This is a genomic window from Streptomyces sp. NPDC005070, assembly GCF_053600395.1.
In genome coordinates this window covers 1-56,041 of record NZ_JBSFZS010000029.1, presented here as the reverse complement: position 1 = coordinate 56,041, position 56,041 = coordinate 1, and the positions used below count along the sequence as shown (strand labels likewise).

General features: G+C 70.1%; 52 protein-coding genes and 1 tRNA gene (1 of these 53 cut by a window edge). 27 read left to right on the top strand and 26 right to left on the bottom strand.

The window, feature by feature from the left end; all coding sequences use genetic code 11:
- Positions 1–192: the 3' portion of a ribosomal protein L7/L12 gene (locus ACWEBX_RS12985; RefSeq protein ID WP_451884917.1), read on the top strand. The gene continues 84 nt to the left of window position 1, outside the view; the window shows 192 of its 276 coding nt (coding positions 85–276); its start codon lies off the left edge, out of view; its stop codon occupies positions 190–192.
- A 135-nt stretch (positions 193–327) separates the two neighbouring features.
- On the opposite strand, the gene ACWEBX_RS12980 is transcribed toward ACWEBX_RS12985, so the two are convergent.
- The 4 genes from ACWEBX_RS12980 to ACWEBX_RS12965 form a co-directional block, all read right to left on the bottom strand.
- Positions 328–654: a hypothetical protein gene (locus ACWEBX_RS12980; RefSeq protein WP_451884916.1), complete on the bottom strand. Its 327-nt coding sequence runs from the start codon at positions 652–654 to the stop codon at positions 328–330.
- A gap of 215 nt (positions 655–869) precedes the next feature.
- A complete protein-coding gene (locus tag ACWEBX_RS12975; protein WP_451884915.1) occupies positions 870–1,178 on the bottom strand; it encodes a hypothetical protein in 309 nt (102 codons plus the stop codon).
- A gap of 188 nt (positions 1,179–1,366) precedes the next feature.
- Positions 1,367–1,528, bottom strand: a complete 162-nt coding sequence (locus tag ACWEBX_RS12970; protein WP_451884914.1) for a hypothetical protein — start codon at positions 1,526–1,528, stop codon at positions 1,367–1,369.
- A 39-nt stretch (positions 1,529–1,567) separates the two neighbouring features.
- Complete coding sequence (locus ACWEBX_RS12965) at positions 1,568–1,960, bottom strand: hypothetical protein (protein ID WP_451884913.1); 393 nt, start codon at positions 1,958–1,960, stop codon at positions 1,568–1,570.
- A 257-nt stretch (positions 1,961–2,217) separates the two neighbouring features.
- Between ACWEBX_RS12965 and ACWEBX_RS12960 the strand changes: the two genes are divergently transcribed.
- Entirely contained in the window at positions 2,218–2,889 is a 672-nt protein-coding gene (locus ACWEBX_RS12960; protein WP_451884912.1) for a tyrosine-type recombinase/integrase, read from the top strand.
- 92 nt (positions 2,890–2,981) lie between these two features.
- Here the strand turns inward: ACWEBX_RS12960 and ACWEBX_RS12955 are convergent.
- A tRNA-Val gene (locus ACWEBX_RS12955) sits at positions 2,982–3,056 on the bottom strand.
- Between the two features lie 354 nt (positions 3,057–3,410).
- On the opposite strand from ACWEBX_RS12955, the gene ACWEBX_RS12950 reads away from it, so the two are divergent.
- Positions 3,411–4,214: a DUF4097 family beta strand repeat-containing protein gene (locus ACWEBX_RS12950; protein ID WP_451884911.1), complete on the top strand. Its 804-nt coding sequence runs from the start codon at positions 3,411–3,413 to the stop codon at positions 4,212–4,214.
- 291 nt (positions 4,215–4,505) lie between these two features.
- Complete coding sequence (locus ACWEBX_RS12945; RefSeq protein ID WP_451884910.1) at positions 4,506–5,879, top strand: hypothetical protein; 1,374 nt, start codon at positions 4,506–4,508, stop codon at positions 5,877–5,879.
- 97 nt (positions 5,880–5,976) lie between these two features.
- Here ACWEBX_RS12945 and ACWEBX_RS12940 read toward each other — a convergent pair whose 3' ends face one another.
- The 3 genes from ACWEBX_RS12940 to ACWEBX_RS12930 form a co-directional block, all read right to left on the bottom strand.
- Entirely contained in the window at positions 5,977–7,074 is a 1,098-nt protein-coding gene (locus tag ACWEBX_RS12940; RefSeq protein ID WP_451884909.1) for an amidase domain-containing protein, read from the bottom strand.
- A gap of 207 nt (positions 7,075–7,281) precedes the next feature.
- On the bottom strand, positions 7,282–8,577 hold the full coding sequence (locus ACWEBX_RS12935; protein WP_451884908.1) for a hypothetical protein: 1,296 nt from the start codon (positions 8,575–8,577) through the stop codon (positions 7,282–7,284).
- Positions 8,578–8,670: 93 nt separating this feature from the next.
- The gene (locus tag ACWEBX_RS12930; protein WP_451884907.1) at positions 8,671–10,752 is read right to left on the bottom strand and encodes a transglycosylase domain-containing protein; all 2,082 of its coding nucleotides are present in this window, start codon (positions 10,750–10,752) and stop codon (positions 8,671–8,673) included.
- Positions 10,753–11,073: 321 nt separating this feature from the next.
- Between ACWEBX_RS12930 and ACWEBX_RS12925 the strand changes: the two genes are divergently transcribed.
- A complete protein-coding gene (locus ACWEBX_RS12925; protein ID WP_451884906.1) occupies positions 11,074–11,301 on the top strand; it encodes an FmdB family zinc ribbon protein in 228 nt (75 codons plus the stop codon).
- A gap of 356 nt (positions 11,302–11,657) precedes the next feature.
- Here the strand turns inward: ACWEBX_RS12925 and ACWEBX_RS12920 are convergent, their stop codons facing one another.
- The 3 genes from ACWEBX_RS12920 to ACWEBX_RS12910 are packed head-to-tail and all read right to left on the bottom strand — an operon-like array spanning position 11,658 to position 16,254.
- Complete coding sequence (locus ACWEBX_RS12920; RefSeq protein ID WP_451884905.1) at positions 11,658–12,491, bottom strand: HAD family hydrolase; 834 nt, start codon at positions 12,489–12,491, stop codon at positions 11,658–11,660.
- The gene (locus ACWEBX_RS12915) at positions 12,491–15,040 is read right to left on the bottom strand and encodes a phosphoribosyltransferase (protein ID WP_451884904.1); all 2,550 of its coding nucleotides are present in this window, start codon (positions 15,038–15,040) and stop codon (positions 12,491–12,493) included. Before ACWEBX_RS12915 ends, ACWEBX_RS12920 begins: the two co-directional genes overlap by 1 nt.
- Before the next feature lie 44 nt (positions 15,041–15,084).
- Positions 15,085–16,254, bottom strand: a complete 1,170-nt coding sequence (locus ACWEBX_RS12910) for an HpcH/HpaI aldolase/citrate lyase family protein (protein ID WP_451884903.1) — start codon at positions 16,252–16,254, stop codon at positions 15,085–15,087.
- Positions 16,255–16,434: 180 nt separating this feature from the next.
- Between ACWEBX_RS12910 and ACWEBX_RS12905 the strand changes: the two genes are divergently transcribed.
- Entirely contained in the window at positions 16,435–17,340 is a 906-nt protein-coding gene (locus tag ACWEBX_RS12905; RefSeq protein WP_451884902.1) for a TerD family protein, read from the top strand.
- A gap of 64 nt (positions 17,341–17,404) precedes the next feature.
- Here the strand turns inward: ACWEBX_RS12905 and ACWEBX_RS12900 are convergent, their stop codons facing one another.
- From ACWEBX_RS12900 to ACWEBX_RS12875, 6 genes are all read right to left on the bottom strand, one after another.
- Complete coding sequence (locus tag ACWEBX_RS12900; RefSeq protein WP_384798630.1) at positions 17,405–18,142, bottom strand: TerD family protein; 738 nt, start codon at positions 18,140–18,142, stop codon at positions 17,405–17,407.
- Positions 18,143–18,237: 95 nt separating this feature from the next.
- Positions 18,238–19,386 carry a DUF475 domain-containing protein gene (locus ACWEBX_RS12895; RefSeq protein WP_451884901.1) on the bottom strand — a complete coding sequence of 383 codons (1,149 nt, stop codon included), beginning with the start codon at positions 19,384–19,386 and terminating at the stop codon, positions 18,238–18,240.
- A gap of 136 nt (positions 19,387–19,522) precedes the next feature.
- On the bottom strand, positions 19,523–20,098 hold the full coding sequence (locus ACWEBX_RS12890; RefSeq protein ID WP_451884900.1) for a TerD family protein: 576 nt from the start codon (positions 20,096–20,098) through the stop codon (positions 19,523–19,525).
- A 102-nt stretch (positions 20,099–20,200) separates the two neighbouring features.
- Complete coding sequence (locus ACWEBX_RS12885; protein WP_386984399.1) at positions 20,201–20,776, bottom strand: TerD family protein; 576 nt, start codon at positions 20,774–20,776, stop codon at positions 20,201–20,203.
- A gap of 114 nt (positions 20,777–20,890) precedes the next feature.
- Entirely contained in the window at positions 20,891–21,349 is a 459-nt protein-coding gene (locus tag ACWEBX_RS12880; RefSeq protein WP_355776282.1) for a peroxiredoxin, read from the bottom strand.
- A gap of 184 nt (positions 21,350–21,533) precedes the next feature.
- Positions 21,534–21,962, bottom strand: a complete 429-nt coding sequence (locus ACWEBX_RS12875; protein ID WP_326788028.1) for a DUF3052 domain-containing protein — start codon at positions 21,960–21,962, stop codon at positions 21,534–21,536.
- A gap of 464 nt (positions 21,963–22,426) precedes the next feature.
- On the opposite strand from ACWEBX_RS12875, the gene aceE reads away from it, so the two are divergent.
- Entirely contained in the window at positions 22,427–25,174 is a 2,748-nt protein-coding gene (aceE, locus tag ACWEBX_RS12870) for a pyruvate dehydrogenase (acetyl-transferring), homodimeric type (protein WP_451884899.1), read from the top strand.
- Between the two features lie 83 nt (positions 25,175–25,257).
- Positions 25,258–26,040 carry a potassium channel family protein gene (locus ACWEBX_RS12865; RefSeq protein ID WP_451884898.1) on the top strand — a complete coding sequence of 261 codons (783 nt, stop codon included), beginning with the start codon at positions 25,258–25,260 and terminating at the stop codon, positions 26,038–26,040.
- 180 nt (positions 26,041–26,220) lie between these two features.
- Here ACWEBX_RS12865 and ACWEBX_RS12860 read toward each other — a convergent pair whose 3' ends face one another.
- Both ACWEBX_RS12860 and ACWEBX_RS12855 read right to left on the bottom strand, forming a co-directional pair.
- Entirely contained in the window at positions 26,221–26,523 is a 303-nt protein-coding gene (locus tag ACWEBX_RS12860) for a small hydrophobic protein (protein ID WP_451884897.1), read from the bottom strand.
- A gap of 113 nt (positions 26,524–26,636) precedes the next feature.
- On the bottom strand, positions 26,637–28,256 hold the full coding sequence (locus tag ACWEBX_RS12855) for an MFS transporter (RefSeq protein ID WP_451884896.1): 1,620 nt from the start codon (positions 28,254–28,256) through the stop codon (positions 26,637–26,639).
- Positions 28,257–28,515: 259 nt separating this feature from the next.
- On the opposite strand from ACWEBX_RS12855, the gene ACWEBX_RS12850 reads away from it, so the two are divergent.
- The 3 genes from ACWEBX_RS12850 to ACWEBX_RS12840 all read left to right on the top strand — a co-directional run bounded on the left by ACWEBX_RS12850 (position 28,516) and on the right by ACWEBX_RS12840 (position 31,622).
- Complete coding sequence (locus ACWEBX_RS12850; protein ID WP_451884936.1) at positions 28,516–29,175, top strand: TetR family transcriptional regulator; 660 nt, start codon at positions 28,516–28,518, stop codon at positions 29,173–29,175.
- A gap of 308 nt (positions 29,176–29,483) precedes the next feature.
- Positions 29,484–30,692, top strand: a complete 1,209-nt coding sequence (locus ACWEBX_RS12845; RefSeq protein ID WP_451884895.1) for an alpha/beta hydrolase — start codon at positions 29,484–29,486, stop codon at positions 30,690–30,692.
- A gap of 66 nt (positions 30,693–30,758) precedes the next feature.
- Positions 30,759–31,622: a DUF4429 domain-containing protein gene (locus tag ACWEBX_RS12840; protein ID WP_451884935.1), complete on the top strand. Its 864-nt coding sequence runs from the start codon at positions 30,759–30,761 to the stop codon at positions 31,620–31,622.
- A gap of 30 nt (positions 31,623–31,652) precedes the next feature.
- On the opposite strand, the gene ACWEBX_RS12835 is transcribed toward ACWEBX_RS12840, so the two are convergent.
- Complete coding sequence (locus tag ACWEBX_RS12835; RefSeq protein WP_451884894.1) at positions 31,653–32,123, bottom strand: MerR family transcriptional regulator; 471 nt, start codon at positions 32,121–32,123, stop codon at positions 31,653–31,655.
- Between the two features lie 160 nt (positions 32,124–32,283).
- Here ACWEBX_RS12835 and ACWEBX_RS12830 point away from each other — a divergent pair, with 160 nt between their 5' ends.
- Entirely contained in the window at positions 32,284–33,105 is an 822-nt protein-coding gene (locus ACWEBX_RS12830) for a serine hydrolase domain-containing protein (protein WP_451884893.1), read from the top strand.
- 15 nt (positions 33,106–33,120) lie between these two features.
- Here ACWEBX_RS12830 and ACWEBX_RS12825 read toward each other — a convergent pair whose 3' ends face one another.
- Positions 33,121–33,777, bottom strand: a complete 657-nt coding sequence (locus tag ACWEBX_RS12825; protein ID WP_451884934.1) for a pirin family protein — start codon at positions 33,775–33,777, stop codon at positions 33,121–33,123.
- 94 nt (positions 33,778–33,871) lie between these two features.
- On the opposite strand from ACWEBX_RS12825, the gene ACWEBX_RS12820 reads away from it, so the two are divergent.
- The 5 genes from ACWEBX_RS12820 to fabF all read left to right on the top strand — a co-directional run bounded on the left by ACWEBX_RS12820 (position 33,872) and on the right by fabF (position 38,852).
- On the top strand, positions 33,872–35,077 hold the full coding sequence (locus ACWEBX_RS12820; protein WP_451884892.1) for a PucR family transcriptional regulator: 1,206 nt from the start codon (positions 33,872–33,874) through the stop codon (positions 35,075–35,077).
- Positions 35,078–35,166: 89 nt separating this feature from the next.
- Complete coding sequence (locus ACWEBX_RS12815) at positions 35,167–36,084, top strand: ACP S-malonyltransferase (protein ID WP_451884891.1); 918 nt, start codon at positions 35,167–35,169, stop codon at positions 36,082–36,084.
- Positions 36,085–36,097: 13 nt separating this feature from the next.
- Entirely contained in the window at positions 36,098–37,129 is a 1,032-nt protein-coding gene (locus tag ACWEBX_RS12810) for a beta-ketoacyl-ACP synthase 3 (protein ID WP_451884890.1), read from the top strand.
- Between the two features lie 75 nt (positions 37,130–37,204).
- Positions 37,205–37,453 carry an acyl carrier protein gene (locus ACWEBX_RS12805; protein WP_028800941.1) on the top strand — a complete coding sequence of 83 codons (249 nt, stop codon included), beginning with the start codon at positions 37,205–37,207 and terminating at the stop codon, positions 37,451–37,453.
- Between the two features lie 127 nt (positions 37,454–37,580).
- Positions 37,581–38,852, top strand: a complete 1,272-nt coding sequence (fabF, locus tag ACWEBX_RS12800) for a beta-ketoacyl-ACP synthase II (RefSeq protein WP_451884889.1) — start codon at positions 37,581–37,583, stop codon at positions 38,850–38,852.
- A gap of 125 nt (positions 38,853–38,977) precedes the next feature.
- Here the strand turns inward: fabF and ACWEBX_RS12795 are convergent, their stop codons facing one another.
- A complete protein-coding gene (locus ACWEBX_RS12795) occupies positions 38,978–39,472 on the bottom strand; it encodes a DUF3145 domain-containing protein (RefSeq protein ID WP_451884888.1) in 495 nt (164 codons plus the stop codon).
- Positions 39,473–39,781: 309 nt separating this feature from the next.
- On the opposite strand from ACWEBX_RS12795, the gene ACWEBX_RS12790 reads away from it, so the two are divergent.
- Positions 39,782–40,669, top strand: a complete 888-nt coding sequence (locus ACWEBX_RS12790; RefSeq protein ID WP_451884887.1) for an SGNH/GDSL hydrolase family protein — start codon at positions 39,782–39,784, stop codon at positions 40,667–40,669.
- A gap of 10 nt (positions 40,670–40,679) precedes the next feature.
- Entirely contained in the window at positions 40,680–41,654 is a 975-nt protein-coding gene (locus ACWEBX_RS12785; protein WP_451884886.1) for an aldose epimerase family protein, read from the top strand.
- A gap of 121 nt (positions 41,655–41,775) precedes the next feature.
- Here ACWEBX_RS12785 and ACWEBX_RS12780 read toward each other — a convergent pair whose 3' ends face one another.
- The gene (locus tag ACWEBX_RS12780; protein WP_451884885.1) at positions 41,776–44,238 is read right to left on the bottom strand and encodes a glycoside hydrolase family 3 protein; all 2,463 of its coding nucleotides are present in this window, start codon (positions 44,236–44,238) and stop codon (positions 41,776–41,778) included.
- Positions 44,239–44,341: 103 nt separating this feature from the next.
- Here ACWEBX_RS12780 and ACWEBX_RS12775 point away from each other — a divergent pair, with 103 nt between their 5' ends.
- The gene (locus tag ACWEBX_RS12775) at positions 44,342–44,917 is read left to right on the top strand and encodes a TetR/AcrR family transcriptional regulator (protein ID WP_451884884.1); all 576 of its coding nucleotides are present in this window, start codon (positions 44,342–44,344) and stop codon (positions 44,915–44,917) included.
- Between the two features lie 70 nt (positions 44,918–44,987).
- On the opposite strand, the gene ACWEBX_RS12770 is transcribed toward ACWEBX_RS12775, so the two are convergent.
- Both ACWEBX_RS12770 and ACWEBX_RS12765 read right to left on the bottom strand, forming a co-directional pair.
- Entirely contained in the window at positions 44,988–45,788 is an 801-nt protein-coding gene (locus ACWEBX_RS12770; protein WP_451884883.1) for an EI24 domain-containing protein, read from the bottom strand.
- 122 nt (positions 45,789–45,910) lie between these two features.
- Positions 45,911–46,933, bottom strand: a complete 1,023-nt coding sequence (locus ACWEBX_RS12765; protein ID WP_451884882.1) for an NADP-dependent oxidoreductase — start codon at positions 46,931–46,933, stop codon at positions 45,911–45,913.
- Between the two features lie 123 nt (positions 46,934–47,056).
- Here ACWEBX_RS12765 and ACWEBX_RS12760 point away from each other — a divergent pair, with 123 nt between their 5' ends.
- The gene (locus tag ACWEBX_RS12760) at positions 47,057–47,518 is read left to right on the top strand and encodes a MarR family winged helix-turn-helix transcriptional regulator (protein ID WP_451884881.1); all 462 of its coding nucleotides are present in this window, start codon (positions 47,057–47,059) and stop codon (positions 47,516–47,518) included.
- 94 nt (positions 47,519–47,612) lie between these two features.
- Here ACWEBX_RS12760 and ACWEBX_RS12755 read toward each other — a convergent pair whose 3' ends face one another.
- Entirely contained in the window at positions 47,613–48,374 is a 762-nt protein-coding gene (locus ACWEBX_RS12755; RefSeq protein ID WP_451884880.1) for an SCO2400 family protein, read from the bottom strand.
- A gap of 265 nt (positions 48,375–48,639) precedes the next feature.
- Here ACWEBX_RS12755 and ACWEBX_RS12750 point away from each other — a divergent pair, with 265 nt between their 5' ends.
- From ACWEBX_RS12750 to mmsB, 6 genes are all read left to right on the top strand, one after another.
- The gene (locus tag ACWEBX_RS12750; RefSeq protein ID WP_451884879.1) at positions 48,640–49,797 is read left to right on the top strand and encodes a mandelate racemase/muconate lactonizing enzyme family protein; all 1,158 of its coding nucleotides are present in this window, start codon (positions 48,640–48,642) and stop codon (positions 49,795–49,797) included.
- Positions 49,794–50,798, top strand: coding sequence for a zinc-dependent alcohol dehydrogenase (locus tag ACWEBX_RS12745; RefSeq protein ID WP_451884878.1), 1,005 nt, complete (start codon positions 49,794–49,796; stop codon positions 50,796–50,798). Before ACWEBX_RS12750 ends, ACWEBX_RS12745 begins: the two co-directional genes overlap by 4 nt.
- An 85-nt stretch (positions 50,799–50,883) precedes the next feature.
- On the top strand, positions 50,884–51,885 hold the full coding sequence (locus ACWEBX_RS12740; RefSeq protein WP_451884877.1) for a hypothetical protein: 1,002 nt from the start codon (positions 50,884–50,886) through the stop codon (positions 51,883–51,885).
- Positions 51,886–52,026: 141 nt separating this feature from the next.
- Positions 52,027–53,139: a multiple monosaccharide ABC transporter substrate-binding protein gene (gene chvE, locus ACWEBX_RS12735; protein ID WP_451884876.1), complete on the top strand. Its 1,113-nt coding sequence runs from the start codon at positions 52,027–52,029 to the stop codon at positions 53,137–53,139.
- Positions 53,140–53,171: 32 nt separating this feature from the next.
- A complete protein-coding gene (mmsA, locus tag ACWEBX_RS12730) occupies positions 53,172–54,722 on the top strand; it encodes a multiple monosaccharide ABC transporter ATP-binding protein (RefSeq protein WP_451884875.1) in 1,551 nt (516 codons plus the stop codon).
- On the top strand, positions 54,719–55,963 hold the full coding sequence (gene mmsB / locus ACWEBX_RS12725; RefSeq protein ID WP_451884874.1) for a multiple monosaccharide ABC transporter permease: 1,245 nt from the start codon (positions 54,719–54,721) through the stop codon (positions 55,961–55,963). Before mmsA ends, mmsB begins: the two co-directional genes overlap by 4 nt.
- The last annotated feature ends 78 nt before the right edge of the window (positions 55,964–56,041 follow it).

The following is a 56,041-nucleotide window of genomic DNA, read 5'->3' as shown; positions in this document are numbered from 1 at the left end:
GTCGTCCAAGTCGTGCGTCGACTGAAGGGGCTGAGCCTCTGGCACAGCAAGGTTCTGGTGACGCAGGTTCCCGCCGTGATCCTCACCGGCGTGCGCGAGGAAGACGCGGCGGCAGCCGTCCTCGGACCTCCGCGATGCGGGGCCCAGGCAGAGACGAGAGAACAGCCGGAGCCGGACTTCCTTAGGCACTGAGCACGGCCCGGTCGACCTGTTGTTGAGGTCTGTCGGGGCCGGTGACCGGTGGCCTGGGGTTGGTGGCGGTCGGTCGTAGACGCGGTGGTTGCTGTACTTCGCTGCTGTACCGCAAGCGGTGCCTCCCTCTCGGGATCAGGGCTCCACTAGCTGATCGGGGCGAACGTCGAACTCGCTCCGGTCACCTTCTGTGGCCTCCGGCCGCCCGCCCGTAGAGATCGTGATGACCTCGTTCCCGTCCGGACCTGAGGTGCGACTCAAGATCACGCAGTCGATCGTCACGGCGATGGGGTACGTGGCTTTGGCGCTCAGCACATCACCGCCACCGAAAATCGGCGGCTTGTCAAAGAAGACCCATTCCCGGCCACGGGCGTCGGTCAGGCGCACCTCGACCCACCCAGGGTAGAAGTCGTCGTCATCATCGAGCGCCCAGCGAGTGGCCTCGCACCGCAATGAGGTCATTCCGCCTGCTTTCTGATTTTTGCTTGCCCCAGACGCGTATCCGGTGCGACGACGCCTCACGATAGAGGCACGTTTTGAGATGCGGCCTCATCTTTATCAGGTCGATCACAGGTAGCCGTTGACGCCGGTCGACCAGTCTGATGCTTCGGTCGAGGGTCCGCTGAGATCTGGTGCTGACCGCCGCTGTTCGCGCTTGTTGGTGTCAGCCGCTGATGTCAGATCTCGTCCATGCTCCCCGGGCCTACGACGCATTTCCCGCTCTCGTCCACTACGTAAATAACGTCACGGGTCCCCACTGCACCCTCGGCCTTGCCGGGCTCGGGGTCGATGAATGGGCAGACCGACTCCACTCCGCGGACAACGACCTTGTAGGTCGTAGGCCACGCGCGTCCCTCGGTCCACCCAAAGACGGAACCGCCGCCCTCGCCGGGCTTTCGGTCAGGGTCCCCTTCGACCACAAGGCCGAGCTCTCCGCACTGCGGACAACCGAATACGTGGGCATCCCAGACAGACTCGTTGACCACTCGCACCGGCAGTCCTTCATCGTTGGAACTGCCGCACCCCGTAACGGAGACGGCAACGATGCCTAGCGCGACCAGCAACGAAATACGCGGCCACTTCACGCTCCGGCAGGACGCAGTGTTGGGCTTGCCTGGTCTCGAAGGTTGCATGCCTGGACTCTCTCGCAATCATGATTCGGGCTGGATCTTCTCTAGACGGCGAGCAGCACGGCGAGCAGCACCAGGGCGGCCGCCGAGAGGACTCGCGGCTTTCTCCAGCCCGGTCCCGAAGCCTGGCGGTTCATCTCCCACAGGAACACCAGACCGCCGCCTAGGCCCAGCGCGTCCCGCAGCATGAAAACGAGGGTGTTCACCGGGCGCCTCCGGGAGCCTTCGAACGGCAGACGCTCATGTCAGCCAACCGAGATCGTGCAGTCTTTGGAAGGGATGCCAGCGAGTTCACACGCGGCCGCGTCTTCTTGGCTCTCGGATGGGTGTTGCTGGAGATACGCCGCTGTCGCGCGGGTCCCGGCGTCGAAGCAGGTCGGATTCTGTCCCACGATCATGCTGAGGATCTTCAACCGTGCCGTGGCGATCTCGTACTGCCTTAGGGTGTCTCCCCCTCGGGCGATCCGCTGCTGCTGCTTCCGGAACTGGCCGGCCCGCGCATCGAAGTCCTGGCTCGTCTGCTCGCACCTGGTCGACTGCTCGGATGCGCCGTCGTGCTGCGTCGCCCCGACGGCATAGCCGCCCAGGGCGACTGTGATTGCTCCTGCGCTGACCAGCGCGATCATCAGACGCTTCATGGCCGGGGATCGTATACGCCCAGGTGAGACCCCTCCTCACCGGTGCCCGTCGGCCTGCGGTCCACGACGTTGAGAGGTCGGCTCCGAGACTTTGGGCGGGAGCTCTCATGGAGCGAGTGATCATGGCCCCTTAAGCTTCCGGCGCGTCGGGCAGTCTGTGGACCTGCCCGGCAAACCACGACGTTGGGGCCGTGATCTTCGAGGCTCGCCCCATGGTGGCTGCCTAAAGCCTCGGAGCCAACCCGCCCATCAGGGTGTTGACCGTTCTCGACTCGGGCCCGCACACGGGGACGGTCACCCACACCGAGCGGCCGTTCCTCTCCGTGCCCGAGGTGTACCGGCTCGCCGACGCGGTCCCGCCGCACTGCCGCGCCCTGGTGCTCCTGGCCGCGTTCGCCGCGCTCCGGTTCGGCGAGCTGGCCGCGCTCCAGCGCCGGGACATCGACCTGGAGGCCCGTACCGTGTCCATCCGCCGCTCGTACTCCGAGACCCGGACCGATGGGCTCACGGTCAAGGCGCCCAAAAGCGCGGCGGGCGTCCGCACCGTGGCGTTCCCGGCCTCGCTCGTGCCCGAGCTGGCGCACCACCTGGCCGAGCACGCGGAGGCCGGCCGGACCGGACTCGTCTTCGTCGGGGCCCGCGGCGGTGTCCTGCGGCGGAACAACTTCCGGCGGATCTGGCTCCGCGCGCTCACCTCGACCGGGCTCGGTGACGTCCACTTCCACGATCTCCGGCACACCGGGAACACCCTCGCCGCGACCGGCGGCGCCACCACCCGTGAGCTGATGCAGCGCATGGGGCACTCGTCGGTGTGGGCCGCGCTGGTCTATCAGCACCTCGTCAACGGGCGCGATCACGAGATCGCCGACTACGTGGACGGTCAGATCAGGAAGGTGAAGCGGCCTCCGCACGGTCCATCTGGCACGTGAGTGGCACGGCGGCCCCGGACGGCCGGGAACGACAGAGGCCCAGATCACCGGATTCACACCGGTTGACCTGGGCCTTGTTCGTGTCCTGAGACTGGTGGGCGCGGACGGTTTCGAACCGCCGACATCCGCCTTGTAAGGGCGGCGCTCTACCACTGAGCTACGCGCCCAGGACGAGTCGACAGCCTACATTGCCCGGGGGGATGCCCCGCAAACCCGTATCGGGCGAGTTGGTGGTGAGGCTGGTCAGGGCGGTCCGTGGCGGAGCCGGTGGGGCTCTGCGGGCCGGGGCGGGGAGCGGTTCGGGGTGGCTGGGCGGGGGTTATCCCCACCCCTCATTCGGGAGCGGGCCGGATCGTTCGGGGCTTCGTTCGTGCCTACCGTCGAAGAGGCTTCGGCGATCCGCTGCGGACCAGGTGCCCCGGCAGGTGTCGGGCCCGAAGGGCCGAGGAGTCGAAGAGTCGAGGAATCGAAGAGTCGAGGAATCGACGTCATCGCTTACCGTCACCAGGGGGAGATCGATCATGGCCCGCACACGTACCCGCGGCACCGGCAGGAGCCGGAACCGCACCCGCACCGTCGCTCTCACCGCCCTCGCGCTCGGGCTCGTCGCCTCTGTCAGTGCGTGCGGGGCTTCCGCCGGGGACGACAAGGAGCCCGAGCAGCGGTCCTTCGGGCTGCACGGGCGGATCCTGACCGTCGACTCGGACGACTCCGCGCTCGATCTGGTGGTGTCGGACTCCGCGAAGGCAGGTGAGGTCCAGGTGACCCGGTGGTTCCAGGGGCATGTCACCCTCGGCGGGGATCCGAAGGTCACCTGGGCGATGAAGGGCGGCGACCGGCTGGTGCTGCGGATGAAATGCTCGGGTGTCGTCGCCGACTGCTCGGCCCGGCACCGGATCGTGGTGCCGCGCGGGGTGGCCGTCAAGGTCGAGGACGGGGACGGGCGGGTGAGCGCGAAGGGCTTCACGGAGGCGCTGAGCATCCGTACGGCGGACGGCTCGGTGCGGGTCAGCGACTCCTCGGGAGCGCTGGATCTGCGCAGTGGCGACGGCTCGATCCGGGCCGTCGGCGTGGCCGCCCGCAGTGTGCGGGCCCGTACCGACGACGGCTCCGTGCAGCTCGAACTCGGCACCGTGCCGGACCTGGTGGACTCCCGCAGCGGCGACGGCTCCGTCTCGATCGTGCTACCCCGGGCCACCTACCGGGTGACGGCCGCGAGCGGCGACGGCTCGGTCCATGTGGACGTGCCACGCGACGGTTCCAGCTCCCACCGGGTCTCCGCGCACACCGACGACGGAAAGATCACGGTACGAACAGCGAACTGACCGGCCCGTGTGTTCGTCTTCAACCGGTGGGAGAATGACAGCCGGGCAAGGCGGATGACAGCACGGGAGAGGGATGTGACGGCGACACCTTCGCGGCCGTATTCGCCGTTCGCGGGACCCGCGCGGCCTGCACACCCCCTCGGCTTCCGGAGCCTCCTCGGCTTCCGGGGCTTTCGCAGCCTCCGGCGGGGCCCTCGGCGGATCCCACTGATCCCGCCGGTCCCGCCGACGCAGGCGACCCTGCCGACGCAGACCACCCCGCCGACGCAGGCGACCCCGCCGGCCCGGGCGATGGGGCCCACCGGGCCGGTCCGGCCGGTACAGCCAGGGCCGCCCCCTCGCCCGTACGCCGCTGCCCGTGACGTGCTCACGCTCGTCGCTCTGCCCCTGCTGGCCGCCCTCGCGCTCCCCGCGGCCTTCGCGGCGGGCGGCACCCGGCGCTGGTTCGGCGGGCGGTCCGAGAGTCAGCGGGCCGAGGCGCAGGCCGCCAAGGACGCCGCCGCGGCGGCGTTCTACGAACTCGACACCGCCCAGCGCGACCTGCGGATCTCGATCGAGACCATCACGGCCGTGGACGACTCCCCGGCCGCCCGGCGCGTGGTCTCCGACTTCGCGGCGCTGGGGCGGCGGATCGACGAGGCCAGCCAGAAGTACATCACCGCCGTCGACGCCCACGATCTCGACCGGGACGAGCTGGAGGCCTCGGTCGCGGTGCGGGCCCGCACCGAGCTCGTCGCCGCGAAGGACGAACTCGGCCGCGTGAAGGCCGATCTGGACCGGTTCGAGCAGAGCCTCGCGCCGCTGCTCGGCAAGGCCGAGACCCAGCTCGCCCGGCTGGCCCCGGCCGTGGAGCGCGCCCGGCAGGCACTGCTCGCCGCCTCCAACGCCCTCGATTCCGTACGGCGGTCCGGGCTGAAGGCCGACGATCTCGCGGCACGGCTGGCCACGCTGGCCCCCGAGCTGACCAAGCTCAACCAGGGCGCCGGGCAGCACGGCGTGCCGGAGACACTGGAGCGGGCCGAACGGGTTTCGCGCGAGGCCGCGGCGGTGCGCTCGGAGGCGGAGCGGCTGCCCGAGCGGGCCGCCGAGATCGACCACCGGCTCGTCTCGCTGCGGACCCGGGCACAGGCGCTGACGACCCGCTCGGGGCAGGTGGAGCCGGTGCTGAGCGAGTTGCGGCGGCGGTTCTCGGCGGCGTGCTGGCAGGACCTCCAGCATGTGCCGGACCAGGCCGCGGAGAACGTACGGCAGGCCGAGGCGAAGCTGAACGAGGCGCGGGCCGCGCGTGAGGCGCAGCGCTGGCCGGACGCGACCTCGCTGCTGGCGACGGTGCGCGCGCTGCTGAACAGCACCGACGAGGCGGTGTCGGCGGCCGGTGACCGGCTGCGGCGGCTGAACGCCGTGCAGAAGGACCCCCAGCAGGAGATCGACCGCACCCGGTTCGCGATCCGGGACGCGCAGCGGCTGGCCATGGCGGGCCGTTCGACGCCCGACCCCCGGCAGGCCCGCCCGCTCGACGACGCCGTCGGCCGGCTCGACCGTGCGGTGGCCACGCTGGAGGGCCGGCACCCCGACTACTGGCACTTCCTCACCGAGACGGAGGCGGTGCGGCAGACGGTGGCCCGCGTCGTGGCGCAGATCCGCGAGGAGCGCGGCGGCGCCTGAGGAGGCAGGAGGCGCAGGGGGTCCGAGGAGCCTCCCCCGGCCGCCTCGCCGAGGAGCCTCCCCCCGGCACCTTCGCCGGGGAGAGGGCCCTGACCGGTCAGGTGCGGTACGCGTAGTACGCCGCGTTCGGATACGCCGCGAGCAGGCTCGACAGCGAGCGGCGGTAGGTGTCGGCGTCGTGGTACGTCAGGTACGGCACTCCGCCGCCGCTGCGGTACGACGTGATCATGGAGTGGTCCTTGGACCCGTCCTTGTCGAAGTCCATCTGCATCACGTCGCCGACGTCCATCTGGTAGACGTTCGCCAGGGGCGTGGAGCGGCGGGCGGTCTGGGTGAACCAGGACAACTCGTTGACGCCGACCCAGGTGTCGGTCTGGGTGGACGCCGTGTAGTTCCAGGTGCCGTACTCCTCACCGGAGCTCGCGACCGTCGCCCAGCCGCCCGCCTTCAGGGACTGACTGACGTAGTTGGTGCAGTCGCCGCCGACGGAGTTGAAGCTGCGGTAGGCGGGGTTGTAGTTCCTCCAGTACGTCTCGGCGTACGTCGCCATGGCCGTGTAGTCGTACGGGCCACCGGTGAGCGCCTTGGGGTTGGCGGGCGCGGGGTACGTGGTCGCTGCCCGGGGGGCGTCGACAGCGGCCATCGTGGTCCTGGTGAGCGCCGTCGTGACGGGCTGGTTGATCTGCCGGGGGCCCTTGTCGGTCGAGCGCTCGCCCGTCAGCTTCCAGGTGCCGTCGGGCTGGGCGGCGAAGGTCAGGGCATGGTGGGCGCGGAAGCCCGTGGTGGCGGGCTCGTCTCCGCGGATCCTCCGGTAGGTGAGGGTGGTGGTCTCGGTGACCCAGGCGGTGGCGAGGCGGCCCGTGATCCGGGTCCGGTTCACGGCGACCTCGGTGTCGGCGGCGCTGTAGGCCTCGCCGAGGGCGGCGAGGCGGGACCGGGTGCCGTGCAGTGCGGAGACGGCGGTGGTCTCGGTGTGCGCGAGGGTGCCGGAGACCCGGATGCCGGAGGTGGTCGCCTTCAGGGCCGTACGGGCCTTCGGGGCCGTGTCCAGCAGGGCGGCCGTGCGGTCGGTGAACACGGCGTCGGCCACGCGGCCGAAGGCATCGGCCGTCGACGCGGTCACCCGGGGGGCGGGGGCCGCCGCGTGGGCGGCGGACAGGGGCAGCAGGAGGGCGGAGAGGGTGAGCGCCCCCACGACGGAACAACTGCGGCTTAAGTTCTTCGGTGTCACTGACGATTCTCCTTGATCCCCGGTCGGACTCCAGGGAGGGGAATCTTTACATGTCCCACTCAACTGTGGTGACTCCGGGGGGAGTTCGCGTCGGCTGCAACCAAGTCCCTTATGTCGGAGGTAAGTTGATCTCACGGTGCAGGAACGGGGTCACCGTCCCGATGGCGGGCCCTACTTCACCACGGTCGACCAGTCCGGCGACTGGGCGGGGTCCAGGCCGCGCAGGCGTTCCAGGGTCTCGGGCTTCTGCACGTCGAGCCAGTTGGACAGCTCCTGGAAGGACACGCATTTCACGCCCTTCTTCGTGCACAAGTTCTTGATGACCTGGTCGATGGACTTCATGTAGATGCCGCCGTTCCAGTCCTCGAAGTGGTTGCCGATGAACAGCGGTGCCCGGCTGCCGTAGTAGACGCGGTTGAAACCGGCCATGTAGGAGTTGACCGTCTCCTGCTCCCATTGCGGGTACTGGGCCGGGTTCCCCTCGGTCTCACCGTCGGACTGGTTGTAGAGGAAGTTGAAGTCCATGGACAGGCCTTGGTACTTGCCGTTCTCGTAGGGGAGCATCTGGAGCGGGAAGTCCCACACGCCCTCCTTCTTCCTGGGCCATATCTGGAAGTCGCCGGCGGAGCTGGCGTCGTAGCGCCAGTTGTACTTCTTCGATGTGGCCTTCATCGCCTTGAGCAGGTTCTTCTGTCCTTCGAGGCAGGGCGCGCGCCCGCCGCTGATGGCCTTCGCCGGATCGAAGGGGAGCGACGCCAGGTCGGTGTAGCCGGTGTTGGTCCTCCACTTCTCCACGAAGGAGAAGAACTGGTTGATCTCGCTCTCCCACTCCTCGACGCTCCAGTCCCCGCCGCCCTTGTCGCCGCAGAAGTGGCCGTTGAAGTGGGTGCCGATCTCGTTGCCGGCCTTCCACGCCTTGCCGAGCTCCTCCAGCGTGGTGCGTATGTGGTCGTCGGTGGCGTAGCTGATGGCCGCCGATCCGGGCGAGTGCATCGGCGGCTCGTAGAGCGTCTTCTTGTCCTTGGGCAGCAGATAGATGCCGGTCAGGAAGAACGTCATGTGGGCGTTGTACTGCTCGGCCATCTCCCGGTAGTGCGAGAAGAGTTCGTCGTCGCCCTGGAGGGCGCCGTCCCAGGAGAAGACGACGAACTGGGGAGGCTTCTCACCGGGCTTGAGCGGTACGGCCTTCAAATCGCCCTTCTGCGGCCCGGTGTAGGACGTGGAGCCGTCGCCCAGTACATGGACCTTGCCGTCCCACGGCGGTTCCTTCTTCACCTTGGTGGCCGGGCCGTGCGCGCGGGCGGACGCGGCCGGGGTGGTGTGGTCGGTGTTGAGGGCCAGGTAGGTGGCGGCCGTGGACGTGACGACGAGGAAGGCCGTCATGGCCGCGAAGCCCTGGCGGGCGGAGGCGGCGGCGGAAGCGGGATCGGACTCACGGCGTCGGCGCCGGCTGTGCTTCGAGTTCATACGGGGCACATTCTGCGAGGGGGACGGAAGGAGCGTGGCGCGGCCACCGGGTGGCCGTCGGCGGGGCCGAGCCGGACGGTTCGGCCGACGGGATCAGCGAAGCGGGCTCATGGCACCGGACCAGATGCCGTACGGCACGTCGGCGACGGGTGCGCCGGCGACCCCCTTGAGCGGCAGTGGTTCGAGGCTCTTGGTCAGGTCGATGCGGTACAGGACGACGGCCGTCGACACGGAGGCGTTCGAGCCCACGAACCAGGCGGACTTGTCGTCCAGCGTGGCGCCCCGCTTGCCGGCCACCTTCACCGAGAGGGGTGCGGCGCCCGGGTGGCCGATGCGGAAGGAGTCCGCGAGCGCGTCGGTGACCTGGCGGGCCACCTCGGCGCGCATCGCGCGGTGGGGCGCGGGCATGTCCAGCCGGACGCGGGAGCCGTTGCGGGTGATGCGCTTGACCGAGTACGGCTCGTAGTGCGTTCCGTCGGCGGCGAAGGTGGCGTAGGCGCTGGCCATGCGGATCGCGCTCGGGGTGGCGGCGCCGAGGGACATGCCCGGCACCTGCGGTCCGATGCTGGAGGACAGCAGGCCCGAGGCCTCCGCGGTCTCGCGCACCTTGTCCAGGCCGGCGTCCATGCCGAGCTGCATGAACGGGGTGTTCACGTTCTGGGCGAGCGCCGAACGCAGCGAGATCTGGCCGTAGTTCTTGTCGCCCTCGTTGTGGGCGGCGACCTTCTTGCCGCCGCGGTCCCAGTAGGGGCCCTCGGGTGTGCTGACCGGCACGCCGTTGTTGCCGTCGTACAGCGTCTCGGGGGTGACCGGTGTGGCCGCGCCCTCGCGGGTCTTGTGGACGCCGTTCTCCAGGGCGGCGGCGTAGACGAAGGGCAGGAAGGCCGAACCGGCGGGGACCGTGGTCGCGTTGGACTCGTTGTAGCCCTGCTTGCGGTGGTCGGGGCCGCCGTAGACGGCGAGGATCCGGCCGTCGTCGGCGATCGAGGCGGCGCCGTAGTGGGCGGCCTTCGCGTTGTCCGGGTCGTCCTTCACCGCCTGTTTGCGGGCCTTGGCCACGGTGTCGGTGAGCGCGGTCTCGCGCTTGCGGTCGAAGGTCGTGTAGATCTGGTAGCCGCCGAGGTCGAAGTCCCGGTCGGAGATGTGCCCGGCCTTCTTGGCGTACTGGGTCGCCAGCTCGACCAGGTAGTCGCTCTGCTTACCGGTGTCGTAGCTCCCGCTCTGCTTGATCGGCTCGGGGAACTTCGTGTACGTGGCCCGCTCGGCGGCCGAGAGCTTGCCGGTCTTGACCATGCGGTCGAGGATCCAGGACCAGCGTTCCACGGCGCGCTTGTGGTTGGCCGTGCTCAGGGTGGGGTCGTAGAGGCCCGCGCCCTTGAGGAGCGAGGCGAGGAACGCGCCCTCGCTGGCGTCGAGGTGGCTCACGTCCTTGCCGTAGTAGGCCTGCGAGGCCCGCTGGAGGCCGTAGGTGCCGCGTCCGAACCAGCTCGTGTTGAGGTATCCCTCGAGGATCTTGTCCTTGCTCATCTTGTTGTCGAGCTTGAGGGCGATCATGGCCTCGGTGAACTTGCGGGTCACCGAACGGTTCTGGGTCAGATAGACGTTCTTGACGTACTGCTGGGTGATGGTGGAACCGCCCTGGGTGTCCCCCTGGCCGACCGTCCTCACCAGGGCGCGGGCCAGGCCCTTGGCGGAGATGCCGGGGTCGCTGTAGAAGCTCTCGTTCTCCGCCGCGAGGACCGCCGAGCGCACGTCCTTCGGTATGTCCTTCAGCGGCATGTCCTGGCGTCGCACCCAGCCGGTACGGGCCATCGGCGTGCCGTCCGACCAGAAGTAGACATTGTCCTGCTGGGTGGCATATGTGTTCAGGTTCTGGGGTATGTCCGTTGCCGCGTAGGCAATGACGAGCAGCGAACCGCTCAGGCCTATGGACAGCGCGAAGGCGCCGAGCCACTGCCGCCAGGAGGGCAGCCAGCGCCGCAGTCCGGTCCGACCGGGGCGCGGATAGGCGGGTTTGAGGCGCCGCGCGTGCGGTTTGAGGCGTGCGGCCAGCCGGGCCGGCGCGGAGGGCTGCGAGGGCTTGCGACGGCTGCCGCGACCGCGCTGCGGTCCGGATGTGTCAGCCACGGCGCCCTCCCGCGCCCTGGCGGCCCAAAGACAGGGGATTCGAGGCATCGTTGCGATGCCATGTCCTGGTCACGACTGCGTCTCCCTCCGCACTCCGGATCTGCGCGCGCGGGTAGTTGCAGCGGCCGCTTTCGCGGCTGCGAGCCCCCCTCCCCGACCTTGCGGCTCGTCGCGGCCCTATTAAATTATCAGCGACCAATCCAATCCCTTCGATCAGCAACGAGACAAAAAAGCTCAGAGCTCAACGAGTTCCACTGGTTCACCCAGCGCGAGCAGCCGTAACTCCCACCCCGGAAGGCTTGTTCCGCCACGCGCGACGAGAGCCGCCGAGCCCTCCGAACGGCGGCCCGTTCCGGCTAACCTGTGCGCATGCCTCGCTACGAGTACCGCTGCCGGACCTGCGGCGACACCTTCGAACTGAGCCGTCCCATGGCAGAGTCGGCCGCTCCCGCGGCCTGCCCCGCCGGGCACGACGACACCGTCAAACTGCTGTCGGCGGTCGCCGTCGCACGGGGCGGTTCGGCGTCCGCGCCGGCGCCCGAGCCGCGTTCGAACGGCGGCGGAGGCGGTTGCTGCGGCGGCGGCTGCTGCGGCTGACCGCGGGGATTTCTTACCAACTCTTCAGTCTCGTCCCGAATCGGACCCCGGCGTATCGCGGCGGCATGGCATCCGTCACACCAACGGGACCACGCCGGGGGCAAGTTCGACACATCCCCCAAGCCGACCCGAACCGGACGCGTCACGGACCGGAGCCCGACGGAATCGCGACTCGACGGGAAAGCGCCGGAGTCGGGCAGTCCGGGCCGTCCCTTCCGAACGCGGTTCGGCATGCCGGTCAGAACGTCAGAACGACACCGGTCCCGGGCCGGGGGCACCAAGGGGCTGATCACCCCCGGCACACCCGTCAGCACGGGACCGGATCAGGAATCGGAATTACACATTCCGAAATTCGTTCAGAGCAGTCCCCGGCCGGCCTCGACGCAGGCACCCACGAACTCGCGCAGAATGCGCTCCCCCGCCAGGACACCCCGCTCCGGCAGCGCGGTGATCGCCGGTGCCGTCCAGTCCGCCTCGGCGAGTTCACCGTGCCCCGGACGCCAGCCGCGGTCGGCGGCGAGCAGCAGGTCGGCGTCGAGCAGCGAGTCACCGGCGGCGAGGGTGAGCGGGGCGCCGGTGCGGCGGGCGACCTCGCGCACGGCCGCGCTCTTGGTGAGCGGCCCGGGCACGGCGTAGATCTTGCGGCCCTGCAACGAGACCGTCCAGCCGCGGCTCTCCGCCCACACGGCCAGGTCCTTGACCCACTGCTCGGGCAGCAGTTCCCGCTCGACCACCAGATAGGCGAACAGGTCCTCGGCGATCCGGTGTTTGCGCACCCAGTGCGGGTCCGCGGTCGCCATCAGGTAATCCCGCACCTCGTCCAGCGGCGCGCACTCGGCGGCGAGCCGCTCCTTCACGGATGTGTGCCAGTCGAGGTCGGAGACACCGTCGACGAGCAGGTGTCCGCCGTTGGCGCAGATCGCGTACTCGGGCTCCGGTCCTGGCAGGTTGATGCGCTGGTACTGCTTGCGGGTGCGGGTCGTGGTCGGCACGAAGTGCGCGATGTCGCCGAGTTCGGTGAGCAGCCCGGCGGCCGTCTCCGTCATGTAGGAGAGGGGCTTGTTCTCGTGCACCTCGACGCTGAGCAGCCGGGGCGCGCGGGCGTCCGGCATGGTGAGCGCGAGCGCGGCGGCGGAGTAGATGAGTGTGCGGTCGAGGTCGCTGGCGACGAGCACCTTGGGCGTGGACATCAGAGGGTCACCGCCTTGCCGTCGGCACCGGTGGCGCCACGCGTGTACTTCGGGTGGATCAACCCCACACAGGTGTACGGGAGTTCGTCGACCTCCTCGACGGGCACCCCGCGCTGTCCGGCGAGCAGCCGGACGTGGTCGAGGTCGGCGCCCGCTCCGGCGCGCGCGAGGATCTTCCAGGGGACCCGGCGCAGCAGTACCCGGGTGGTCTCGCCGACGCCCGGCTTGACGAGGTTCACGTCGTGGATGCCGTACTCCTCGCTGATCCGTTCGACCGCCGCCCAGCCCTCCCAGGTGGGTTCGCGGTCGGCGGCGAGGAGTTCCTTGGCCCGGTCGCGGGCCGCCTCGGCGACGTCGGGGAAGTGGGCGGCGACGGCGTCCAGGAACGCGACGGAGACGTCGGAGCCGGCGAGCTCGCGGTAGAACTTCGCGCCGTGGAAGTCGTGTTCGCCGACCAGGTCGGAGCGCAGGACGGTGCGTGAGATCAGCCCGGAGACCGTCGAGTTGAGGCAGGCGGAGGGGATGAGGAAGTCCTCGCGGGTGCCGTACGTGCGCACGCAGGAGCCCGGGTCGGCGAGGACCGCTATCTCCGGGTCGAAGCCGGTGATGCCCTCGGCTTCCTCGAACTCCTCGATGGCGTCGGCGAGTTCGCGGGTGATGGCGCCCTTGCCGGTCCAGCCGTCGACGAAGACGACGTCGGCGGGGTCGTGGTGGGCGGCGAGCCAGCGCAGCGCGTTGGCGTCGATGCCGCGGCCGCGGACGATGGAGACGGCGTAGTGCGGCAGGTCGAGGCCGTGCTGGTGCCGGGCCCAGCGGCGCATCAGGACGCCGACGGGGGTGCCGGCGCGGGCCAGGGACACCAGGACGGGGCGCGGGGACCGGTCGGCGAGGACGAGTTCGGTCACGGCGCCGACGGCCTCGGCGATCCGGGCGGCGGAGGCGTCGAGGGCGGCGTGGAAGAGCTCCTGGTACTCGGCGCTCGGCTGGTACTCGACCGGCAGCGACTCGGCGTAGTGGGCGCCGCCGCTCTGGATGGCCTCCTCGCGCTCCTCGGTCGGCGCCTCCAGCGTCACGTCCGACAGGTCCTGCAGCAGCCAGCCGACCTCGTCGGGGGCGTACGAGGAGAAGGCGGGGCCGCGGAGGGGCTCGGGCAGCATGGAGGGCCTTTCGGTGGACGGCCGTGCGGGCGCGTACGAGGGCACGACGGCGAGCAGGACCTGCGGGGTGTGCGCCGCCAACTGTGCCAACAGGCCGTCGTCCGCGTGCAGTTCGGGGGTGTCGGCGGCGGAGTCGACGACCGCGACGACGGCGTCGAAGCCGGCGCCGGCGACGTTGTAGGCGTAGCGCTCGCCGGGGCCGTCGTCCGGGTCGTCGTGGGCCGGGAAGGCGATGCGGCTGCGGATGGCGTAGCCGGGGTCGTCGAGGGCGAGCACCGGGGAGCGGGTCGTGGTGGAGAAGTACACCTCGGCGGGGACGGACCGCTCCAGCTCGTGGGCCAGTCGCAGCGGCGCGTACATCAGTTCCTCGAAGCCGAGGACCAGGACGCGGCCCGCGCCGTCGGGCAGGGCGTCGGCGAGCCGTGCCGCCATGGCGGGGAGGGCCGCGTCCAGGCGTATTCGGTGTCCGGGGGTGAATCCGTGCCGTCCGCCGTCGGGGAGGCCGTGGGGCCAGCCGAGGTCGACGCGGACGGCCGGGCCGGTGTCCGGGGCGGCGGGGGTGCCGGACGCCGCCGTTTCGTGGCGGGCGACCAGGGCGGTCCCCTTGGCCAGGACGTCCTCGGGCAGGCGCACCGTGCCGGACGCGGCCGCGATCAGGTCCACGCGGGCGCCGATGTCGCCGGCGAACTTCTCGAAGCGCGCGTGGTCGGGGGCCGAGCGCATGTCGACGAGGGCCACGACGACGTACCGCTCGCGCGGGTAGCGCCGGTGCAGGTCGCGGATCGTGTTGAGGACGGTGTTGCCGGTGGAGAACTCGTCGTCGACGAGGACCAGCGGGCCGGAGCCGGCGAGCAGGCCCGGGTCCTCGGGCAGGAGGAGGTGCGAGGTGGCGTGCGAGTGGGACTCCTCGAAGCCGCCCGCCGGCCGGACTCCGCGGACCGGGCGGCGGGTGGAGTGGAGGTACGGGGCGACGCCGATCCCGTCCGCGACGGAGTGGCCGAGCCCGGTGGCCGTCTCGGCGTATCCGAGGACGACGGCCGTGCGGGCGTCCTCGGTGCCCAGCAGCTCGCGCACGCGCCGGCCCAGCTCGACGCCGTACGCGTGGACCACGGCCGGCGACTGCGGAACGTGCTTGCCGAGGACGTTCGAGACGAGCAGGTGGGCGCGCTTGGGGTTGCGGCGCAGCGCGAGCCCCAGCAGGCCGCTCAGCCCCTCGTCGCCGACGAGCTCGACGCCGAGCCGCTCGGCGACCCAGGTCCCGGTCCACACCGTGTCGTCCGCGGTGTCCGCGGGATCCCCGGAATCCCCGGGGTCCGCGGCGTCCGGGCCGTGGACGCCGTCCGGGCCGCTGCCGCCGTCGGGGTGGTTCGGGTCGTGCGCTGGGGTGTTCATCAGTTCCTTGCTGTCGGGGGTGCGCGTCGCTCGGCCGGACCGGCTCACGCCGGGAGTCCGGCGGTGAGCAGCTCGACGAAGCCGATGTCCTCGCGGGCGACCCCGAAGACCTCCGCGCGCAGCAGGGTGCGCTCGGCCCAGGCGCGATGCGGCTTCACCTCGTTCATTTTGTTCGTGTACGCCGATCTCAGTACACCCCCGCCGCCGCGCTCCGGCCTGAGGATGTCCTGGGCATCACTGAATTCCTCGTGGCTGACCACGGAGAGTGCGTGGACGGGCGTCACGTGCGAGGGGTGGATGCAGGTCTTGCCCATGAGGCCGTTGGCCTGGTCGAGGGCGATCTCGCGCAGCAGTCCGTCCATGGCGTGTTCGAGCAGCCTCTCGCGCAGTTCCTCCGCCTCGCCCGCCAGGAAGGGGCTGCGGCGGAGCTGCGGCTTGAACATGCGTTCCGGGACGCGGAAGTACTCCCAGACGGGCCCGGTGACGGTGAAGCCGCTGCCGTCGGCCCGCCCCAGCATGTTCACCACGTCGGCGATCACGGAGGCGACGACCTGGACGTCGTAGGCGGTCATGTCGGGGGCGCGGCGCAGCCCGTAGGAGGAGCAGAAGTCGGTCACGCCGAGGCGCAGCGCGAGCACCCGGTCGCGGTACTTGTCGACGGCGCGGAAGATGCCCTCCAGGGTCTCCACACGCGATTCGCGGTAGAGCAGCTCGGGCGACTCCAGGACGGGCATGGCGAAGAGCCGCCTGCCGCTCTCCGCCTCGGCGGCGGCGAGGGCCTCCAGGAAGGGTGTGCCGCGTTCCTCGGTGAACTTCGGCATCACGAAGCCGGACAGCAGCCGGACGGCGGGGCCGAGGCGCCGTACGAGGTCGGGGATCTGCTCGGGGAAACGGACGCGGACGAACAGCAGGGGCAGCTCGCCCGTGTCCGGGCGGGCCGCGAGGTCGGTGAACTGGCGGACCAGGTTCTCCTCGGCGCCCACGACCTCGGAGTCGTCGATCGAGTCCTCCAGGCACAGCACCATGGAGACGACACCGCGTGTGGCCTGCTTGACGATGTCGTCGGCGAGTGTCGGCCGGGTGGCCGGGCTGTAGAGCGTCGCGCCGAGGGCGGCGGCGAGCACTCTGGCCGGTGAGTCGGACGTGAAGACGCCGGGCTCCTGGTGGAAGAGCCGCTGCCGCTCCTCCGGGGTGACGTGACCGAAATGACGCATGGGACTCCCCCGCGGCGGCTAGGTGGCCGAATGTGATGTGGCCGGTAATAGTACGTACGCTTCCATGTCAGTGATTCCCACCGGGCGTGAAGTTCAGGTAACTCCACCATGTCCAACACCGGCCGGTTCCGGAACGACCCCACATTGTCGTGACCAGGACCGACAGGGCAGGATGACCGCATGACGCACGCGATGCTGAAAGGGTCGAACGTCCCGCTGGACGCCACAGCGGTGCGCGCCGTCCTGCGCTGGACACCCGGCCAGGATGTCCCCGATGTCGATGCCTCCGCGCTGCTCCTCGGCCCCGACGGTCGTGTGCGATCCGACGAGGACTTCGTCTTCTACAACCAGCCCCGCCATCCGTCGGGCAAGGTCTGGCGGCTCGGCAAGAAGCGCGGCGCCGAGGGCCTCACCGACACGATCCAGACGGATCTGACGGGTGTCGAGCCCGGCGTCGGACAGATTCTCCTGGTCGCATCGGCGGACGACGTCACCTTCGACCACGTACGCGATCTGCGCATTCTGCTGTATGACGCGGCCGTCGCGGACGGTGAACCTCTGGCGTACTTCGACATCAAGCCGGAGACCGGTGCGGAGACCGCGCTGATCTGCGGCGAGCTGTACCGGCGCGGTGACGGGTGGAAGTTCCGGGCGCTCGGTGAGGGCTACTCCAACGGTCTGGTGGGGCTCGCGACCGATTTCGGGATCTCGGTGGACGAGTCGGAGGCCGCCGCGGCGGCGGGGTCCGCGCCGGAGACGGCCGCCTGGGCCGCGCCCGCCGCGGCTCCCGAGACCTCTCAGCCGCTGCCGCCCGAGCACGCGGCCCCGGTCACGCAGCAGCCGGCCCCCGTCCCGCAGCAGCCCGCCTACGGCTATCCGGGGCCCGCCGCGGCGGCTTCGACCGGTCCGGCGTACGGCTACCCGCAGCCCGTCGGACGGCAGGAGGATCCTTCCGCCTACGGCTACCCGCAGCCGCAGAGCGCCCCGGCCACGCAGCCCGCGTACGGGTTCCCGCAGGCGGTGGGCGCGGGTGCCGACCCGGACTTCCGGCTGCCGCCGCAGGGGCCGCAGTTCCTCTCCCGCTGAGTCCGGCGGGGGCGGGCGCCGTGGGCCGGCCGTGCGGGAGCACCGCGGGCCGGCCGGGCAGGCCCTAACGGTCGGCCTTCGACTTGTAGCCGCGGCCCCACTGGAGCCCCCAGCCGTAGAGGCGGTCGAGTTCGGCCTGGAAGCCGTACACGAACCGGACCTCGCGGCGCACGGTCACCTCGCCCTTGTTGCACTCGATCATGACGACGGCGCAGGAGCGGGCCTGCGGATGGCGCTCCTCCAGGCCGATCTCGATGCGCGGGCCGTTGCTCGGATAGAGCGTGATGACGGCGTGCGTGCGGTCGAAGGCCGGGGTGCTGTCGTAGATGTAGACGAAGACCAGCAGGCGTTTGATGTCGTCGCGGTGGTCGAGGTTGACGTAGGCCGTCTCGCCCGAGCCGGAACCGAAGCGGTCGTCGCCGCTGAGCTTCACGAACGGCGGGGCGTTGAGTTCGCCGAAGAAGCTGCCGAGCGGCTGGACGACGCCCTTGGTGCCGTCCGTCAGCTCGTACATGACACCGAGGTCGAGGTCGACGTTGACCATGCTCTGGGTGTGCGCCTGCACCACTTCCGGCTTGAAGGTGCGGAAGGGATGGCGCAGCAGGCTGCCGCGCTGCGGTCCGCCGATGTCCGACGTGCGCATCCGCCAGGACAGGTTGATGCGGAGGTTGCCACTGGCCGCGCCCTGCCTGGTGAGCGAGACCGTGTGGTTGCGCTTGGTCATTTCGATGGAGTTGGAGGCCGCGCTGCCGGAGTCGAAGTCCGCCGAGCGGCCGCGCCACAGGTCCTGCCAGATGCCCATTCGGCCCCCCACGTGTCGGGTGTGCGGCGGGGCGGCCGCCGAGGACTCGTCCTCCACGACCGCCCCGCTCAGAGCGTTCCTCAACCGGCGGGGTGTCACACCCCGGACGAGACCTCAGCCTTCTCGTCCGAGGTCGGGCCTTTTCCCTCGGCCTCGGCGAGTGCCTTGTTGCGGCGCACCGAGGACAAGAAGGACCAGCCGATCAGGACGACGCCGACGAGGCCGGTGATGACCTCGTTGATCTCGTACTGGATGGTCACGAGGAGGATCCCGGCGAGGGCGCCGATGGCGTAGTGCGCGCCGTGCTCCAGGTAGACGTAGTCGTCGAGGGTGCCCTGGCGGACCAGGTAGACGGTGAGCGACCGGACGTACATGGCGCCGATACCGAGGCCGAGCGCCATCAGGACGATGTCGTTGGTGATGGCGAAGGCGCCGATGACGCCGTCGAAGGAGAAGGAGGCGTCCAGGACTTCCAGGTAGAGGAACATGAAGAACGCGGCCTGGCCGGCGAGGACGATGGCCGGCTTCTTCTTGCCGGTCCGCTCGGCCTCCTCCTCTTCCTCGTGTTCGCGCTCCTCCTCCTCTTCGAGCTTGTCCTCGAAGTAGCCGGAGAGACCGCCGACGATCATGTACGTGATCAGGCCCGCGATGCCGGAGATCAGCACGGTCTGCGCCTTGTCGACGTGTCCGCCGCCGTGCTGGTGGGCGTGGACCGCGAAGGTCATGGAGGTGATCAGCAGGACGATCAGGGCGATGCAGACCGACAGCATGTCGACCTTGCCGAGCTTGGCCAGCGGCCGCTCGATCCAGCGCAGCCACTGGATGTCCCGGTCCTCGAAGATGAAGTCGAGGAAGATCATGAGCAGGAACATGCCGCCGAACGCAGCGATCGACGGGTGTGCGTCGGTGACGAGCTGCTGGTACTGGTCCTTGTCGTTCAGCGCGAGATCGACCGCGTCGATCGGGCCGATCTTGGCGCTGATCGCGACGATCACGACGGGGAAGACCAGACGCATGCCGAAGACGGCGATCAGCACACCGACCGTGAGGAAGATCTTCTGCCAGAAGGCATTCATCTTCTTCAGGATTCCGGCGTTGACGACTGCGTTGTCGAAGGACAGCGAGATCTCCAGGACGGCCAGGATCGCCACGATGCCGAAGGCGGTCCACCCCCCGTAGACGGCCGCCGCGGCCAGACCGAGCGCGGTGATCGCGAACGACCAGCCGAAGGTTTTCAAAAGCACTGGCTACCCAATCATCGTGTGGTGGGGGCACCCCCAAGCGGTGGCTCAGGGAGTGCGCAACCCCCGTGCCGTACTCGGCTTTACCTACTGTTGACCACGAAGTCTAAGGGGCCGCCTTCGGCTGATACAGGTGGGTCTAGGAAACATTGACCCCGAAGTCGAGTGCGATGCCTCGCAGTCCCGACGCATATCCCTGACCGACGGCGCGGAACTTCCATTCCGCGTTGTAGCGGTAGACCTCGCCGAAGATCATCGCCGTTTCGGTGGAGGCGTCCTCGGAGAGGTCGTAGCGGGCGAGCTCCTGGCCGTCCGCCTGGTTGACGACCCGGATGTAGGCGTTGCCCACCTGGCCGAAGGTCTGGCCGCGGTTGTCCGCGTCGTGGATGGAGACCGGGAAGACGATCTTGTCCACGTTCACCGGAACCTTGGCGAGGTCGATCAGGATCGACTCGTCGTCGCCCTCGCCCTCGCCCGTGAGGTTGTCGCCGGTGTGCTCGACGGAGCCGTCCGGGCTCTTGAGCTGGTTGTAGAAGATGAACCATTCGTCCCCGAGCACACGGCCGCCGCTGCACAGCAGCGCGCTCGCGTCGAGGTCGAAGTCGGCTCCGGTGGTGGAGCGCGCGTCCCAGCCGAGCCCGATCATCACGTGTGTGAGGTTCGGTGCGGCCTTCGAGAGGGAGACATTGCCCCCCTTGGCGAGCGTGACGCCCATGATGCTGGTCCTCCCGAGGTGCGATCTTCTGTTGGTACGGCCGGTCCGGTGCCGCACCGAGGCGGTGCGGCACCGGACCGGGATGCCCGAGGGCCTGCGGACTCAGACGTTGACGCCGAAGTCCTGCGCGATGCCGCGCAGGCCCGAGGCGTAGCCCTGGCCGATGGCGCGGAACTTCCACTCGGCGCCGTTGCGGTAGAGCTCGCCGAAGACCATGGCGGTCTCCGTCGAGGCGTCCTCGGAGAGGTCGTACCGGGCGATCTCCGCGCCGCCCGCCTGGTTCACCACGCGGATGTACGCGTTGCGGACCTGGCCGAAGGACTGCTGGCGGTTCTCGGCGTCGTAGATCGAGACCGGGAACACGACCTTCTGGACGTCGGCCGGAACGGTGGCGAGGTTGACCTTGATCTCCTCGTCGTCGCCCTCGCCCTCGCCGGTGGTGTTGTCACCGGTGTGCTCGACCGAGCCGTCCGGGCTCTTCAGGTTGTTGAAGAACACGAAGTTCTGGTCGCTACTGACCTTGCCGTCCGCGTTCGTGAGGATGGCACTGGCATCGAGGTCGAAGTCCACGCCGGTGGTGGTCCGGGCGTCCCATCCCAGGCCGACGATGACCGCGGTCAGTCCCGGGGCCTCCTTCGACAGCGATACGTTGCCGCCCTTGCTGAGGCTGACTCCCACGAGTCCTCCCAATGGTGTCCAGGGGCGGGGAGCCCCGTAGGTGCGTTGGTATCGGATCAACGGTTCGATCCTAGTGACGGGTTCCCGTGCCTCGCAGGGCTTGGAACCGAAGAATCACAGGGTGTCGAGCGCCTTGACGTACTCGTTCAGGTCACGCGCGTCCGGCAGCGCGTTGACGACGGTCCAGCGGACGACGCCCTCCTTGTCGATGATGAACGTGCCGCGCACGGCGCAGCCCTTGTCCTCGTCGAAGACGCCGTACGCGCGCGAAGTGTTGCCGTGCGGCCAGAAGTCGGAGAGCAGCGGGTACTCCAGGCCCTCCTGCTCGGCGAAGACGCGCAGGGTGTGGATGGAGTCGTTGGAGACCGCGAGGAGCTGGGTGTCGCGGTCCGTGAACTGCGGCAGGTTGTCGCGCAGGGAGCACAGCTCGCCGGTGCACACGCCGGTGAAGGCGAAGGGGTAGAAGAGCAGCACGACGTTCTTCTCGCCACGGAAGTCGGACAGCCTCACGGTGGCGCCGTGGTTGTCCTTCAGCTCGAAGTCCGGGGCCTTGGTGCCGACCTCGACGGCCATAGTCACTCGCTTCCCTTCCAAGGGTCTGTTCGGGTGACGACCAGCGTACGCAGTGATCGGCTCGCGCCGGCGGCGCGGCCCCCGCCGGGTCCCCCGGGTGCCGGTTCCGGGCATGCGGGAGGCCCCCGCCGAGGTGGCTCGGCGGGGGCCTCACGAATGCTCTGCTTGCAGACGGGGCTGCAGCTCAGCGCTTCGACTTGGGGGTGGCCAGGCGGGTGCCCGACCACTCCTTGCCGACGGAGATGCTCTTCGTCTGGGAGAGGCCGGCTGTCTGTGCGGCATCACTGATGTCGCTGGGCTCGACGTAACCGTCCCTGCCGGTCTTCGGGGTCAGCAGCCAGATCTGGCCGCCGTCCTCAAGGAGACCGATGACGTCCACCAGTGCGTCCGTGAGATCGCCGTCCTCGTCCCGGAACCACAACAGCACCACATCGGCGACGTCGTCGTAGTCCTCGTCGACCAGATCCTGGCCGATCAGCGATTCGATGCCTTCACGGAGCTCGTGGTCAACGTCGTCGTCGAAGCCGATCTCCTGGACCACCTGTCCGGGCTCGAACCCCAGCCTGGCGGCCGGGTTGGTCCGCTCCTCCGCGTGGTCCGCGGTCGCGCTCACGGCTTGCCTCCTGATCATGTTTCGGAATGGGGGTCTCCCTCTGCTCGTCCAGAGCGGGGGGATCTCAGCCACGCGCGTACGCGAAGCGTTGGCCGTAGTCCACACGGGCGGAGCGGATCGCGCAAGTACCCGGCCGCCGAGACCGCCGAAACGGTGACGATCCTGGCAGTGCCGACGCAACTCCCGACGGGCCATCATGACGCCACGTGACGGGCACCACACACTTCTGCCCCATTTATTCCCTTCGGAACCCTCGGTGCGTGCGAAAGCCGAACGGCTTTGCGGAACGCGTCACTCCCTGAGCGTATCGTTACGTTTTGGTCGAGACCGTCCCAACGGTCCGCACGAGCGTCTCGGTTACCCCCTGGTAGAGATGACGTAGGCGTTCGCGGGGTACACGATGGGGATCGGTGCAGATGCAGGGAAAACCCACGAAGACAGCCCTCTGACAGCGAAGGAACAGCGTGGCTTCCGGATCCGATCGCAACCCGATCATCATTGGCGGCCTTCCCAGCCAGGTCCCGGACTTCGACCCTGAGGAGACTCAGGAGTGGCTCGACTCCCTCGACGCCGCCGTCGACGAGCGCGGCCGCGAGCGAGCCCGCTATCTGATGCTGCGGCTGATCGAACGAGCCCGCGAGAAGCGCGTGGCCGTGCCCGAGATGCGCAGCACGGACTACGTCAACACGATCGCGACCAAGGACGAGCCGTTCTTCCCGGGCAACGAGGAGATCGAGCGCAAGGTCCTCAACGCGACCCGCTGGAACGCCGCCGTGATGGTCTCCAGGGCGCAGCGCCCCGGCATCGGCGTGGGCGGCCACATCGCGACCTTCGCCTCCTCCGCCTCGCTCTACGACGTCGGCTTCAACCACTTCTTCCGCGGCAAGGACGAGGGCGACGGCGGCGACCAGATCTTCTTCCAGGGGCACGCCTCCCCCGGCATCTACGCCCGCGCGTTCCTTCTCGACCGGCTCTCCGGGCAGCAGCTCGACGCGTTCCGCCAGGAGAAGTCGAAGGCGCCCCACGGACTGTCCTCGTACCCGCACCCGCGGCTGATGCCGGACTTCTGGGAGTTCCCGACCGTGTCGATGGGCCTCGGCCCGCTCGGCGCGATCTTCCAGGCGCGGATGAACCGCTACATGGAGGCGCGCGGTATCGCGGACACCTCCAAGTCCCACGTCTGGGCGTTCCTCGGCGACGGCGAGATGGACGAGCCGGAGTCGCTGGGCCAGCTCTCGATCGCCGCACGCGAGGGCCTGGACAACCTGACGTTCGTCGTGAACTGCAACCTCCAGCGCCTGGACGGCCCGGTGCGCGGCAACGGCAAGATCATCCAGGAGCTGGAGTCGCAGTTCCGGGGCGCCGGCTGGAACGTCATCAAGCTGGTCTGGGACCGCACCTGGGACCCGCTGCTCGCGCAGGACCGCGACGGGGTGCTCGTCAACCGGCTGAACACCACCCCGGACGGCCAGTTCCAGACGTACGCCACGGAGACGGGCGCGTACATCCGCGACCACTTCTTCGGTGACGACCACCGGCTGCGCGCGATGGTCGAGAACATGAGCGACGACCAGATCCTGCACCTGGGGCGCGGCGGTCACGACCACAAGAAGATCTTCGCGGCGTTCTCGGCGGCCAAGGCGCACGCGGGCCAGCCGACGGTGATCCTGGCGCAGACGGTCAAGGGCTGGACGCTCGGCCCGAACTTCGAGGGCCGCAACGCCACGCACCAGATGAAGAAGCTGACGGTCGCCGACCTCAAGGGCTTCCGCGACCGGCTGCACCTGCCGATCTCCGACAAGGAGCTGGAGGACGGCGCGCCGCCGTACTACCACCCGGGCCGGAACTCGGAGGAGATCCAGTACATGCACGACCGCCGCAAGGGCCTCGGCGGTTACGTGCCGACGCGCGTCGTGCGGTCGAAGCCCCTGGTCCTGCCCGAGGACAAGACGTACGCGAGCGTGAAGAAGGGCTCGGGTCAGCAGTCCATCGCCACGACCATGGCGTTCGTGCGGCTGCTCAAGGACCTCATGCGGGACAAGGAGATCGGCAAGCGGTTCGTGCTGATCGCGCCCGACGAGTACCGCACGTTCGGCATGGACTCGTTCTTCCCGAGCGCGAAGATCTACAACCCGCTCGGCCAGCAGTACGAGTCGGTGGACCGCGAACTGCTCCTCGCCTACAAGGAGTCGCCGACCGGCCAGATGCTGCACGACGGCATCTCGGAGGCGGGCTGCACGGCCTCGCTGATCGCCGCGGGCTCGGCGTACGCCACGCACGGCGAGCCGCTCATCCCGGTCTACGTCTTCTACTCGATGTTCGGTTTCCAGCGCACGGGTGACCAGTTCTGGCAGATGGCCGACCAGTTGGCGCGTGGTTTCGTCCTGGGCGCGACCGCCGGGCGGACGACGCTGACCGGTGAGGGCCTCCAGCACGCGGACGGCCACTCGCAGCTTCTCGCCTCGACGAACCCCGGCTGTGTCTCCTACGACCCGGCGTTCGGCTTCGAGATCGCGCACATCGTCCAGGACGGTCTGCGCCGCATGTACGGCTCGTCCGAGGAGTACCCGCACGGCGAGGACGTCTTCTACTACCTCACCGTCTACAACGAGCCGCTCCAGCACCCGGCCGAGCCGGAGAACGTGGACGCCGAGGGCATCCTGAAGGGCCTCTACCGCTTCAGCGAGGGCACCTCGGGCACCATCCCCGCGCAGATCATGGCGTCCGGCATCGGCGTCACCTGGGCGATGGAGGCGCAGCGGATCCTCGCCGAGGAGTGGAACGTGAGGGCCGACGTCTGGTCGGCGACCTCCTGGAACGAACTGCGGCGCGAGGCGGTCGACGTCGAGCGGCACAACCTCCTGCACCCCGAGGAGGAGCAGCGCGTCCCGTACGTGACGCGGAAGCTGTCCTCCGCCCAAGGCCCGTTCGTGGCCGTCTCCGACTGGATGCGATCGGTTCCCGACCAGATCGCCCGATGGGTGCCGGGCACCTACCAGTCCCTCGGCGCGGACGGCTTCGGCTTCGCGGACACGCGCGGCGCGGCCCGGCGCTTCTTCCACATCGACGCGCAGTCGATCGTGGTCGCCGTGCTGACCGAGCTGGCCCGCGAGGGCAAGGTGGACCGGTCGGTGCTGAAGCAGGCGGTCGACCGCTACCAGCTTCTCGACGTGCGGGCGGCCGACCCGGGCGCGGCGGGCGGCGACGCGTAGGGCGGGACGGCCGACAGGTCGGGTGAGGGGCGGCGAGCCGTGGGCCCGCCGCCCCTCACCCGTTTTCTTTCTACGATGCGGGCATGAACGAAGAATCGGCGCAGGCCCGTTGGGAGCTGCGCACGCAGCGGCCCCTGCTCGTCCTCGCGGTGGCGTTCGCCCTCGCCTACGCCGTGCCGATCGTGGACAGCGACGCCGGCCGCAGCGTCACGTTCACCTGCACGGTCGTGGAGTGGGCGGTGTGGGGGGCCTTCGCGGCCGACTACCTCGTGCGGCTCGTTCTCGCCCCGCAACGGCGGGCGTTCGTCCGCGGCCACTGGATGGATCTGTGCGCCGTGATCCTGCCGATCCTGCAGCCGCTGCGGCTGCTGCGGCTGGTCTCCACGCTGACGCTGGTCGGGCGGCGCGCCCGGATGGCCTCCCAGATACGGCTGACGACGTACGTCGGGGGCGCGGTCGTCGGGCTGCTGATGTTCGGCTCGCTGGCCGTGCTGTCGGTGGAGCGGGACTCGCCGAACGGGAACATCAAGACGCTGGGTGACGCGGTGTGGTGGTCGTTCACGACGATGACGACCGTCGGGTACGGCGATCACGCCCCGACGACGGGGATGGGCCGTGTCCTCGCGGTCGGCCTGATGCTCTCCGGGATCGCGCTCCTCGGTGTGGTCACCGCGAACATCGCCGCCTGGTTCATCTCGCGGTTCGAGAAGGACGACGTGGAGGAGCGGCGGCAGACCGCGGCGATCGAGGCGCTCACGGCCGAGGTGCGGGCGCTGCGGGCCGAGGTCACCGCCCTGACCGGCGGCCCGGGAATCCTGGCGCATCCCTTGGCGGCGGCGGGGTCGGAGGAACACTCCCCCACGTAGCCGGACGGCCGCCCTCGTGGCCGGGGACGCGGGACCGCCACGCGGTCCGGGGCGTGGCACCGCCCGTAGGAGACGGTGGGCCCGCTCGCACGCGTCGTCGGGGCCGCCCGTACGAGCCGGTGGGCCCGCGTGCCGCTCGGGCGGCGCGCGGGCCCGTATCCGGTTCGGTCCCCGCCGGCGTCAGAGCAGGCCGTTGCCCGCTCCGCCGGCCAGCCAGATGACCGCCAGGAGTGTGTCGATCGCTCCCAGCACCAGGGCGATCAGCGCCGGCACCGGCCCCGAGCCGGTCCAGCGGCGGCCCATCGCGAGCCATCCGCAGACCATCGCGGCCGGCCCGAGGACGATCCCCAGGGTGAAGAAGCCGGCCACCGCGCACACGGTGCCGACGATGCCCAGGGTCGCGCTGTCCGGCCCGGTCCGTGATCCTGTACGGCCACGTGAACGGGGGTACCTGCGCGTACCGTTTCCGAAGCCCGCCATCATCAACTCCTGAACTCCCGTGACCTGTCGGTCGGTTCGGGTCGATGGTCCGGGTACCCCCGTTTCGCTCCGGCAGACCCGCCCGGGCCCGGGCGGGTCTGCCGGAGGCGAGAGAGTCAGATGTGACCGACGCCCGCGCCCGCATCCGCGTTCTCGCCGCGCTTGGTGAGCAGCGCGACGAAGACGGCCACGACGGCGACGACGGCGGCGACGAGGCACGCGAGACTCATGCCGGAGATGAACGTGTCGTGCGCGACCACCGAGATCTTCGCCGCGATGGCCTCCGGCGTGCCCTTGGCCACCGGCGCCAAGCCCTGCTGCACGGACTGCGAGGCCAGTGCCTGCTGTGCGTCGGTGAGCTTGGGCAGACCGGCCCCGGCCCAGTTGCCCGCGAGGTCGTTGTCGACCTTCGACGCCATCACGGCGCCGAGCACGGCCGTACCGAGGCTGCCGCCGATCTGCATGGCGGCCTGCTGGAGACCGCCGGCGACACCGGAGAGCTCCATCGGGGCGTTGCCGACGATGACCTCGGTGGCGCCGACCATGACCGGAGCGAGGCCGAAGCCGAGCAGGGCGAACCAGATGGACATCAGGCCGCTGGAGGTGTCGGCCTCCAGGGTCGACATGCCGTACATGGCGATCGCGGTGGCCGCCATGCCGCCCGCGAGGGGGATGCGCGGGCCGAGCTTGGTGATGGCCAGACCCGCGAGCGGGGAGCCGACGATCATCATGCCGGTGAGCGGCAGCAGGTGCAGGCCCGCGTCGACCGGGCTCATGCCGTGCACATTCTGGAGGTAGAACGTCACGAAGAACAGGCCGCCCATGAACGCGATGGCCATGAGCACCATCAGCACCACACCCGCCGAGAGCGGGACGGAGCGGAAGAGGCCGAGCGGGATCAGCGGCTCCTTGACGCGCTTCTCCCACAGGGCGAAGAGCACGAAGCCGAGGACCGAGGCGCCGAGGAAGGACCAGGTCTTGACGTCGCCCCAGCCCCAGGCCGGGGCCTTGATGAGGGCCCAGACCAGGCAGAACATGGCGCCGGAGAGCAGCGCGATGCCGGGCAGGTCGAAGGAGCGCGGGGCGTTCTCGGCGCGGTGGTCCTTCAGGATCAGCACACCGAGGACGAGCGCGATGGCGCCGACGGGCACGTTGATGAAGAACACCGACTGCCAGCTCACGTGCTGGACGAGCAGACCGCCGAGGATCGGGCCGCCCGCGGTGGAGGCGCCGATGACCATGCCCCAGATGCCGATCGCCATGTTCAGCTTCTCGGCCGGGAAGGTCGCGCGGAGCAGGCCGAGGGCGGCCGGCATGAGCAGCGCGCCGAACAGACCCTGGAAGACGCGGAAGGTGACCACGAAGGCGATGCTGTGCGACAGGCCGATCGCGCCGGACGCGGCGGCGAAGCCGGTCACGCCGATCAGGAAGGTCTGGCGGTGGCCGAAGCGGTCGCCGAGCTTGCCCGCGGTGATGAGGGAGACCGCGAGGGCGAGGAAGTAGGCGTTGGTGATCCACTGGACGTCGGCGAAGGTCGCGCCGAGGTCCTTGGCGATCGCCGGGTTGGCGATGGCGACGATGGTGCCGTCCAGGGCCACCATCATGACCCCGACGGCCACGGTGATGAGGGTGAACCACGGATGGCCGCGCAGGCCCGTGGACGGGGCCTGGTCCAACGGCGGGACCGGAGTCTTGTCCTCCGGGCCCGTCTTGTCGATGGTGGTCTGACTAGTCATTTTTCGAGGCTAGTGACAGTCGCTGACAATTGACAAACCGATTCACAAGTCGGTAACTGTCACGTCACTCACGGATAGGCTGAACTGGGCGAACAGTTCGGTTGGGAGAGAACGCGACACCATGACGGAGACGGTGGACACGGCCGGCACGGCCGGGACTGCGGACACGGCTGACGCGGCCGGGACGGCGGACACGCCGGGCACGGCCGGGACTGCGGACACGGCTGACGCGGCCGGGACGGCGGAGCGGACCGAGCCGGTGGACGGGGCGGAGCCGGTGGCGCCGCGCCCCGGGCTGCGGGAGCGCAAGAAGCAGCGCACCCGGGACGCGCTGCTGCGGGCCGCCCTCGAACTGTTCACCACCCAGGGTTACGAGCGGACCACGGTCGACGAGATCGCCGAGGCCGTCGACGTCTCCCAGCGCACCTTCTTCCGCTACTTCGCGGGCAAGGAGGACGCGGCCCTGTTCCTCCAGCGGCTCTCGGAGTCGCATTTCATCGCGGCGGTGCGCGAACGGCCACTCCACGAGGCGCCGTTGGAGGCACTGCGCCGCGCCGTGCTGGAGAGCTGGGACACCATCGGCGAGGCGATCGAGGAGGTGGTGCCCATCGAACTGCACATGCGCACCTACCAATTGATCGAATCGACTCCCGCGCTGCTCGCGGTGCATCTGCGCCGCTCGGAGGAGATCGAGGAGGAGATCGCGCGGCTCATCGCCGAGCGCGAGGGCCTCGACGTGGACACGGACCCGCGCCCGCGTATCGCGGTCGCGGTGTTCGGCGGGGTGATGCGGGTCACGGGCCGGCGGTGGGGGGCGGGCGAGGACACCAGCGTCGAGGCGATCCGCGAGCTGACCGCGGCCTATCTCGACCATGTGGGGCCCGCGTTGGCGGAGAAGTGGGGCCCCGCGCCGCGGTGAGGCCCGTCTACGTGATCCGGCGCCCTTCGCCTCCGTCGATCGGCGCACGCCCGCGTACGGAAACCTCGCGCAACCCGCGCTCGTTGTCCGGGTGACACCCGCGCGCGATGCGCCGTGAGAGCCTCCGGGCCTTCACAACACCCCCGTACGGAGCGTCACATATCGCACACACATAGCAGAAAAGCGCGTACACAGTGTCACCATTTAACTCAAACTGAACCCGGTTTGCCCCAATCACCCCATCAGAAACGTGATCCCAGTCACTCGTTTAACGGGAGACTCTTCACTTCTCCTAGGGTGTCCTCTCAGTGACTTCCTTCGACACCACCCCCCAACTCAACGTCTGGCGCGCTCTGCTCGCGCTGGCCGTGGTGTTCGTGATGCTGGCCACCAGTGGCTGGACCGCGCTCCACAGCCATCGGGCAGCCTCTCCGCTCCAGTCGTCCCGCTCCGCATGGGAGCGCGGCAGCATGGCCGGGCACAAGCTGCCCGACCCGGACTCCGCTCCGGGAGTGCTGACGCATTTCTTCACCACGCTCGACACGCAGCAGCGCTCGGAGCTCGCGCACCGCTACCCGCTCGCGGTCGGCAACATGAACGGGGCGCCGGTGACCCTGCGCTACGCGGCGAACCGTCTCGCGCTCAAGCACGAGCGCACGGTCGAGCGCCGGCGCATGCACGACAACCGGCTGTCCTCGGTCGGCCAGTACGACGCGGGCCGCCGCATGCACCGCTACGAAGCGCTGCTGCACAAGGGCCGCAAGATCCTCGCCTTCGACCCCAACGGCTCGGGCCGCGTCGCCGAGGTCTTCGGCGACCTCGACAAGGCGAGCCGTGTCTCGGTCGTGGTCCCCGGTGTCGACACCGACCTGCTCACCTTCCAGCGCACGTACAAGCACTACTCGGCGCCGGTCGGCATGGCGGGTTCGCTGTACGAGGCGGAGCGCGCGGCGGACCCCGGCACGCGTACCGCCGTGATCGCGTGGGCCGACTACACGACGCCCAGCGGACTGGGCATCGACTCGGCCACCGCCATGCGGGCCGAGGACGGCGCGGTACGGCTGAACGCGCTGCTGCGGGCACTGCCGGGCAGCTCCGAGGTGGCGCTGTACTGCCACAGCTACGGCTCGGTGCTGTGCGGGGTGGCCGCCTCGTCGCTGCCCGCCCGGGTCTCCGACATTGCGGTGGCGGGCAGCCCCGGCATGCGGGCGGCGAAGGCGGCGAACCTGCACACCACCGCCCGGGTCTGGGCGATGCGCGACGCGGACGACTGGATCCAGGACGTGCCGCACATGGAGGTCGGCGGCCTCGGGCACGGCGCGGACCCGGTGTCCAAGGGGTTCGGGGCGCGCGTGCTGTCGGCCGAGGGGGCGAAGGGGCACGCCGGCTACTTCGAGCCGGGTACGGAGAGTCTCCGCAACTTCGCGGAGATCGGGATCGGTGCGTACCGCGCTGTCAGTTGCGCGCGTGATGATGACGCCTGCCGGACGGGTTTGTCCGCCGGTACGTCGGCCTGACGCGCGTAGAGGACGAAAAACTGCGGTCGGCCCAGAGAGGCGACGGAGGCTTGCGTGCCGCATACGATGGCCCGCATGGGTGACGTACTGGCCGGATTTCATGCCGCCTGGGAGTTCGAGTCCGACTCCGTGCTCATCCGCTTCGAACGGGGGATCCGCACACCGAAGCTGTTCCAGGCGCTCGGTGAACGCCGTATCCCCCTGGAGGCGATCGCGGCGGTGACGCTGACGCCCGGGAAGCGAGGCACGGTCGTTCTGCGTGCGGTGCCGAGGCCCGGCGCCGATCCGCTGATGGAAGCGGCCGCGGGACAGCTCAAGGAGGGGTGCGACCCCTATCGGCTGGTGCTGCCCGCCGATCGCGAGACGCTCGCCGAGTACTACGCGGACGAGCTGCGCGGACAGCTCACCACCGACGAGGAGCCGGCCGAGCGCTTTCTCGTGAAGCCGCCCGAGGGGCCGCTGACCTTCAAGGCCTACGACGGGAAGGCCACCTTCGACGGCAAGACGGTGTCCTTCCGGTGGTTCTGGACGGGCGCGTCCTCGGCGAAGTGGAAGGCCGGCGACCAGACCTTCCCCCTCTCCTCGCTGTGCGGGGTCGAGTGGCGCTCCCCCGAGGTGTTCGAGGGGCATCTGCGGCTGCTGCGGCGGGAGCCCGCCCCGGCGCATCCCGCGCAGGCGGACCAGGACCCGGCGGCGGTCGTCTTCGGGCTCGGGTACGGGCCCGTCCACGAGTCGCTGCCGTTCGCGGCGGCCGTGCTCGCCGCCACGCGCTCCGCGAGTCCCGCTCCGGTGAGCGCGGTCCCGGCGCCGCACCGCGACCCGGCCGACATCGCCGACCGGATCCGGCATCTCGGGGAGCTCCACGAGGCGGGGCTCGTCACGGACGAGGAGTTCTCCGTGAAGAAGGCGGAACTGCTCGCCCAGCTCTGAAGGTCCGGCACTCCGGAGGGTGCCCTCGTGTCAGGAGCGCTCCGACGCGAGGGCGCGGCCCGCGTCCCCGTAGAAGCCGATCTTCCGGTCGAGCACGGCCAGGGTGTCCTGGAGCTCGGCGATCCGGGCCCGGACGTCCCGGCGGGTCGCCTCCAGGAGTTCGTAGCGCTCCCTGTACGTGTGGTCGCCGGCGCGCACCATCTCCGCGTAGCGGACCATGTCGGCGACCGGCATCCCGGTGAGCCGGAGCTTGCCGACGAGGCCCAGCCAGTCCAGGTCGCGGTTGCTGTAGCGGCGCTGACCGGTGTGTGAACGGTCGATGTGCGGCATCAGCCCGATGCGCTCGTACCAGCGCAGGGTGTGCGCGCTGAGGCCGGTGAAGGCGACGACCTCGCTGATCGTGTAGTTGTCCCGGCCGTCCGGGCGCCGCGGCTCTTGTTCGGGGGTCTCGACGCAGGTGTCGGCCCCGGTGGCCTCGGCTGTGGTCTCCATCACCGTCATGCTCCCCACGCTAAAACCTTGGAGTGCACTCCAGGCAACCCGAACCGGCCGAAATCCGCAGGACATGGCCGGGACGCGACGGTTACCGCGCGGTTCGCCCTCCGGCGGGCGGTCCGTCCCTCGATGCAGTGGGGCCTGTGCGCCGCTTAGGCTCGTGGGCATGTCCTTGCAGAGTGTGGCGTTGATCTCCGGCTGGCCCGTTCCCACCGCCACGGCCGCGGTCGTCCGGGCGGACGGCAGTGTGGTCGGGGCGCACGGGCCGGGTGGGCACCGGTTCGCACTGGCGTCCGTGACCAAGCCGCTCGCCGCGTACGCCGCGCTCGTCGCGTACGAGGAGGGGGCCATCGAGCTCGACGAACCCGCCGGGCCCGCCGGTTCGACGGTCCGCCATCTGCTCGCGCACACCTCGGGTCTGGCCTTCGACGAGCACCGGGCGACCTTCACGCCCGGGGAGCGACGGCTGTACTCCAACACCGGCTTCGAGGTGCTCGGGGACCACATCGCCAAGGCGGCGGACATGCCCTTCGCGGAGTATCTGCGTCAGGCGGTCCTCGAACCGCTCGGCATGACCGCGACCACGCTGGACGGTTCGCCCGCGAGGGACGGTGTCTCGACGGTGGACGACCTCGTGCGCTTCGCCGCCGAGCTCCAGGCGCCCCGGCTGCTGGACCCGCGCACGGTCGCGGAGGCGATGACCGTGCAGTACCCCGGCACCAAGGGCGTCCTTCCGGGGTACGGCCACCAGAACCCCAACGACTGGGGGCTCGGCTTCGAGATCCGCGACTCCAAGTCGCCGCACTGGACGGGGAACGCGTCCTCGGCGCGCACCTTCGGCCACTTCGGGCAGGCCGGTACGTTCCTGTGGGTCGACCCGGCCGTGGGCGCCGCCTGCGTCGCGCTGACCGACCGGAACTTCGGGCCCTGGGCGATCGAGGCGTGGACGCCGTTCACGGACGCGGTGCTGGCCGAGCTCGCCTTCTGACGCGGGCCGGCCGCGTCAGCCGACGGCCATCTCCCACACCAGCAGCTCCGCCGGGGCCCCCGCGACCAGCTCCAGGTCCTTCGCGTCCGTGATCCGGGCCGCGTCCCCCTCCCCCAGCTCCACACCGTCCAGCCGGACCTCGCCGCGCACGACGTGGATGTACACGTAGGACCCGTCCGGGACCGCCGTGCGCTCGCCCGCCGTCAGCCGGCGCACATGGAGCATGGCGCCCGCCTCGGGGACGGCGTACGGGGTGGAGTCGGCGATGCCGCGGACGGTCTCGTACGCGGGGTCGCCGCCCGGCTCCAGCGGGGCCAGCCACATCTGGACGAAGACCAGCGGCAGTTCGCCGTCGTTGCGCTCGACGTGCCGCACTCCGCCCGCCGAGCTCAGCCGCTGGACGTCCCCGTGCCGCAGCACCGACTCGTTCCCGCTCGAGTCGCGGTGGGTCAGCTCGCCCTCCACCACCCAGGTGACGATCTCGGTGTGGCTGTGCGGATGCTCGTCGAAGCCGGCGCCGGGGGCGAGCCGCTCCTCGTTGCAGGCGATGACCGCGCCGAAGCGGAGGTTGTCGGGGTCGTAGTGCGGGCCGAAGGAAAAAGCGTGGAGCGAGGAGATCCCGGCCGCCGGGTCCCCTCCGCGGTAGCGCTCGTCGGCGCGGCGGACGTCCATCACCTCACCACCGTAGCCCCGGCCCGGCGGCGGCTCCTCGCTTACTTGCGACCCGCCGCCGCACGGCTGCGTCCGGATAAGGCAGTCTTGTCCCGTGCCCGAACCCGAAGCCAGCAACACCGAGCGCCCGGCGCACGACGTCGACGCGCACACCGCGACCCTCAAGCGGCTGGAGAAGTCGGCCGGCAGTCTCGCCGCCCAGGCCATCACGCGGATGGACGAGACGCTGCCGTGGTACCGGGCCATGCCACCGGAGAACCGGTCGTGGATCGGGCTGGTCGCCCAGGCCGGTATCGCGGCCTTCACGGAGTGGTTCCGGCACCCGGACGCCCCGCAGGCCATCTCCACGGACGTCTTCGGCACCGCGCCACGCGAGCTGACCAGGGCGATCACGCTGCGCCAGACGGTGGAGATGGTGCGGACCACAATCGAGGTCATGGAATCGGCCATCGACGAGGTGGCGGCACCCGGCGACGAGTCCGTGCTGCGCGAGGCACTCCTCGTGTACGCCCGTGAGATCGCCTTCGCCACCGCCCAGGTGTACGCGCAGGCGGCGGAGGCACGCGGCGCCTGGGACGCCCGGCTCGAGTCGCTCGTCGTGAACGCGGTGCTCTCCGGCGAGGCCGACGAGGGCGCCGTCTCCCGGGCCGCCGCGCTCGGGTGGAACTCGCCCGAACATGTCTGCGTGGTGCTGGGCACGGCACCCGACGGTGACAGTGAACTGACCGTCGAGGCGATCCGGCGGGCGGCCCGGCACGCCAAGCTCCAGGTGCTGACAGGGGTGCTCGGGGACCGGCTGGTCGTCATCGCGGGCGGCAGCGACAACCCGCTCGCCGTCGCCAAGTCGCTGATCGGTCCGTACGCCGCCGGATCGGTCGTCGCGGGCCCGATCGTGCCCGACCTGCTGGCCGCGACCCGGTCGGCACAGGCCGCGGCGGCCGGGCTCAAGGCCTGTTTCGCCTGGCAGGACGCCCCTCGCCCGGTACTGGCGGACGATCTTCTGCCGGAGCGCGCGATCGCCGGAGACCCGTCGGCCCGCGAGCAGTTGGTGGAGGAGATCTACAGACCGCTGGAAGAGGCGGGCTCGGCACTCCTGGAGACGCTCAGCGTCTATCTGGAGCAGGCGAGCAGCCTCGAAGGCGCGGCCCGGATGCTGTTCGTCCATCCCAACACCGTGCGCTACCGGCTCCGACGTGTGACTGACGTCACCGGTTGGTCGCCCTCGGATGTTCGATCGGCGTTCACGCTGCGGATCGCGCTGATCCTGGGGCGTCTGGCCGCTGGAGATCCACAAACCTAGGCTTTTGTCGGGCCCCTACAATTCCCCCTCCTGTTCTTCGTCCCTGTCCCCACGGGCGGCCGTGGCCGTCCACAAGAGAGAGTGTGAGAGTGCTCGTACTCGTCGCTCCCGGCCAGGGCGCTCAGACGCCCGGCTTCCTGACTCCTTGGCTCGACCTCCCCGGCGCCGCCGAACGCCTCGCCGCGTGGTCGGACGCCATCGGGCTGGACCTTGCCCACTACGGCACCCAGGCCGACGCGGACGCGATCCGTGACACGGCCGTCGCGCAGCCGCTCCTGGTCGCCGCCGGTCTCCTGTCCGCCGCGGCCCTCGGTGAGGTGGCCCCCGGTGCCGTCGCCGGTCACAGCGTCGGCGAGATCACCGCGGCCGCGTTCGCGGGAGTGCTCGACGACACCGCCGCGCTGGACCTCGTACGCAAGCGCGGCCTCGCGATGGCCGACGCCGCCGCCATCACGCAGACCGGTATGTCGGCGCTGCTCGGCGGTGACCCCGACACGACGGTCGCGCACCTGGAGAAGCTCGGGCTGACCCCGGCGAACGTGAACGGCGCCGGCCAGATCGTGGCCGCCGGCACGCTGGAGCAGCTCGCCGCCCTGGAGGCCGACAAGCCCGAGGGTGTCCGGCGGGTCGTGGCCCTGAAGGTGGCGGGCGCGTTCCACACGCACCACATGGCCCCCGCGGTCGACGCGCTGGCGAAGGCCGCCGAGGACCTGACTCCGGGCGACCCGCGGGTCACGTACGTCTCGAACCGCGACGGCCGGGTCGTCACCTCCGGTGCCGACGTCGTCTCCCGCCTGGTCGGCCAGGTCGCCAACCCGGTCCGCTGGGACCTGTGCATGGAGACCTTCCAGGAACTCGGCGCGACCGCGCTGATCGAGGTGTGCCCCGGCGGCACGCTGACCGGTCTGGCCAAGCGCGCGCTGCCCGGTGTCACGACGCTGGCACTGAAGACCCCCGACGATCTGGACGCGGCTCGCGAGCTCATCGCCGAGCACGGCGCCGCCTGAGGAGCCCGAGAGCATGACGAAGATCAAGGCACCCAAGGGCGCTCCGTTCGCGCGCATCCTCGGCGTCGGCGGCTACCGTCCCGTCCGGGTGGTGCCCAACGAGGTGATCCTGGAGACGATCGACTCGTCCGACGAATGGATCCGTTCGCGCTCCGGCATCGAGACGCGGCACTGGGCCTCCGACGAGGAGACCGTGGCCGCGATGTCGGTCGAGGCGTCCGGCAAGGCCATCGCCGACGCCGGGATCAACGCCGACCAGATCGGCGCCGTGGTGGTCTCCACCGTGTCGCACTTCGCGCAGACCCCGGCCATCGCCACCGAGATCGCCGACAAGCTCGGCACGAACAAGGCCGCGGCCTTCGACATCTCGGCCGGCTGCGCGGGCTTCGGCTACGGCCTGACGCTCGCCAAGGGCATGATCGTCGAGGGTTCGGCGGAGTACGTCCTCGTCATCGGCGTGGAGCGGCTGAGCGACCTCACCGACCTGGAGGACCGCGCGACGGCCTTCCTGTTCGGCGACGGCGCGGGCGCGGTCGTCGTGGGTCCCTCCCAGGAGCCGCACATCGGCCCGACCGTCTGGGGCAGCGAGGGCGACAAGGCCGGCACGATCAAGCAGACCGTGACGTGGGACCGTTTCGCGACCGGCGACGTCTCCCAGCTTCCGCTCGACTCCAAGGGCGAGATCAAGTTCCCTGCCATCACGCAGGAGGGCCAGGCGGTGTTCCGCTGGGCCGTGTTCGAGATGGCGAAGGTCGCCCAGCAGGCGCTGGAAGCGGCCGGGATCAGCCCGGACGACCTGGATGTCTTCATTCCCCACCAGGCCAACGAGCGGATCATCGACTCGATGGTGAAGACGCTGAAACTGCCGGGACACGTCACGGTCGCGCGTGACGTGCGCACCACCGGCAACACCTCGGCCGCCTCGATCCCGCTCGCGATGGAGCGGCTCCTGGCGACCGGTGAGGCGAAGAGCGGCGACACCGCGCTCGTCATCGGCTTCGGGGCGGGTCTCGTGTACGCCGCGACGGTCGTTACCCTCCCCTAGGCACTCCGTGCCGGATCATCCGGTCCGTACGGAAAATCGCCACCCCTCTGGAAACACACCGAAGGAGCGCCTGACATGGCCGCCACTCAGGAAGAGATCGTCGAAGGTCTCGCCGAGATCGTCAACGAGATCGCCGGGATCCCCACCGAGGACGTCCAGCTGGACAAGTCCTTCACCGACGACCTGGACGTCGACTCGCTGTCCATGGTCGAGGTCGTCGTCGCCGCCGAAGAGCGCTTCGACGTCAAGATCCCGGACGACGACGTCAAGAACCTCAAGACCGTCGGCGACGCGACCGACTACATCCTCAAGCACCAGGCCTGATCTTCCGGTCACCTGGGCCGACCGTCCGGGGCCGCCGGGGCCGCGTGCCCTGGTTCCCCCGGGCTGATGCCCCGCCACCCGGCGGTGGCGCCGCTGAATCCTCGTATCCGTTGGAGAAAGAATTCCCGTGAGCCCGACCAATCGCACCGTGGTCGTCACCGGTATCGGCGCAACCACACCGCTGGGTGGCGACGCAGCCTCTACCTGGGAGGGCCTGATCGCCGGACGTTCCGGCGTCCGCCCCCTCGAGCAGGAGTGGGCCGCCGACCAGGCTGTCCGTATCGCGGCACAGATCGCCGTGGAGCCGGGCGAGGTCATTCCCCGCCCGCAGGCCCGCCGACTGGACCGCTCGGCGCAGTTCGCGCTGATCGCGGCCAAGGAGGCCTGGGCCGACGCCGGTTTCACCGACAAGGCGGGCGAGGACCCGAGCATCGAGCCCGAGCGGCTGGGCACGGTCATCGCCTCCGGCATCGGTGGTGTGACGACTCTGCTCGACCAGTACGACGTGCTGAAGGAGAAGGGCGTACGCCGCGTCTCCCCGCACACCGTTCCGATGCTGATGCCGAACGGTCCGTCCGCCAACGTGGGTCTCGCCGTGGGCGCCCGCGCCGGTGTGCACACCCCGGTCTCCGCCTGCGCCTCCGGCGCCGAGGCCATCGGCTACGCCATCGAGATGATCCGCACGGGCCGCGCCGACGTCGTCGTCGCCGGTGGCACCGAGGCGGCCATCCACCCGCTTCCCATCGCCGCGTTCGGCAACATGATGGCGATGTCCAAGAACAACGACGACCCGACGGGTGCCTCGCGCCCCTACGACGTCGCCCGTGACGGCTTCGTCCTCGGCGAGGGCGCCGGCGTCATCGTCCTGGAATCCGCCGAACACGCCGCCAAGCGCGGCGCCCGGGTGTACGCCGAGGCGGTGGGCCAGGGCATCTCGGCCGACGCGCACGACATCGTGCAGCCGGAGCCCGAGGGCCGCGGTATCTCGCAGGCCCTTCAGAACCTGCTCGACAACACCGACCTGGACCCGGCCGAGATCGTGCACGTGAACGCGCACGCCACCTCGACCCCGGCCGGTGACGTGGCCGAACTGAAGGCGCTGCGCAAGGTGTTCGGCGACGAGGCCGACCACTTCGCGGTCTCCGCCACCAAGTCGATGACCGGTCACCTCCTCGGTGGCGCCGGCGGTGTCGAGTCGGTCGCGGCCGTGCTCGCCCTGTACCACCGTCTCGCGCCGCCGACCATCAACGTGGAGAACCTCGACCCCGAGGCCGAGGCCGCCGCCGACATCGTGCGCGGCGAGGCTCGCAAGCTGCCCGTCGAGGGCCGTATCGCCGCGCTGAACGACTCGTTCGGCTTCGGCGGGCACAACGTGGTGCTGGCGTTCCGTTCGGTCTGACGCCGGTTTCCTCTTCCGTACGGCGTGTGGCCCGTACCCCTGGTCCCAGGGGTACGGGCCACACGCCGTTCGTTGTCCTGTCCGGTGGCACGACGGCCCCTGACGGAGCGTCACGTCGTCGCGCGTCACACCACCTGGTGCAGCCAGCGGACCGGGGCGCCCTCGCCCGCGTAGCGGAAGGGCTCCAGTTCGTCGTCCCAGGGCTTGCCGAGGAGTTTGGCGAGGTCGGCCTCCAGGTCGCTCTCGCCGCGCTGGGAGCGCACGAGCGCGGCGCGCAGCCGGTCCTCGGGGATGAGGATGTCGCCGTGGATGCCGGTGACGGCGTGGAAGATGCCGAGCTCGGGGGTGCAGCTGTAGCGCTCGCCCTCGGCGGTGGGGCAGGGTTCGGCGGTGACCTCGAAGCGCAGCAGATGCCAGCCGCGCAGCGCGGAGGCGAGCTTGGAGGCGGTGCCCACCTCGCCCTTCCAGGAGAACTCGGATCTCCAGGTGCCCGGCGCGGCGGGCTGCCGGATCCAGTCGAGGTTGACGCGCGTGCCGAGCACCCCGGCGACCGCCCACTCGACATGCGGACACAACGCGCGGGGCGCGGAGTGCACGTAGAGAACTCCACGTGTCGTCACTGGGGCCTCCGGACAGAGCGAGACATCTTGTAACTTAGCGGAACGGCAGTGGCAGGGCGGCCACGTGGCGAGGCTACCCTGCGGCGGCGCAAGGAGTGTGACGTACCGTCGGTCCAAGCGCCGTGAACCTCCGAGGTTTCACCCGGCGGGACGTGTCCGGACTCCCCTGCCGGGACTCCGGGCCCGTCTTCCGGGCGAAGCCGGGCACACCGCGGAATCGCGGTGCGACCGACCGTGTACGACGTGGTGCGACCGACCGCGCGGAGCGGGTGCCGACCAACCCTGTACAACGAACGAGGAGACCAGGGGATGCGGAATCGCAGCCACCGTTGGCGGGCCGTCCTCGCCGCCGCCGCGGCGGCGACTCTCCTCGGCACCGCCGCCTGCGACTCCTCGGCGCCCGGCGGGACCACGAAGCTGCGGCCGTCGGCGAGGCCCACGCCGGTCTGGGACCGCAGCCCGGACTCGATGGCCGCGGTCGGCGACTCGATCACGCGCGGTTTCGACGCGTGCAGTGTGCTGTCCGACTGCCCCGAGGTGTCGTGGGCGACGGGCAGCGATCCGCGGGTCGGCTCTCTCGCCGTGCGGCTGCTCGGAGCGACCGGGGCGGCCGAGCGGAGCTGGAACTACGCGGTGACCGGGGCGCGGATGGCAGACCTTCCCGGCCAGATGGCCGAGGCGGCGACCCGCAGGCCGGAGCTGGTCACGGTGATGGCGGGTGCCAACGACGCCTGCCGGTCCTCCGCCTCGGCGATGACGTCCGTCGCCGACTACCGCGCCGAGTTCCAGGACGCGCTGGACACGCTGCGGCGGGCTCTGCCCAAGACGCAGGTGTACGTGTCGAGCGTGCCGGATCTGAAGCGGCTCTGGTCGCAGGGGCGCGGCAGCGCGCTGGGCAAGCAGGTGTGGAAGCTGGGCATCTGCCCCTCGATGCTCGGGGACGCGGACTCGCTGAACGCGGCGGCGACCCTGCGGCGGGGCCAGGTACGGGACCGGGTGAAGGAGTACAACCAGGTGCTGCGCGAGGTGTGCGCCAAAGACCGGCGCTGCCGCTTCGACGGAAACGCCGTCTTCGACTACCGCTTCGGCACGGACCAGTTGAGCCACTGGGACTGGTTCCATCCGAGCAGGGACGGTCAGGCGCGACTCGCGGAGATCGCCTACCGGACCGTCACGGCACGCGACCCCGTGACCTAGGGTTTCCCTCATGAGTGAACTTTTCGGCACACTTTCCGACGGCACCCCGGTCCACCGATGGACGCTGGAGCGCGCCGGGGTCCGGGTGCGTGTGCTCACGTACGGCGGGATCGTGCAGTCGGCCGAGGTGCCGGACCGGGACGGGCGGGCCGTGGACGTGACCCTGGGCTTTCCCGCCCTGGAGGGGTATACGGCCCATCCCGCGCCGTATCTCGGCGCGCTGGTCGGGCGGTACGCGAACCGGATCGGAGGCGCCCGCTTCACCCTGGAGGGGGTGACCCACCACCTGGAGCCGAACAACGGGCCCAACTCGCTGCACGGCGGCGACGGCGGTTTCGACAAGCGCGTGTGGGACGCGGAGCCGCTCGAACACGGGGTCCGGCTCTCCCGGGTCAGCCCGGACGGCGAGGAGGGCTTCCCGGGGCGCCTGGAGGTCTCGGCGACGTACACGCTCGACGAGCGGGGCGCGCTGCGGATCGCCTACGAGGCGGTCACCGACGCGCCGACCGTGGTGAACCTGACGAACCACACGTACTGGAACCTCGCCGGCTCCGGCAGCGCGCTCGGGCACGAACTCCGGCTCGACGCCTCACGGTTGACCAGGGTGGACGACAACCTCATCCCGACCGGGGAGCTCGACCCGGTCGAGGGCACCCGCTTCGACTTCCGCGAGTCCCGCAAGACCGGCGCGGGATACGACCACAACTACGTGCTCGACAAGGGGCTCACCACCGGTCCGGTGGAGGTGGCCGAGCTGTACGACCCGGCGTCCGGGCGGGTGCTCACGGTCGCGACCACCGAACCCGGTCTCCAGCTCTACACCGCGGACCACCTGAGCGAGCCCTTCACCCCCAACGACGGCATCGCGCTGGAGACCCAGCACTTCCCCGACTCCCCGAACCGGCCGGACTTCCCGAGCACCGAGCTGCGGCCGGGCGCGGTGTACCGGTCGCAGACGGTGTACGGGTTCTCGGTACGGCCCTAGGAAGACCGGTGCCGCAAGGCGGTCCCGGAGGCGGTCCCGGAGGGCGCCGCGGGAGAAAACGGCGGGCCCCGGTCCGGATGTCAGGTTCCGGGCCGGGGCCGGCCGAAGGGGGGCGCGATGGTTACGCCTCGATGATCGTGCTCAGACGGCGGTCCAGAAGGGAACGACCTGCCTGAACCTCGTACAAACCCTTCACAAACGCCCACGTGTCCGTCACGGTGTCCCAGACCTCGAAAGCACGGTGCGGAAGCTCCACCACGACCTCGGCGCTCTCGCCCGGGGCGGCCTCGATTCCGGCGAATCCGGCGAGCGCCCGCGCGGGCCGGCCGGTGCCGGGTTCCACCGGGGCGAGGTAGACCTGCACGACCTCGCGCCCGGCCCGCCGACCGGAATTGCGGACACGGACGGTGACGGTGGTGCCTTCGGCCTCGATGGACTCGTACGTCCAGTCGGTGTAGCCGAGACCGTGCCCGAAGGGGTACGAGGGGGTACGGCCCGCCTTCTCCCAGGCGCGGTAGCCGATGAAGACGTCCTCGGAGTACGGGAGTTCGCCGTCCGCCGGGCGGACCCGGGTGACCGGGGCGTCGGCCAGGGAGCCCCAGGTGGTGGGCAGGCGGCCGCCCGGCTCGTGGGCGCCGGTGAGGACGTCGGCGAGGGCGGCGCCCCCCTCCTGGCCCGGGAACCAGCTCAGGAGCACGGCGGCGACCTCGTCGCGCCACGGGAGTTCCACCGGGGAGCCGGCGTTGACGACCACGACGGTGTTCGGGTTGGCGGCGGCCACGGCGTGGACCAGTTCGTCCTGGCGGCCGGGGAGCCCGAGGTCCGCGCGGTCGAAGCCCTCGGACTCGACGCGGTCGGTGGTGGCGACCACGACGACGGCGGTGTCGGCGGCGCGGGCCGCCTCGACCGCCTCGGCGATCAGTTCGTCGCCGTCGCGCACGGGCTCCTGGTGGGCGAGCGAGAAGCCGACGACCTTCATCGGGACGCCCTCGGGGACCGTGACGACATGGGTGAGGGAGACCTCCACCGCTTCGCCCGCGACGAGTTCGGCCCGGCCGCGCGGAACGGGGGCGCCGAAGAACGTCACGAACGGGTCGTCCTTGTCGGCGCCCTGGACGTCGTCGAAGTACGTCGTGCCGTCGACGGTGAGGGTGAACGCGCCGAGGCCCTTGATGCCGAAGGTGTGCGGGCCGGACTCGCGCGGGGTGAGGGTGCCGGCGAGTTCGACACTGCGCAGGTTCTCGTGCGTGACCCCCTCGGGCAGGTCGTCGCCCATCCACTGGATCTGGCCGTTCGGGGCGGAGGCGGTGGCGATGACCTCGCCGGCGGCGTCACGGCACACCGCGCGCAGCTCGAACCCCTTGTCGGCGACGGGGAGTTCGACGGCGAGGTCGGCGCCCACGGCGTAGGTCACCGTGCCCTCGGCGAGGGCGGCGGTGAGGCCGTCGAGGGGCGAGACGATCCGGGCGGGGAAGACGGTGGCCGAGCCGCCGCCGAGGACGCGGGCGTCGCGGGCGGCGGCTCCGATGAGGGCGACCCGGTGCCCCGCGGGGAGCGGCAGGGCTCCTTCGTTGCGGACGAGGACGAAGCCGCGGCGGGCCACCTCGCGGGCCAGGGCCTCCCCGTCAACGTCCGCCGGCGCCTCGGTCACGACGGGTTCGGCGCCCTCCAGGGCGCCGACACGGGCGGCGAGCCGGAGCACGTTGCGGACGGCCGCGTCGACCGTGGCCTCCGCCACCTCCCCGGCGCGCACGGCGGCGGCGAGCGGTTCTCCGTAGACGGTCCGGGGGCCGGGCATGGCGACGTCGAGGCCGCCCTCGATCGCGGCCTTGGTGTCGCGGGCCGCCATCCAGTCGGAGACGTTGAACCCGTCGAAGCCCCATTCGCCGCGCAGGACGTCGTTCACGAGACGGCGGTGCTCGCTCATGGTCGTGCCGTTGACCGCGTTGTAGGCGGTCATGACGCCCCACGGGCGGGCCTTCTCGACGATGGTCTCGAAGGGCGCCAGGTACAGCTCGCGCAGGGCGCGCTCGGAGACGAGGTTGTTCACCGTGAAGCGGTCGGTCTCGGCGTCGTTGGCGACGAAGTGCTTGACGGTGGTGGCGACCCCGCCGGACTGCACGCCGCGGACGTAGCCGCCGCCGATCGCGCCGGTCAGGAGCGGGTCCTCGCTGTAGGCCTCGAAGTGGCGGCCGCCGAGCGGTGAGCGGTGGAGGTTGACGGTGGGGGCGAGCAGCACGTGGACGCCCTTGCGGCGCGCCTCCTGGGCGAGCAGCGTGCCGACGCGGCGGGCCAGCTCCGGGTCCCAGGAGGCGGCGAGGGCGGTGGGCGAGGGGAGCGCGACGGAAGGGTCGTCGGCGGTCCAGCGGACACCGCGGACGCCGATCGGGCCGTCGGACATGACGAGGGACTTCAGCCCGATCTCGGGGAGCTCGGGCAGCGTCCACATGTTCCGCCCGGACAGCAGCCGGGCCTTCGCGTCCAGGCCGAGGCGGCCGAGCGCCGCCTCGACGACGGCCTCTCGGGCCGCGTCCCCTTTCGCGCCCTCCGCGCCCTCCGCCGTTTCCACCGCAGCGTCCGCCATGCCGGCACCTCCTCGTCGAAAACCGTCGGTCGCCCCCATCGTGCATCGGTCACCTGTGGAGCGGTAGGTTTCGTTATTCTGCCGTTACAATGAGGGTGATCGGATGCCGTACGGTGACGCCATGACGACCCGGACCCGGAGCGAGGAGCGGCGCGCCGAGATCGTGCGCGCGGCGCTGGAGGTGATCGCCGAGCGGGGTTACCGGGGTGCGAGCCTCGCCGCGGTCGCCGAGCGCGTCGGTCTCACCCAGCAGGGCCTGCTGCACCACTTCCCCACCAAGGAGGCCCTGCTCGTCGCCGTGCTCAAGGAGCGGGACCAGTGGGACGCCCTGCCGGGCACCCCCTGGCGGGCCGATCTGCTCGTCTCGCTGGTCGAGTACAACGCCATGCGGCCCGGGATCATCCAGACCTTCTCGGCCCTGCTCGGGGAGAGCGTCACGGAGGGGCACCCGGCCCGCGAGTTCTTCACCCGGCGCTACGGCGCGGTGCGCGCGAACATGGCCGTGGCGCTGCGCGCCGAGTACGGGGAGCGGTTGCCGAGCGGACTCACGCCGGAGCGCGCAGCTCCCCTGCTCGTGGCCGTGATGGACGGCCTTCAGTACCAGTGGCTGCTGGACCCGGAGTCCGTGGACATGCCGGCCGCGTTCCGCGACTTCCTGACCCTGCTGGGCGAGAACTGAGCGCTCCCGGGATCCGCCGGGGGCGCTTCACTCCTCCGGACGAGCGTGGCGCCGGGGGCGTGCGCGCCGGTCAAGGGGCGGTGCTCTGCTCCTCGGACGCCTCGTCGGAGTCGCCACCCTCGCGGGTCTCCTCGCCGAGCAGGTCCCGGGCCATCAGGGTGGCGCCCGCGACCGCTCCCGGCATCAGGAACACGGCGACGAACGGGACGAGGAAGGCGAGGCCCAGCGGGGTGCCGAAGCCCCAGACCAGCGTCTTGCGGGAGCGGAGCAGCGCGAGGCGTGCCCGCAGGTCGACGTCGCGGCGCTGCAGGGCGACGGCGACGAGTTCCTCGGTGAGGAAGAAGCCCGTGACGAAAAAGCCGAGCACCGGCACGACGGTCTGGCCGATGAACGGGACGAAGCCGAGCGCGAAGAGGAGGACCGCCCACACGAGGGCCCGCGCGAGGACACGGAGGCTGTCGCGCGCGGAGATCCACAGCTCGCGCCAGAGGGGCAGTCCCGACTCGGGGGCGGTGCCGTCCGGGGAGACGTCGCGGTCGACCTTCTCCGAGAGGCTCTCGTAGAAGGGCTGGCCTATGAGCAGGGTGACCGCGGTGAAGGTCAGGACGGCGAGGAGGAGTGCCAGGGCGAACAGGACGGCGGTGAGGAAGCCGCGGAAGAGACCGCCCCAGGGGCTGCTCCAGTCGTCCGCGAACGGCGTCGCCCAGGTGACGAAGTCCTCCCCGTACACACCGAGGGCGACGAGCGCCGCCGCGTACAGAACGAGCGTGACGAGTCCGGGCAGCAGCCCGAACCCGAAACTCCTCCCGTGCCGGGCCACCCACCGCTGGCCGCGCAGCAGATAGCCGAAACCCACCCCAAGATCGCGCATGGGGAGACCCTATCGGGGTGCCGCGCCGGGCCACAGCCCGTGGTGGCGGCGGCCGTCCTTGCCCGGTCCGCCGCCACCTCGGAAGCGGTCGCCGTCCCCGGTCCGCCGCCGCCCCGCCGGGGTCAGAGCTTGACGATCATCTTTCCGATGTTGTCGCCGCGCAGGACGCCGAAGAACGCCTCCACGTTGTTCTCGATGCCCTCGACGACCGTCTCGGCGTACTTCAGCTCGCCGGAGCGGATCCAGCCGCCGACCTCCCGCACGAACTCCTGCTGGAGGTCGTAGTGGTCGCCGACGAGGAAGCCCTGGATGCGGCCGCGGGTCTGGATCAGCCGGGCCAGGTTCCGCGGGCCCGGGGCGGGCTCGGTGCTGTTGTAGACGGAGATCATGCCGCAGACCGCGATGCGGCCGTCCTGGTTCAGCGAGCCGATGGCGGCCTCCAGGTGGTCGCCGCCCACGTTGTCGAAGTAGACGTCGACGCCGTCGGGCGCGGCCTCGCGGAGCTGCTGGGAGACCGGGCCGCTCTTGTAGTTGAAGGCCGCGTCGAAGCCGTACTCGTCGACGAGCAGCTTGACCTTCTCGTCGGACCCGGCGGAACCGATGACGCGCGAGGCGCCCTTGAGCCGGGCGATCTGGCCCACCTGGCTGCCGACGGCACCGGCGGCGCCGGACACGAAGACGGAGTCGCCCTCCTTGAAGGAGGCGGTGCGCAGGAGCCCGGCGTACGCGGTGAGGCCGGTCATGCCGAGGACGCCGAGGTACGTCGACAGCGGCGCGGCCTCCGGGTCCACCTTGACGGCCTGCTTGGCGTCCACGACGGCGTACTCCCGCCAGCCGAGGAAGTGCAGCACGTGGTCGCCGGGCTCGATGCCCTCGGCGTTCGAGGCGATGACCTCGCCGACCGCGCCGCCCTGCATGGTCTTGCCGAGCTCGAAGGGGGCGACGTAGGACTTCGCGGCGCTCATGCGGCCGCGCATGTACGGGTCGACGGAGACGTAGGCGTTGCGGACCAGGACCTCGCCCGGACCCGGCTGCCGGACCTCGGCCTCGACCAGGGCGAAGTCGGCGGGCTGGGGCCAGCCGACCGGACGGCTGACCAGGTGCCATTCACGGCCGGTGGAGGGAAGCTGGGGGGTCTCGGACATGAGGGTGCGCCTTTCACGGTGACCGGCGGGCGGAAATGTTTCAGTACCTCAAACAATGAGTACCTGAAACAACGATGCTCATGAATATTTCATGATGTCAAGTAACGCGATACGATCGAGGGCATGGCCACCCACAAGAGACCACGGATCGACCCTTTGACCATGGAGGTCGTCGAACTGATCGGCACGGTCGTGGCCCGCTACCACGAGGAGTACGAGGACGCGGCCGCCGAACACGCCCTCACAGGCGCGCAGGCACGGCTGCTGAGCCTGCTCTCACTGGAGCCGCTGCCGATGCGCCGTCTGGCGCAGAAACTGCGGTGCGAGCCGTCCAACGTCACGGGGATCGTGGACCGGCTGGAGACGCGGGGGCTGGTGGAGCGCCGCCCCGACCCGGCGGACCGCCGGGTGAAACTGGCGGCGGCGACGGCCGAGGGCCGCAGAATCGCCGGCGGGCTGCGCGACTCGCTCGACTTCGCCCGCGAACCCCTGGCGGAGCTCTCGGACCAGGAACGGGTGGCCCTGCGCGAGCTGTTGCGCCGCATGCTGGGCGAGACCCCGGGCGGCGCGGGCGACGGCGCCTGAGGGCGCGAGCTCCGGGGACAACCGCAGAACCCGGAAGACCCGGGAACCGGAGGGCCCCGCACAGGTCAGCCCGTGCCGGGCGACACCCCCACCGCTACGTGCACCACCACAGGAAGCGGTTGCAGTCGCCCGAGGACGAGGGTGCCGGGGTGGGTGCCGACGTCGTCGGGCCCGTGGTGGCGGGGGCCGATGCGCCCGGGGCCGAGGAGGCGGTCGCCGGGGCCGAGGTGGTCCGGCCCGGGAGGGTGCCGGCGGTCGAGGACCCGCCGCCCCCGGCGCTCTCCCCGCTCGTCGCGGTCGCCGACGCGGAGGACGAGGCGGAGGCGGATGTGGAGGCCGACGGCGAGGAGGTGGACGTACGCCCGGCCGAGGGGGACTTGGCGGGGGAGTCCTTCTTGAGCAAGGACGCCGCCGGTGAGGCCGAGCCTTGGGGCGACTCCGCGGCGGCGGGGCTGGGGCCGAGCCCGGGCGCGTCGACGCCGAGTTCGGCGAGGCTCAGACCGCCGGCCGCCATGACGAAGCCGACGGCTATGTACAGGGTGCGACGGCGCCGGCGGCGGTGCGCGGCGGCCTTGCGGTCGCGCCGGCTGGCGCCGGCCGGGGCCTTCGGACCCCTCCGGTCGTCCGCACTCCCGGCCTCCGTGTCCACGGCAGGGCCGCCACGCCGGCGCGCGGCACGCCGGGAGCGCCACTCGACGTCGCCGTCCTCGCCCTGGTGCGCGTCGGTGTCCGCACCTGTCTGCGGGCGCGCGCGGGCCTCCTCGGCGTCCGCGCCGAGCTCGTCGACCGGGGTGCCGCACCCGGGACAGGCGAGGGCGCCGTTGAGGTGCCTGCGGCACACGTGGCAGTAGTCCATGACGCGGGAAGACTAGGGTCACCGCCGGTAACGTTCCTAGGCGCAGTTGTGAAGATGTTGTGCGGAATCGATTATTCCGGTCCGGCGGACCCAGGCATCCCCGACCATTCCCCGCCATCCTGGCGCCCATCCGACGCCCATCGCGTCGAAACCGTTATCTGCGCGACCCATTGACACCCCCCGGGCCGCGTCCTTACTGTCACGCCAGCATTTCGAACGTGTGACGAAATTTCGAACAGAGCTGAAAGCACAGGGGGCATCTGCCGTGCGCATCACGGGAATCACCACACACGTGGTCGGGACACCCTGGCGGAACCTGACCTACGTCCAGGTGCACACCGACGAGGGCATCACCGGGGTCGGCGAGACCCGCATGCTGGGCCACACCGACGCGCTGATCGGCTATCTGCACGAGGCGCAGGCCAACCATATTCTCGGCTCCGACCCGTTCGCCGTCGAGGACCTGGTCCGCCGGATGAAGTACGGCGACTACGGACGCGCCGGCGAGATCGTGATGTCCGGCATCGCGGTCATCGAGATGGCCTGCTGGGACATCAAGGGCAAGGCGCTCGGGGTGCCGGTCTGGCAGCTCCTCGGCGGCAAGGTCACCGACAGGGTCAAGGCCTACGCCAACGGCTGGTACACCACCGAACGCACCCCGGAGGCCTACCACAAGGCCGCTCAGGAGGTCGTCGCGCGGGGCTACAAGGCCCTCAAGATCGACCCCTTCGGCACCGGGCACTTCGAACTCGACCACGAGGCCACGCTCTACTCGGTGTCGCTCATCGAGGCGGTGCGCGACGCCATCGGGCCCGAGACCGAGCTGATGCTGGAGATGCACGGCCGCTTCTCGCCGTCCACCGCCGTCCGCCTCGCCCGCGAGCTCGCCCCCTTCAAGCCCGCGTGGCTGGAGGAGCCGGTGCCGCCGGAGAACCTCAAGGCGCTGGAGAAGGTGGCCGCCAAGGTCGACATGCCGGTCGCGACGGGTGAACGGATCCACGACCGCATCGAGTTCCGCGAGCTCTTCGAGAGCCAGGCGGTCGACATCATCCAGCCCGACGTCGGCCACATCGGCGGCATCTGGGAGACCCGCAAGCTCGCCGCCACCGCCGAGGCGCACTACGTCCTGGTGGCGCCGCACAACGTCGGCGGGCCGGTCCTGACCGCCGCCTCCCTCCAGGTCGGCTTCACCTCGCCGAACTTCAAGATCCTGGAGCACTTCAACGACTTCGCCGACGCGGAGATCAAGAAGGTCGTCAAGGGCGCCCCGCAGGTCGTGGACGGCTACTTCGAGCTGTCCCACGAGCCGGGACTCGGCGTCGAGCTGGACGTCGACGCGGCGGCCGAGTTCCCGCAGCAGCAGGCCCGGTTCGACCTGTGGGCCGACGGCTGGGAGCAGCGCAAGCCCAAGGGGGGGCAGTGAGCACCGCGGTCCTCGTCGAGGGTCCGGGCGAGCACCGACTGGTCCCGCACGAGCCGGTCCGGCCGTCGGCGGGCGAGGCGCTCGTGCGGGTGCACGCGGTCGGCATCTGCGGCAGCGACCGCGAGGTCTACCAGGGCAACCGGCCCGAGGGCTACGTCCGCTATCCCCTGATCCCGGGTCACGAGTGGTCCGGGACCGTCGAGGAGGTCGGCGCCGGTGTCCCGGCGACGCTCGTCGGCCGCAAGGTCGTCGGCGAGGGCTTCCGCAACTGCCAGGTCTGCGACCGTTGCCACGCGGGCGAGACAACGTTGTGCACGGCCGGGTACGAGGAGACGGGTTTCACCGTTCCCGGCGCCATGGCGAGCACGCTGACGTTGCCGGCGCGGCTGCTGCACGTCCTGCCCGACGACGCCGATCTGACGGCCGCCGCCCTGCTGGAGCCGGCCGCCTGCATCGCGGCCGCCGCGCTCAAGGCGAACGCGCGGCCCGGTGAGCGCGTGGCCGTGGTGGGCACCGGAACGCTCGGGATGTTCGCCGTGCAGTTCCTGAAGGCCGGTTCGCCGGCCGAGCTGCTCGTGGTGGGCACCCGCCCCGACCGGGCGGCGCTGTCGCGGGAGTTCGGCGCCACCGGGTTCCGCACCAGGGACCAGGAGCTCCCCGACGACTTCGACGTCGTGATCGAGACCGCCGGGTCCGCGTCCGCGGCACGCACCGCCGCCTCCCTGCTGCGGCGCGGCGGGCGCCTGGTCCTCACGGGGATCCCGGCGCCGGGTGCCGAGGGTCTCGACCCGACCGATCTCGTCGTACGGCAGCTCGAGGTGCACACCGTGTTCGGGGCTCCGCCGGAGGCCTGGGCGCACACGGTACGGGTCTTCGGCGCGGGCCTGCTGAACCCGACCCCGCTGGTGACGCACGAGCTGCCGCTGGCCGCGTTCCCGGAGGCCATCGAACTGGTGGGTTCCGGTGATCCCAAGGTCGGCAAGGTCCTGCTGAAACCGTGACCACCAAAGCCGTACGCCGGTACGGGGATTCCTGACGGCCCCGTACCGGCGTACACCAGGCCTCGCGCGCCCAGCGTCGCGAACCATGCCCGAAATATCGAACAATGAAGGACAGCTTGTGACCGACGCCTCTCCCACGGCGCCCCGTCGACCCGGTGAGCCGGCCCTGGCCGCGCTCGGCCTGGCCGCGCCCGCCCTCTCCCCCGACGACGCCTCGCCGCACACCTTCCCCGGAGGCGGCCGCTGGCGCACCGAGGTTCCCTCCGTGGAGGGGCCCGAGGCGCTCGCCGTGGTCCTCAAGGAGGCCTCGCGGCTCGATGTGCCGATCCACCGGATCAGCCAGGGCAGCGGCATCTGGATGCTGACCGACGCCGAGATCACCGAGATGGTCGAGGCCACCGGTGAACGCGACATCGAACTCTGCCTGTTCACCGGACCGCGCGGCATCTGGGACATCGGCGCCTCGGCGCGCTCCGACTCGCGCGGCGGCGGGCTGCGCGCCCGCGGCCACGACGCGGTGGCCGGCTGTGTCGAGGACGCCGTCCGGGCGACGGAACTGGGCGTCAAGTGCCTGCTCGTCGCCGACGAGGGTGTGCTGTGGACGCTGCACCGGGCGCGCGTCGCCGGGATCCTCCCGGCCGACACGACGTTCAAGGTCTCGGCGCTGATCGGTCCGGTCAACCCGGCCTCGTACGCCGTGTACGAGAACCTCGGCGCCGACTCGCTGAACGTGCCGAGCGATCTGACGCTCGATCACCTCACCGAGATCCGGCGGGTCTCCGCCGCCCCCATGGACATGTACATCGAGGCCCCCGACGATCTCGGCGGGTACATCCGGATGTACGAGGTCGCCGAGCTGATCCGGCGCGGCGCACCGCTCTATCTGAAGTTCGGGCTGTCCAAGACCCCCGGGATCTACCCGTACGGACACCATCTGCGGGACCTGACCCTGAGCACGGCCCGGGAGCGGGTGCGGCGCGGCCGTCTCGCCCTTGACCTGCTGGCACGGCACGGCGCGGGCGGCGACATGGCCCCGCTCGGCTCCCGTCTGCCCGGGGCGCTCTCGCGGTTCGACACTCCCTCATAACGTTCGCACAAACCCCCTTCACACAAGCAGACACAGTCGCGCACAATCCAACACACCTTCTCGGCCTTCCTCTCTCCAAGCTCCCGGAGCTTCCGAGTTCCGCGAGACCGAGCCCGCTCCCAGACATCAAGGATGATGATCATGCGTAACCGCAGAGCCGCTCTCACCGCCATAGCCGGAGCCGCCTCCTTCGCCCTCGCCCTGACCGCCTGCGGCCAGAGCGGCGAAGGCGGCAGCAAGGAGGACAAGGGCAGCAGCAAGGGCGGGACCATCGGTATCGCGATGCCGACCAAGTCCTCCGAGCGCTGGATCGCCGACGGCAACAACGTCGTCAAGAACCTTCAGTCCAAGGGCTACAAGACCAAGCTGGTCTACGGCGAGGACGACCCGGCCCAGCAGGTCTCGCAGATCGAGAACCTGATCACGCAGAACGTCAAGGCGCTGATCGTCGCGGCGATCGACAACAAGTCCCTGAGCAACGTGCTCCAGCAGGCCGCGGACGCCCACATCCCGGTCATCGCCTACGACCGGCTGATCCTCGACACGAAGAACGTCGACTACTACGCGTCCTTCGACAACTCGAAGGTCGGCGAGCTCCAGGGCAACTACATCCTCCAGAAGCTCGGTCTCGCGGACGGCTCCAAGAAGGGCCCGTTCAACATCGAGCTCTTCGCCGGCTCGAACGACGACAACAACACGAAGTACTTCTTCGGCGGAGCGATGAAGGTGCTCCAGCCCTACATCGACAAGAAGCAGCTCGTCGTCCAGTCCGGCCAGACCGCGCTCAACCAGGTCACCACCCTGCGCTGGGACGGCGCGACCGCCCAGAAGCGCATGGACGACATCCTCACCAAGTCGTACTCCAGCAAGAAGGTCGACGCGGTCCTCTCCCCGTACGACGGCATCTCCATCGGCATCCTGTCGGCGCTGAAGTCGGACGACTACGGCTCCAAGAACAAGCCGCTGCCGGTCCTCACGGGCCAGGACGCCGAGCTGGCGTCGGTGAAGTCGATCATCGCGGGCGAGCAGACGCAGACCGTCTACAAGGACACCCGCGAGCTCGCCAAGATCGCCTCGACGATGGTCGACGCGGCCCTCAACGGCAAGAAGCCGGAGACCAACGACACCACGACGTACGACAACGGCGCGAAGGTCGTCCCCGCCTACCTGCTCCAGCCGGTGAGCGTCGACAAGTCCAACTACCAGTCGGTCCTGGTCGACGGTGGCTACTACACGGCGGACAAGCTCAAGTAAGCGTCGAACCTCACGGATTGGAAGGCACGACCATGGCGGGACCCGTCCTGGAAATGCGCTCGATCGTCAAGACCTTTCCCGGTGTCAAGGCGCTGTCGGACGTCACACTGACCGTCCGTCAGGGCGAGGTCCACGCCATCTGCGGCGAGAACGGCGCCGGCAAGTCCACCTTGATGAAGGTGCTCTCCGGCGTCCATCCGCACGGCAGTTACGAGGGGGAGATCCTCTTCGAGGGAGAGGTCTGCCACTTCAGGGACATCCGCGCGAGCGAACACCACGGCATCGTCATCATCCACCAGGAACTGGCGCTGTCGCCCTACCTCTCCCTCGCGGAGAACATCTTCCTCGGCAACGAACACGCCAGGGGCGGGTTCATCAACTGGAACGAGACCCTGCGGCACGCCACGCAGTTGCTGCGCCGGGTCGGTCTGACCGACCACCCCGAGACCCGCGTCGCCGACATCGGCGTGGGCAAGCAGCAGCTCGTGGAGATCGCCAAGGCGCTCTCCAAGAAGGTGAAGCTGCTCATCCTCGACGAGCCGACAGCGGCGCTCAACGACGAGGACAGCGACAAACTCCTGGATCTCATACTGGAGTTGAAGAACCAGGGCATCACCTCGATCATCATCTCCCACAAGCTCAACGAGATCCGCAAGGTCGCGGACTCGGTGACGATCCTCCGCGACGGCCAGTCCATCGAGACCCTCGACGTGAAGGCGCCGGAGACGACCGAGGACCGGATCATCAGCGGCATGGTGGGCCGCGACCTGGAGAACCGCTTCCCCGAGCGCACCCCGCACGAGGCCGAGGAGGGCGCCGCCCCCGCGCTGGAGATCCGCGACTGGACCGTGCACCACCCGATCGACCAGCAGCGCAAGGTGGTCGACGACGTCTCCGTCCAGGTACGGCGCGGGGAGATCGTCGGTATCGCCGGCCTGATGGGAGCCGGCCGCACCGAGCTGGCGATGAGCGTCTTCGGGCGCGCGTACGGCCGGTACGCGGGCGGCACGGTCCTCAAGGACGGCCATGAGATCCGTACCAAGTCCGTCGCGGAGGCGGTCAAGCACGGGATCGCATACGTCACCGAGGACCGTAAGCACTACGGCCTCAACCTCATCGACACCATCAACCGCAACATCTCGCTGTCCGCCCTCTCCAAGGTGGCCAGGCGCGGCTTCGTCGACGAGCACGAGGAACGGCAGGTCGCCGAGGGCTACCGCAAGTCCATGAACATCAAGGCGCCGACCGTCTTCGAGCCGGTGGGCAAGCTGTCCGGCGGCAACCAGCAGAAGGTCGTCCTCAGCAAGTGGATCTTCGCGGGCCCTGACGTGCTGATCCTGGACGAGCCCACGCGCGGCATCGACGTGGGCGCCAAGTACGAGATCTACACGGTCATCGACAAGCTGGCGGCCGAGGGCAAGGCGGTCGTCTTCATCTCCTCCGAGCTGCCCGAACTGCTCGGCATGTGCGACCGCATCTACACCATGGCTGCCGGGCGGCTGACTGGTGAGTTCTCGCGGGCCGAGGCCACGCAGGAAGTGCTGATGCGTCAGATGACGAAGGACAAAGAGGTAACGCGATGAGCACCGATGTGACCGACAAGAACCCGGCCACCGCGCCGCCGGGCGGGGGCGGGAGCGCCCCGGGTGAGGGCCTGCTCCAGTTGGTGGTCGACGGCATGCGCCGCAACATGCGCCAGTACGGCATGCTGCTGGCCCTCGGCCTGATCGTCACGCTCTTCGCCGTCTGGACCGACGGCCAGCTCCTGCTGCCGCGCAACGTCTCCAACCTGATCCTGCAGAACAGCTACGTGCTGATCCTCGCGATCGGCATGATGCTGGTGATCATCGCGGGCCACATCGACCTGTCGGTCGGCTCGCTGACGGCTTTCGTGGGCGCCTTCGCGGCCGTACTGACCGTGGAGCACAGCGTCCCGTGGCCCGTCGCGGTGGTGCTGTGCCTGATCGTGGGCGCCATCGCGGGCGCCGCACAGGGCTTCCTGATCGCCTACCTCGGCATACCGTCCTTCATCGTCACGCTCGCCGGCATGCTGATCTTCCGCGGCGTGACGGAGATCCTTCTGCAGGGCCAGACCCTCGGCCCGTTCCCGGGCGGACTGCAGAAGATCGGCAGCGGCTTCCTGCCCGAGGCCGGCCCGACCACCAACTACCACAACATCACGCTGCTGCTGGGCTTCGCCGTGATCGCCTTCGTGGTGCTCCAGGAGGTCCGCGACCGCAAGCGCCAGCAGGAGTTCGCGCTGGACGTGGTGCCGCGCAACATCTTCCTGCTCAAGCTGGTGGCGCTGATCTCCGCGGTCCTGGTGGTCACAATGCTGCTCGCCAGCTACAAGGGCGCGCCGATCATCCTGCTGATCCTGGGGGCGCTGGTGGTCGGCTACGGCTACGTCATGCGCAACGCCGTGTTCGGCCGTCACATCTACGCGATCGGCGGCAACCTGGCGGCGGCGAAGCTCTCCGGCGTCAAGGACAAGAAGGTCACCTTCTTGGTCTTCCTGAACATGGGCGCGCTCGCGGCCCTGGCGGGCCTGGCGATCGCCACCCGCCTGAACGCGGCCTCACCGAAGGCGGGCCTGAGCTACGAACTCGAGGCCATCGCCTCGTCGTTCATCGGTGGCGCGTCCATGAGCGGCGGTGTGGGTACCGTCCTCGGCGCGATCATCGGTGGCCTGGTCCTCGGTGTGCTGAACAACGGTATGAACCTCCTCAGTGTCGGAACCGACTGGCAACAGGTCATCAAGGGCATGGCCCTGCTGGCCGCGGTCGGGTTCGACGTGTGGAACAAGCGCAAGGTCGGTTCGTAAGTCCTCCTACGGCGAGGCGCTCGGAGGCCAGCCCCACCAGACCACGTTCGACAGCAGTCTGGGGAAGGCCGTCGACTC

Bases quoted from the DNA above. Each gene is read 5' to 3' on its own strand.
- ACWEBX_RS12980 (WP_451884916.1), bottom strand. From the start codon at position 654: ATGACCTCATTGCGGTGCGAGGCCACTCGCTGGGCGCTCGATGATGAC.
- ACWEBX_RS12965 (WP_451884913.1), bottom strand. From the start codon at position 1,960: ATGAAGCGTCTGATGATCGCGCTGGTCAGCGCAGGAGCAATCACAGTC.
- ACWEBX_RS12950 (WP_451884911.1), top strand. From the start codon at position 3,411: ATGGCCCGCACACGTACCCGCGGCACCGGCAGGAGCCGGAACCGCACC.
- ACWEBX_RS12945 (WP_451884910.1), top strand. From the start codon at position 4,506: ATGGGGCCCACCGGGCCGGTCCGGCCGGTACAGCCAGGGCCGCCCCCT.
- ACWEBX_RS12935 (WP_451884908.1), bottom strand. From the start codon at position 8,577: ATGAACTCGAAGCACAGCCGGCGCCGACGCCGTGAGTCCGATCCCGCT.
- ACWEBX_RS12930 (WP_451884907.1), bottom strand. From the start codon at position 10,752: ATGCCTCGAATCCCCTGTCTTTGGGCCGCCAGGGCGCGGGAGGGCGCC.
- ACWEBX_RS12925 (WP_451884906.1), top strand. From the start codon at position 11,074: ATGCCTCGCTACGAGTACCGCTGCCGGACCTGCGGCGACACCTTCGAA.
- ACWEBX_RS12920 (WP_451884905.1), bottom strand. From the start codon at position 12,491: ATGTCCACGCCCAAGGTGCTCGTCGCCAGCGACCTCGACCGCACACTC.
- ACWEBX_RS12915 (WP_451884904.1), bottom strand. From the start codon at position 15,040: ATGAACACCCCAGCGCACGACCCGAACCACCCCGACGGCGGCAGCGGC.
- ACWEBX_RS12910 (WP_451884903.1), bottom strand. From the start codon at position 16,254: ATGCGTCATTTCGGTCACGTCACCCCGGAGGAGCGGCAGCGGCTCTTC.
- ACWEBX_RS12905 (WP_451884902.1), top strand. From the start codon at position 16,435: ATGACGCACGCGATGCTGAAAGGGTCGAACGTCCCGCTGGACGCCACA.
- ACWEBX_RS12900 (WP_384798630.1), bottom strand. From the start codon at position 18,142: ATGGGCATCTGGCAGGACCTGTGGCGCGGCCGCTCGGCGGACTTCGAC.
- ACWEBX_RS12890 (WP_451884900.1), bottom strand. From the start codon at position 20,098: ATGGGCGTCACGCTCGCCAAGGGGGGCAATGTCTCCCTCTCGAAGGCC.
- ACWEBX_RS12880 (WP_355776282.1), bottom strand. From the start codon at position 21,349: ATGGCCGTCGAGGTCGGCACCAAGGCCCCGGACTTCGAGCTGAAGGAC.
- ACWEBX_RS12865 (WP_451884898.1), top strand. From the start codon at position 25,258: ATGAACGAAGAATCGGCGCAGGCCCGTTGGGAGCTGCGCACGCAGCGG.
- ACWEBX_RS12860 (WP_451884897.1), bottom strand. From the start codon at position 26,523: ATGATGGCGGGCTTCGGAAACGGTACGCGCAGGTACCCCCGTTCACGT.
- ACWEBX_RS12855 (WP_451884896.1), bottom strand. From the start codon at position 28,256: ATGACTAGTCAGACCACCATCGACAAGACGGGCCCGGAGGACAAGACT.
- ACWEBX_RS12840 (WP_451884935.1), top strand. From the start codon at position 30,759: ATGGCCCGCATGGGTGACGTACTGGCCGGATTTCATGCCGCCTGGGAG.
- ACWEBX_RS12835 (WP_451884894.1), bottom strand. From the start codon at position 32,123: ATGACGGTGATGGAGACCACAGCCGAGGCCACCGGGGCCGACACCTGC.
- ACWEBX_RS12830 (WP_451884893.1), top strand. From the start codon at position 32,284: ATGTCCTTGCAGAGTGTGGCGTTGATCTCCGGCTGGCCCGTTCCCACC.
- ACWEBX_RS12825 (WP_451884934.1), bottom strand. From the start codon at position 33,777: ATGGACGTCCGCCGCGCCGACGAGCGCTACCGCGGAGGGGACCCGGCG.
- ACWEBX_RS12810 (WP_451884890.1), top strand. From the start codon at position 36,098: ATGACGAAGATCAAGGCACCCAAGGGCGCTCCGTTCGCGCGCATCCTC.
- ACWEBX_RS12805 (WP_028800941.1), top strand. From the start codon at position 37,205: ATGGCCGCCACTCAGGAAGAGATCGTCGAAGGTCTCGCCGAGATCGTC.
- ACWEBX_RS12790 (WP_451884887.1), top strand. From the start codon at position 39,782: ATGCGGAATCGCAGCCACCGTTGGCGGGCCGTCCTCGCCGCCGCCGCG.
- ACWEBX_RS12785 (WP_451884886.1), top strand. From the start codon at position 40,680: ATGAGTGAACTTTTCGGCACACTTTCCGACGGCACCCCGGTCCACCGA.
- ACWEBX_RS12780 (WP_451884885.1), bottom strand. From the start codon at position 44,238: ATGGCGGACGCTGCGGTGGAAACGGCGGAGGGCGCGGAGGGCGCGAAA.
- ACWEBX_RS12775 (WP_451884884.1), top strand. From the start codon at position 44,342: ATGCCGTACGGTGACGCCATGACGACCCGGACCCGGAGCGAGGAGCGG.
- ACWEBX_RS12770 (WP_451884883.1), bottom strand. From the start codon at position 45,788: ATGCGCGATCTTGGGGTGGGTTTCGGCTATCTGCTGCGCGGCCAGCGG.
- ACWEBX_RS12765 (WP_451884882.1), bottom strand. From the start codon at position 46,933: ATGTCCGAGACCCCCCAGCTTCCCTCCACCGGCCGTGAATGGCACCTG.
- ACWEBX_RS12760 (WP_451884881.1), top strand. From the start codon at position 47,057: ATGGCCACCCACAAGAGACCACGGATCGACCCTTTGACCATGGAGGTC.
- ACWEBX_RS12755 (WP_451884880.1), bottom strand. From the start codon at position 48,374: ATGGACTACTGCCACGTGTGCCGCAGGCACCTCAACGGCGCCCTCGCC.
- ACWEBX_RS12740 (WP_451884877.1), top strand. From the start codon at position 50,884: ATGCCCGAAATATCGAACAATGAAGGACAGCTTGTGACCGACGCCTCT.
- chvE (WP_451884876.1), top strand. From the start codon at position 52,027: ATGCGTAACCGCAGAGCCGCTCTCACCGCCATAGCCGGAGCCGCCTCC.
- mmsA (WP_451884875.1), top strand. From the start codon at position 53,172: ATGGCGGGACCCGTCCTGGAAATGCGCTCGATCGTCAAGACCTTTCCC.
- mmsB (WP_451884874.1), top strand. From the start codon at position 54,719: ATGAGCACCGATGTGACCGACAAGAACCCGGCCACCGCGCCGCCGGGC.